Below are 55,170 nucleotides of genomic sequence, written 5' to 3' on the forward strand. Positions count from 1 at the left end.
GTGAACCGCGAAGGCGCCGTCGGTCAGCAGGCTCCGAAACTCGTCGGGCGACCAGGCGCGCGGAACCGTCATCGCAGCCGCATGAATCGCCGCCATGCTGTCAGGCGTCATGGATCCGGGGCGGCGCGTCGCGCGGCGGGGCCGCATCCGCCGGGCGCAGGTAGAGCGGGGCCGGTCGCGGCTGCGGAAGCGCCCGAAGCGCGGCGATCCGGGCGATGGCGCGCACAAGACCGGCGGCATCGAGGGGAGGCACGTCGCCCTCTGAAAGCGCAGGGTCGCCGACCGAACCGGACGACATCGCATAGTGAAGGCCGCGGCCGGCCGGGATGCGGATCTCGTCGGGGTTGTCGGCGGTTGACGCCATCGCGTCGAAGATGGTGACGCCGATGGCCGGAATGCCCAGCCCCAGCGCCAGACCCCGCGCCGCGGCGACCGCAATGCGGATGCCGGTAAAATTGCCGGGGCCGATGCCGACGCCCAGACGTGTCAGGGACGCCCATTCGGCGTTCGCTTCCGCCAACAGCGATTCGACCAGCGGCATCAGGCGTTCGGCCTGACCGCGCGCCATGCTTTCGCTACGTTCCGCGACGATCCGGTCGCCCGACAGCAAAGCGGCCGCGCAATGCGCGGCCGATGTGTCGAAGGCCAGAACGAGAGGATCAGGCCGCGACAGGGCGCACCTCGACCACTTCGGGAATGTAATGCCGCAGCAGATTCTCGATCCCCATCTTCAGCGTCAGCGTGGATGACGGGCACCCGGCGCAGGCCCCCTGCATGTGCAGATAGACGATGCCCCTGTCGAATCCGTGGAACGTGATGTCGCCGCCATCCTGCGCCACGGCGGGCCGTACGCGGGTATCGAGCAGTTCCTTGATCTGCCCGACGATGGCCGCGTCCGGGCCGTCATGGGCGGCATGACCGCCGCTGGCAGCGGCATCGTTCGCCATTGCCGGCTGGCCGGACTGGAAATGTTCCATGACGGCGCCCAGAATGGCCGGTTTCACATGATCCCATTCGACCGCATCGGCCTTCGTCACGGTGACGAAATCGGTCCCGAGAAAGACGCCGGTGACACCCTCGACCGCAAAGATCCGCGACGCGAGGGGCGAAGCGTCTGCGGTGTCGGGATTGGGAAAATCGGCCGTGCCAGCGTCCAGAACGGTCTGCCCCGGCAGAAACTTCAGGGTCGCCGGATTCGGCGTCGATTCGGTCTGAATGAACATGGAACGGCCCTCCTGGCGGCTGAACGTGATATGCGCAGCCCTGCGCCCTCTGTCAAGGATCTGGAACGGTTCTAAACTGGTGGAGCTGTCAGGTGATCTGCTCCAACTGCTCGCGGCTCAACTCGCCCGGAACGATCGTCAGCGGCACCGGCAACCCGCCCGCCCCGCGCGACAATTGGGTGATCAGCGGCCCCGGCCCCCCCTTGTCCGTCCCCGCCCCCAGCACCAGCACGCCGATTTCGGGATCGTCGCGTATCTGACCGATGATCTCGGGCACGGGTTCGCCCTCGCGGATGACCAGCTCCGGATCGACTCCGTGCTTGTCGCGCATCCATTTCGCGAAAACCTCGAAATGGGCGTTGATCCGGTCGCGGGCCTCGCCGCGCATGATCTCGCCGACGCCGATCCAGTGGTTGAACTCGTCCGGTGGAATGACGGACAGCACCGTGACGCCGCCGCCCGTCCTGGCCGCGCGCATCGCCGCGAATCGCATCGCGTTCAGGCATTCGCGGCTGTCGTCGAGGATTACGAGAAACTTGCGCATCTGCCCGCCCTTGTCCGTCTCGCATTGTGGGGATGGGATGCCGGGCGCGCAAGCACCTCAATCGGCTGCGGATGCCGCCCATTCCCAGTAAAGCTGCCGGGCGCGCCGGGTCACGGGATTGCCGTTCGGTCCGGTATCGTAATGCCGGTCCTCGAAGTCCGAAACGGGCGTGACCTTGGCCATGTTTCCGGTCAGGAAAACCTCGTCCGCCTGGCGGAAATCGTCGAAGGTCAGCACCGTCTCGCGCACATCCATCCCGTCGGCCGTCAGGTTGGCGATATGGCGCGCGCGGGTGATACCTGACAGGAACGTGCCGTTCGGCACCGGTGTCAGAACCTCGCCGTCGCGCACCATGAAGACGTTGGCCGTCGCCGTCTCGGCCACGTTTCCCAAGGCGTCGGCCACCAGCGCGTTGTCGAACCCCTTTGCCTGTGCCTCGGCCAGCATGCGGGCGTTGTTGGGATAAAGGCAGCCTGCCTTGGCGTTCACGACCGAGCTTTCGATCACCGGCCGCCGAAACCGCGTCGTCGTCAGGCGGACCGAGGCGTCCTCGGACGGCATGGGGATGGATTCGAGGCAGATGCAGAATCCCGGCTCCGCCGCCGCCGGAACGATGGCACCGGGACCGGATTGGCGCGTCCAGTACATCGGCCTGATATAGACGGCCGCATCTTGGGGATACCGGCGCAGACCTTCCCATACGATCCCGACCATATCCCGCGGGTCGATATGCGGCACCATCATCAGCGCGCGGGCCGAGGCGTTGACGCGGACGCAATGCGCCAGCAGGTCGGGCGCCAGACCGTAGGCATAGCGCGCCCCGTCGAACACCGTTCCGCCCAGCCACGCCCCGTGATCGGCCGCGTTCATCACCGGAACGTCGCCGTCGTGCCAGCGTCCGTCGAACCAGGTGCGAATGTCCGTTCCTGTCGTCATGCCCTTCCCCCCGTCAGCCGCCGACCATGCCCACGATGTCGTAGGTCCGCCGCAGGACGGGCGCAGCGATGGCCCTTGCGCGTTCGGCGCCCCGCGCCAGCAGGCGGTCGATCTCGTCTGCATCCTGCATCAGACGCCGCATCTCGGCGCTGATCGGGGCCAGCCTGTCCACCGCGACATCGGCCAGCAGCGGCTTGAACTGCGCAAATTGCCGGCCCGCGACCTGACCCATCGCATCTTCAAGCGACAGATCCTGCAAGGCGGCGTATATGTTCATCAGGTTCCGGGCTTCGGGCCTGTCCTTCAGACCCTCGACGTTGTCGGGCAGCGGTTCGGGGTCCGTCTTGGCGCGGCGCAGCTTCTTCGCGATGGTGTCCGCGTCGTCGGTCATGTTGATCCTGCTGGCATCGGACGGATCGGATTTCGACATCTTCCTCGTTCCGTCGCGCAGACTCATCACGCGTGTGGCGACGCCCTCGATCACGGGTTCGACCATCGGAAAGAAATCCGTGCCGTAATCGTGGTTGAACTTCGCCGCCACGTCGCGCGTCAGCTCGAGATGCTGCTTTTGATCCTCGCCCACGGGCACGTGCGTCGCATGATAGACAAGGATGTCGGCTGCCATCAGCGCGGGATAGGCGAAAAGGCCCAGCGATGCGTTCTCGGCGTTCTTGCCGGCCTTGTCCTTCCATTGCGTCATCCGGCCCATCCAGCCCATGCGTGCGACGCAGTTGAAGATCCACGCCAGTTGGGCGTGTTCGGCGACCTGCGACTGGTTGAACAGGATCGAGCGTTCGGGATCGAGCCCCGCCGCGATGTAGAACGCCGCCAGTTCGCGGGTGCGCCGGCGCAGATTGTCGGGATCCTGCCAAACGGTGATCGCGTGCATATCGACCACGCAATAGAGCGCCTCCGCCCCCGATTCCTGCGCCGCGACGAACGGCTTCACCGCGCCCAGATAGTTGCCCAGCGTCAGACCGCCGGAAGGCTGAATGCCGGAAAAGACGCGGCGGGGGAAGGTCGTGTCGGCCATTGCGCCGTCCTGCTGGATATGGGGGTCGGTGTGGCTTAGTCCTGCGGTGCGAACCCGTCAAGGAACCCCTCCGATGCGCCATCCGTCCGATGCCAGCCCGTTCAACGCCCTGCCGCCCGTGGTGGTGGGCCTCTGCGCCGTGCTGTTGCTGATCGAGCTTGCGTTCCAGGCCGGCGCGGCGGGCTTCGCGGGCGGCGCCGGGGCGGTGGGATGGCGGATCGAGGCGTTCAACGCCTTCGCCTTTTCGCCGGTGATCTTCGACCGCATGATCGAGACGGGGCAATATCCGCCGCGCGAATTGCTGCGGTTGATCAGCTACAGCTTCGTGCATCTGGGCTTTACCCATCTTCTGTTCGTGCTCGTGTTCCTGCTGGCACTGGGCAAGATGGTGTCCGAAGTGTTTTCGACCGCCGCGGTGCTGACCGTTCTGGCGGTGTCGGCCATTGCCGGCGCGGCGGCCTATGGCCTGCTTCTGGACGATCCGATGGCGCTGGTGGGGGGGTATCCGGCGGTCTATGGCCTGATCGGCGCCTATACGTTCATCCTGTGGGTCGGGTTCGGCGCGGTGGGCGAGAACCGTGCGCGGGCCTTCACGCTGATCGCCTTTTTACTGGGCATCCAGCTTCTGTTCGGGCTGATGTTCGGCGGATCGCCGGAATGGCTGGCGGATCTTGCGGGGTTCGCGACCGGCTTTGCGCTGTCCTTCGTCGTCAGTCCCGGCGGCTGGGGCAGGGTGCGCGCGCGCTTGCGTCAGCGCTGACGGCGCAGGCCCCTTGCGATGTCGCGCAGCGAAAACGCCCCCAGCAGATTGCCGGCCCAGCCATAGCTGAGCACGCCGATGCCGATCAGAAGCGCCAGCGCCGGATAGCGCCAGCCTGCAAGGCCAAGCGCGGGGCCCAGCACCACCTCGGCCAGCCACAGCGCGACGCCCATCAGCAGCGCGGCCAGCACGATCCGCCATATCCGCCGTTTCAGCCGCGCATCGAGGCGCGCCGCCTCGCCCATGCCGCGGGTGAACACGATCAGCAGGATGGCCATTGTCCAGCCGGCCAGCGACGTGCCGATGGCCGCTGCGATGAATCCCAGCGCCGGCGCCAGCCCCACGGCGATGCCCACGTTGACCAGCATCGACACAAGCGCCAGCCAGAACGGTGTCCGCGTATCCTCGCGCGCGAAATAAAGCGGCTGCCATACCTTCTGAAGAACGAAGGCCGGCAGGCCCAGCCCGTAGACGGCCACGGCCAGCGCGGTCGCGGCACTGTCATCCGCCCCGAACGCGCCGCGCTGGAACAGCACCTGCACCAGCGGCAGCGGTATGATCAGGAAGGCGACGGCGCAGGGAACGGACAGGATCAGTGCGAATTCGGCCGCGCGGTTCATCGCGTCGCGCCCGCCTGCCACATCCTGCGCGCCCAGCCGCCGCGACAGATCGGGCAGAAGGACAACGCCGATGGCAATGCCGACGACGCCCAGGGGAAGCTGATAAAGCCGGTCGGCATAGCTGAGCCAGGCGATGGCCCCGTCGAACTGCGATCCGACCTGCCGTCCGACCAGCAGGTTGATCTGCACGACCCCGCCGGCAAGCGCCGCCGGGGCGGCGATGATGGCCAGCTTGCGCAGATCGGGCGTCATGCGGGGCAGGCGCGGCAACAGGCGGAAGCCCGCGCGCGACGCTGCGATCCACACTACGGCCAGCTGCACGATCCCCGCCACCAGCACCGACCACGACAGGGTCAGCCCGGTGGCCCAGCCGAAACGCTGCCCCGCCCAGAGCGCCGCGATCAGGATCACGTTCAGCGCGACAGGGGCCGCGGCGGCGGCCAGAAACCGGCCGGACGCGTTCAGCACCCCCGACAGAAGCGCTGCCAGCGAGATGAGCAGGATATACGGAAAGACGATGCGGCCGAAGACGACGGCCAGATCGAACCGTTCGTCGCCCGCGAACCCCGCCGCCATCGCATAGACCAGGGCGGGCATGAAGACCTGCGCCAGCAGGGTCAGTGCGATCAGCACGGTGGTCAGCCCGGCAAAGGCGTCGCGGGCGAATTCCATCGCGTCCGCCCCGGTTTCCAGCTTGCGCGAGAAAAGCGGCACGAAGGCCATGTTGAACGCGCCTTCGGCGAAGAAGCGGCGGAACATGTTGGGCAGCGCGAACGCCACCAGAAACGCCTGCGCGACCGGGCCGGAACCCAGCGCGGCGGCGATGAAGATCTCGCGCACGAAGCCCAGGATGCGGCTGGCCAGCGTCCATGTGCCGACGGTCAGGAAGCCGCGCATCAGGCGGGGCGCGGGGATGGCAGTTCTGGCTGTGCTCATGGTTCCGCACCGTTTCGCGCGGAGGGAGGGCCCGCCCGCATCCGCGGTCCTCTAGCCGCTTCGGCGGCGCATCGGAAGGGGCGCCGGGCGTGCGGCGTCAGTGATTGCGGGCACGCGCCGCGCCGCTGTCGATCGCCTCGCGCAGCTTGCGTTCCAGCGCGGCCTGCTTGGCGTCGGAATATATCTTCAGCCCGAACATGTCTTTTACATAGAACGTATCGACCACCTGCGCCCCATAGGTGGCGATCACCGCGCTGGAAATCGAGATATGCGCGATGGCCAGCGTCCGGGTCAGATCGTAGAGCAGTCCCGGCCTGTCGCGTGTATCGACCTCGACGATGGTATAGATCTCGGATCCCTCGTTGTCGAAGGCGATGCTGGTCGGCACCCGGAAGTCGCGTTCGCGCTTCTTGATCTTGTCGCGCGTATCCAGCCCCTCGCGGGCGATGACCTCGCCGCGCAGGATCTTGCCGATGGTGCCGCGCAGACGCGGCAGCTTGTGGGGATCGTAGGGATGACCGTCGCCGTCCTGCACCCAGAAGACTGCCGTGGCATAGCCGTCCTTGGACGTGTAGGTGCGCGCATCCACGACATTGGCGCCGACCAGCGCCAGTGCGCCGGCCAGACGGCTGAAAATGCCCGGATGGTCGGACAGCGCGAAACAGATCCGCGTGGCGTCGCGGTCGATATCGGCGGTAACGTCGATCCTGATCTCGTCGTTGCGGATGTCCTTCAGCATCCGTGCGAAGGCCAGGTGGGATTGCAGCCCGAGCCCCTGCCAATAGGGCGGGTAATGGCGCGCGGTCTCGGTCTTCAGGTCCTTCGGATCCCAGTCCGACAGCGCCTCGCGTAGCAGACGCCGCCCTTCGTTTCCCCGCGTCTCGCGGTTGAGCGCCTCGAGGCCGTTTTCCAGCGCGAACGCCGTCTCCTCGTAGAGCGTCTGCAAAAGCTGCGCCTTCCAGTTGTTCCAGGTGCCCGGACCCACGCCGTTGATGTCGCAGACCGTCAGCACGGTCAGCAGGTCCAGCCGCTTGCGCGTGCGCACGGCCTTGGCGAAATCGCGCACGGTGCGCGGATCGCTCAGATCGCGCTTCTGCGCCATGTCTGACATCAGCAGGTGATAGCGCACCAGCCATTCGACGGTCTCGCAATCCGTGCGTCCCAGCCCCAGCCGAGGCGCGACCTTGCGGGCGATGCGCGCGCCCAGGACGGCATGATCCTCGTCCCGGCCCTTGCCGATGTCGTGAAGCAGCAGCGCGACATGCAGAACCCTGCGGTTGGGCCGCTGCGCCATGATTCGGGTGGCGAGGGGCAGGTCGTCCGCCATCTCGCCACGTTCGATCATGGCGAGGTAGTTGAGGCATTGCAGCGTATGCTCGTCCACCGTGTAATGATGATACATGTTGAACTGCATCATCGCGACGATGGGCTCGAACTCGGGCAGGAAGGCGGCAAGCACGCCCAGCTCGTTCATGCGCCGCAGGGCCCTGTCGGGATTGCCGTATTTCAGCAGCAGGTCCATGAAGATGCGGATCGCCTCGGGATCGCGCCGCATGTCGTCGTCCACAAGGCCCAGATTGGCCGCGATGACCCGCATAGCGTCGGGGTGCAGCAGCGTCGCGGTGCGCAGGGCTTCCTCGAATATGCGCAGGATATTCAGCTTGTCCGCCAGGAACGCCTGTTCGTCGGCGATGGCCAGCCGGTTCTGCACGAGGGCGTAACCGGGCCGCGCGCGCTTGCGCCGCGACTTGCCGACAAGGTCGGGCGCGTCCTTCTTGTGGTCGGCCTCCAGCGCGGTCAGCATGATGCGGGTCAGATCTCCCACGCGGGTCGCATGGCGGAAATAGTCCTGCATGAAATGTTCGACCCCGCGCCGCCCCCCTCGGTCGCGATAGCCCATCCGCGCCGCCACCTCGACCTGAAGATCGAAGGTCAGCTGATCCGCCGCGCGTCCAGCCACAAGGTGCAGATGGCAGCGCACCGCCAGCAGGAACGATTCGGCCCGGAGGAAGACGGCGAATTCGTCGGCGGTGAAGGTGCCGCAGGCGACAAGATCGGCCACGTCCTGTACGCCGTTGACGTATTTGGCGATCCAGAACAGCGTCTGAAGATCGCGCAGGCCGCCCTTGCCTTCCTTCACGTTGGGTTCGACGACGTAGCGCTGGTTGCCCTGCCGGGCGTGCCGGCGGGCGCGTTCGGCCAGTTTGGCGGCCACGTATTCGGGGCCGGTCCCCGCGAACAGTTCGGTGCGCAGCCGGGACTGAAGTTCGTCCGCCAATGCGGCATGTCCGGCAAGGAACCGATGCTCCAGCAGGGCGGTGCGGATGGTGAAATCGTCGCGCCCCAGCCGCAGGCAATCGTCCACGGTGCGGCTGGAATGCCCGACCTTCAGATGCAGATCCCAGAAGATGTAGAGCATCGATTCGATCACGCTTTCGGCCCAGGCGGTCAGCTTCCAGGGGCTGAGAAACAGCAGATCGACGTCCGAGAAGGGCGCCATTTCGGCCCGGCCGTATCCGCCGACCGCAATCACGGCTAGATGTTCGGCCTGCGTCGGGTTCGGGCGGGGATGCAGACGCGTGGTTGCGACCTCGAACACGCAGGCGACGATGCAATCGGTCAGATAGGAATAGGCCGAAACCGTCTGCCGTGCGGCCGACGGATCCGCCGCGAAGGCGTCGGCAATGGCGGACCGTCCGGCCGCATGCGCCGGCTTGAGGTGCGAGACGACGATGGCGCGCATGGCCGCCGGATCGTCCGCCGGCGCCAGTTCGGCGGACATGCCGGCCATGACGGCGGGCATGTCGAAGATGTCCGCCTCCGGCCGGATCAGATCCTTGGGGTGACGGTGGCTGTCGTCGGGGGCCGCCGGCTCAGAAACCGGCGGCACCGAAGCGGCGTGGAGCGGGATCAACGATGACGACCTGATTGTTCTGGATCTGCGCGATGGCCAGTGCCCGTTGCGTCGTGCCGTCCGGGCGCAGGCGGAAGACGCCGGACGATCCGGCGAACCCGTCCGGCTGGGTCAGTGCCCGGCCCGTCAGCGCGTCCGACCGTCCGCTGGCGACCAGCGATCCGATGGCCTGGATCGCGTCATAGGCAAGCCCCGCCAGCGGATGCGGCGCGCTGCCATAGGCGGCACGATAGCGCGCCTCGAACTGGTCCAGCACGGATTGGTCGGGCAGGGTGAACAGACCGCCCTGAAGACCCGGCAGCGTCAGCGCCTGCGGCAGGCTGTTCCAGCGCGTCAGTCCCAGCATGCGAACCTGCCCCGGATCGACGCCGTTTTCGGGCAATGTCGTGGCGATCAGGGGCAGGTCGCTGTCGACATTGGCGGTCAGGAAGACCGACGTGGCCCCGGACGACTGCACGGTTTGCGCGATGCGCGGTCCCGCCGCGACAATGCCCTGCTGCGACAGCGGATAGGATTCCACCCCGGCAACGCGGATATTGTTCGCCCTTGCGGCGTTGACGATGGCGTCGCGCCCGACCTGTCCCGCCAGATCGTCGGAATGAACGACGACGACACTGTTGCGCCCCTGCCGCACCGCATAGGCCGACAGCCGCCCCGCAATGTCCGAGAATGTCTGCCCCAGCACGAAGACGTTGCCGCCCGCCAGTGCCGCGTTGTTGGAAAACGACAGCACGTTCACGTTCCGGCCTGCCGTGGCGGATGTCACCGCCGCCGTGGTCTGGCTGTAAAGCGGCCCGACGATGATGCCCGCGCCGTCCGCGATCGCCTGCTGCGCGGCGGCGGCGGCGGTCGCGGGGTTGCCGGCGGTGTCGTAGACGCGCAGGTCGATGCGGACGTTGCGCAGATCATTCACCGCAAGCCGCGCCGCGTTTTCAAGGCTTTGGCCCACAACGCCGCCGCCGCCGCCTTCGCCCTTGGGAACCAGCAGCGCGACCGGCACGGGGGCGGACGGATCGACCGAAGGGCCACCGCGACCGGCGCCGGTCGTCATCGGCTGACACGCCGCCAGCGCCACAAGCGTCGCGGCAAGCGTGGCCAGACGGGCCAACGGGTTGCGAACGGATCGAATCGAGGCAAACATCCCGGCAACTCCCTCTATTCCGGTCGGTCCCGCCGGGGCGTCCTCGCCGGGCCAATGAGAAGGCGACCCTATGCGCAGCACCGGCCCAAGTAAATCGGTCCCGTCCTCATGAGCGTCGGGGCACCGACCGGATCGCTGACGCTGGTGGCGACGCCCATCGGATCGGCGCGCGACATCACTCTGCGCGCGCTCGACATCCTGCGCGATGCGGACGTGCTGGTCGCCGAGGATACCCGCACGCTGCGCAAGCTGATGCAGATCCACGGCATTCCTGTCGGCGGCCGGCCGGTGCTGGCCTATCACGATCACAACGGCGCCGCCATGCGGCCGCGTCTGCTGGACCTGATCCGCGAAGGCAGATCGGTGGCCTATGCGTCCGATGCGGGCACGCCGCTGATCGCGGATCCGGGTTACGCCCTTGCGCGCGAAGCCACCCTGGCGGGGCTGCGGGTGACGACCGCGCCGGGCGCCTCGGCGGTTCTGACGGCGCTGTCGCTTTCGGGGCTGCCGACCGACCGTTTCCTGTTCGCCGGTTTCCTGCCGCCGACCGACGACGCCCGCGCGACCGCGCTTGCCGAACTCGCCTCTGTTCCCGCGACGCTGGTCTTCTACGAAGCGCCAAGCCGTTGCGCGCGGATGCTCGACGGCCTGCTGCGCAGCCTCGGCGACCGGGATGCGGCGCTTTGCCGGGAACTGACCAAAAAGTTCGAGGAGGTGCGCCGCGGCCCCCTGTCGGTGCTGCTTGCGGGATGTCAGGAGAATCCGCCGCGGGGCGAAATCGTGATCGTGGTGGATCGCGACCGCAGCGTCGCGTCTTCCGACGACATCGACGCCGACCTGCGCCACGCGATGCAGACGATGAGCGTCAAGGACGCCGCAACCACCATCGCGGGCGCGCGCAACGTGCCGCGCCGCGAGGTCTATCAGCGCGCCTTGCGTATGCAGGACCGCGAATGAGCGGCGCGCGATCTTATCGGGCGGGCCTTGCCGCCGAGGAACGGGTCGCCGCCGAATACCGGCGCACCGGGCATGTCGCCCTTGAACGCCGATGGCGCGGCGCGGGCGGCGAGATCGACCTGATATTCCACAAGGGTGCCGAGGTGATCTTTGTCGAGGTCAAGCAATCGCGCAGCCACGACCGTGCGGCGGCAAGCCTGTCGCAGCGCCAGATCGCCCGGCTCTATGCCGCCGCGGCCGAGTTTCTGGGAACCCGACCCGAAGGATCGCTGACACCCGCGCGCTTCGATGTCGCGACCGTCGACGGGACGGGGCGCGTGTCAATTCTGGAAAACGCCTTCGCGTGATTGTCAGTCCCGTCGCCAGCGGGCATGTAGGACCGGCCCGAGCGGAGAATGCATGTGAGCCTCAAGATCGCCTTTCAGATGGACCCGCTGGGCGCCGTCAATATCGACGCCGACAGCACCTTTCGCCTTATGGTCGAGGCGCAGGAACGGGGTCATTCGCTGTTCTACTATACCCCCGACAAGCTGTCGTGGCGCGACAACGCGGTCCGCGCCCGCGGCTGGCCCGTCACCGTCCGGCGCGAGCGGGGCAACCATTTCTCGGCCGGGGACGAGACCGAGATCGTGCTGTCCACCTGCGACGTAATCTGGCTGCGCCAGGATCCGCCCTTCGACATGGGCTATATCACCACCACACATCTGCTCGACCTGGTGGGGGGCAGAACGCTGGTGGTCAACGATCCCTTCTGGGTGCGCAACTATCCCGAAAAGCTGCTGGTGCTGAAGTTTCCCGACCTTCATCCGCCGACGGTCGTGGCGCGCGATCTGGGGGCTTTGCAGAAATTCAAGGCGGATCACGGCGACATCATCGTCAAGCCGCTTTACGGCAATGGCGGGGCAGGGGTGTTCCGCCTGCCCGACAGCGACCGCAACCTGGCCTCGCTGCACGAGATGTTCACCGGCATCAACAACGAGCCGTTGATCGCGCAGCAATACCTGCCTGCGGTCAGCGCCGGCGACAAGCGGATCATCCTTGTCGATGGCGAGGCCGTGGGCGCCATCAACCGCATTCCGGCGCAGGGCGAGACGCGGTCGAACATGCATGTGGGCGGGCGCCCCGAACCCGTCGCGCTGACCGCGCGGGACCGCGAGATCTGCGAAGCGATCGGCCCGCTGCTGCGCGAAAAGGGCCAGGTCTTTGTCGGGATTGACGTAATCGGCGACTGGCTGACGGAAATCAACGTCACATCGCCCACCGGCATTCAGGAACTGGAACGGTTCGACGGCGTGAACGTCGCCGCCCTGATCTGGGAGGCGGTGGAGCGGCGGCTGGTCTGACGGCCCTCAGCGCCCCGCCGGCAGGCGGAACGCGACGGCCTCGGCGATATGCGGCAGGCGGACGGTGTCCGACCCGTCGAGATCGGCAATCGTGCGGGCCACGCGCAGGATGCGGTGATAGCCGCGCGCGGTAAGGCCAAAGCGATCCGCCGCACGAGCCAGGAACGCCCGCCCTTCGGGATCGGGGCCGGCAATGTCGTCCAGCAGCGCGCCGCCGGCATCCGCGTTCACGCGCACGCCTTCCACCCCGTCGAACCGCCGCGCCTGCACCTTGCGCGCTTCGGCCACGCGGGCGGCGACGATTGCCGAAGTCTCTCCGGTGGCGGGCGCATCCAGGTCGGCGAACGCCACCGGCGGCACGTCCACGCGCAGATCGAAGCGGTCCAGCAGCGGCCCCGAGATGCGGTTCATGTATTCCTCGCCGCAGACCGGCACGCGGGCGCAGGCGCGCGCGGGATCGGTCATGTATCCGCAGCGGCAGGGATTGGCGGCGGCGATCAGCAGAAACCGGCAGGGATAGCGGACATGCGCATTGGCCCGCGCGATGACGACATCGCCCGTCTCGATGGGCTGGCGCAGCGTTTCCAGCACGGGCCGGGCGAATTCGGGAAACTCGTCCATGAACAGCACGCCGTTATGCGCCAGGCTGATCTGGCCGGGCTTGGCCCCCTTGCCGCCGCCGACGATGGCGGCCATCGACGCGGTGTGATGCGGTTCCTGAAAGGGACGCGCACGGCTGATGCCGCCTTCGTCCAGCAACCCCGCCAGCGAATGGATCATCGACGTTTCCAGCGCCTCGGCGGCGGTCAGGGGCGGCAGGATGCCCGGCAGACGCTGGGCCAGCATGGACTTGCCCGATCCGGGCGTTCCGACCATCAGCAGGTGGTGCCGTCCGGCGGCGGCGATTTCCAGCGCGCGCTTGGCGCGTTCCTGGCCCTTCACCTCGGACAGATCCCGGCCTGCGGGCGGATCCAGCACCTCGCCCGCTTCGGACGGATCCAGCGGGGCCTGCCCGGTGAAGTGCTGGATGGCGGCCGCCAACGAGCGGGGGGCGATCACCGTCGCCGCATCGACCCACGCGGCCTCGGCCCCGCAGGGCTGGGGACAAAGCAGCAGGCGATCTTCCTCGACCGCCGTCATCGCGGCGGGCAGCGCGCCGATAATCGGCATCAAGGTGCCGTCCAGCGCCAGTTCACCCAAGGCCAGCGTCGTCTCGACCGCCTCGCGCGGGACGATGTCCAGTTCGGCCAGCAGCGCCATAGCGATGGGCAGATCGAAATGGCTGCCCTCTTTCGGCAGGTCGGCAGGGGCCAGGTTGACGGTGATACGTTTGGACGGCAGCGCGATGGCCATCGACCCCAGCGCCGCGCGGATCCGGTCACGCGCCTCGGACACGGCCTTGTCGGGCAGGCCGACGATGGAAAACGCGGGCAGACCGGGCGAGACGGCGCATTGCACTTCGACCAGCCGCGCCTCGATCCCCTCGAACGCCACGGTATAGGCGCGTGTGACCACGATGGCCCTTTCTGTTTCCCACCCACCCGGCGGATAGACGCCGCATCTTTAGGAATGGTTAACCACCGGCCAGTTGGCGGGTGGATGATCGCGGCCGTATTGCGGCAGATCCGGCCCTTGTATCAACGCGGCCGCACGCCACGCGTCGAAGGACGGATGCGGCAGATGCACGGCGACATAGGCGGCTGCCTGCGGCGTTACCGGCAGACCGTAGCCTGCGATGCGCGCCGCGACAGGGGCGAAGAACGCATCGGCCACGCAGTAATCGCCGCAGAGCCACGGGCCCTCGGCCCCGCAGGTTTTCCGCGCCTGGGACCAGATCGTGTCGAGGCGACCGAGCTCGCGCAGAACCGCGTCGCTTGGTCCGGTGTCGCGATAGGCTTGCCGCAGGTTCATCGGATAGTCGCCGCGCAGGGCCGCGAAGCCGCTGTGCATCTCGGCCGTCAAGGTCCGGGCGGTGGCGCGGGCGTGCGGACTTGCGGGCCAGTGACCCGCCTCGGGGTGACGGCTCGCCAGTTCCTCGGCGATGGCCAGGCTGTCGTGAACGACGGCGCCTTCCGGGGTGATTCAGGTCGGCACGGTGCGGGCCGGCGCATGATTGGCCAAGGTGCGCGCCATGCTGCCATCGGCAAGCGACACGAAGCGCACGGGCACGTCCAGGCCGAAAGCATGGAACAGCAGCCAGCCGCGCAGCGACCAACTGGAAAAGGCGCGGTCGCCAAGGATGAGCATGTCCGTATTCCTTGTAGTTCAGGGCACCTGGCCCGCTGGCCATGTTACGGGATGTGATTGACAGGTTCGGCGCGGCCGTTCCCGAGATCGACGCGCGTCACCGATAGGTTGTCGATGCGCTGCGCGAAGGCCTGCCGGGTCGTCAGCCCCCCGGCCCGCTGGATCTGCGTCAGGATGGGGCCGAAATGGGCCACGACGACGATTTCCGGTGCCAGTCCCATCAGCCGGTCCGCTGCCGCATCGACCCGCATGCGCAGGTCGTTCCAGCTTTCCCCGCCGGGCGGCCGGACATCGCCGGGACTGTCCCAGAAGGCGCGGATGCCGACCGGATCCTCCTGCGCGATTTCGTCGTGGGACCGAAGCTCCCAGTCGCCAAAGCTCATTTCGCGCAGGTCGGGGTCGGGGGGCAGAAGCGGGCGGTCGCCGCGTATCGCATCCGCGGTGACAATCGCGCGCAGCAGGGTGGAGGATACGACCGGCGCCTTCGCCGGCAGGAATCCCGACAGGCGATCCAGCAGACCCGCATCCGAAAGATCGGCCGGCAGGTCCGACCACCCGACCATCGTCCTGGCATGCGTCGGCGCATGCCTGACCCACCAGAGCGCCGTCATGACGCCCCCTCGGGCAGCGTGCCCTTCAACGCAAGGGGCAGCCCGGCCATCACCCCGACGACCCGATCCGCTTCGGCGGCAAGCGCGCGGTTCAGACGGCCCTGCGCCTCGCGGAACCGCCGCGACAGCGCGTTGTCCGGCACGATGCCCAGCCCGACCTCGTTGCTGACGACGATCAGCGGACAGGGGCGGGCGGCGATGGCCGCCAGCAGGTCGATAATCGCCCCATCCGTGTCCCTGCCTGCCAGCAGGACGTTCGTGAGCCATAATGTCGCACAATCGACCAGCGCCGCCCCCCCCGCAGGCAGCGCCGCGATGCTGCGCCCAAGCTCCAGCGGAACCTCGACCGTCTGCCAGCCATCGGCGGCGCGACCCTTGCGATGCAAGGCGATCTTGGCCGTCATCTCGTCGTCGAAGGGTTGCGCGGTGGCGATGTAGGTCAGCGGCAGGCGGGTCGCGCGGGCGATCCGTTCGGCCATTGCCGACTTGCCCGAGGACGCCCCCCCTAGAACAAATACCAGCGGAGGCAACATCGGCGGGGGAACTTTCCATTGTCGGGCGGCGTCTGCCCTGCGTAGCATCGACCGAGCGGACAGTTAAGCGGGATCGCCGTGACACGGACGCCGCCCGTATCGGAGGAGTTGAGATGGCACTGGATGGATTCTCCGATCAGACGATGTCCCGCAAGGCCATGCAGGCCGAATTGCTGGATGCCGAAACCGAATTGCGCCTTGCCTATGCCTGGCGCGATCAGCGGGACGAGGCGGCGCTGCATCGCCTGATAACCGCCTATATGCGGCTGGCGATCAGCATGGCCGCCAAGTTCCGCCGGTATGGCGCCCCGATGAACGATCTGATCCAGGAGGCCGGGCTGGGTCTGATGAAGGCTGCGGACAAGTTCGACCCCGATCGCGGTGTGCGGTTCTCGACCTATGCCGTGTGGTGGATCAAGGCCAGCATTCAGGACTATGTGATGCGCAACTGGTCCATGGTGCGCACCGGATCGACCAGCAGCCAGAAGTCGCTGTTCTTCAACATGCGCCGGGTGCAGGCCCGCCTTGAACGCGAGGCCGCCGCGCGGGGCGAACGGCTGGACCGTCACCAGATGCGTCAGATGATCTCGACCGAGGTGGGGGTGCCGCTGCACGATGTCGAAATGATGGAAGGGCGGTTGGCCGGGTCGGACTTTTCGCTCAACGCCACCCAATCGACCGAGGATGAGGGCCGTCAGTGGATCGACGCCTTGCAGGACGAAAGCGCGCAGGCGGACGAAACGGTGACGCATGCCAAGGATCTGGCGACGCTTCGGCAATGGCTGGTTTCGGCGATGGGGCAATTGAACGAACGCGAACGGTTCATCGTCCGCGAACGCAAGCTGCGTGATCAGCCCCGCACGCTGGAATCGCTGGGTGTCGAGCTTGGCTTGAGCAAGGAGCGGGTGCGCCAGCTGGAAGCGGCCGCCTTCGGCAAGCTGCGTCGCTCTTTGGAAACGCAATCGGCCGAGGTCCGTCATTTTCTGGCGTAACGCTGCGCTGGTCGCCATCGCTGCGCTGATCTTTGCCCCGGCGACGGCCCGGACCGATGCCATGCCGCTGGACGCCGACGTCGTTCTGATGGGCGAGGTGCACGACAACCCCGTGCATCATGTCAATCAGGCAATCTGGCTGGACCGGATGAAGCCCGCCGCCGTGGTGTTCGAACAGTTGCCGCCCCACTTGGCGCAGGTCGCCGAATCCCTGCGCGGGTCCGCTGCCGACGTTCTTGGCGCGGCGTTGGAATGGGAAGGCCGTGGCTGGCCGGATTTCGAGATGTATCATCCCGTCTTCATCGCGGCGGGCGACGCGGCCATCTTCGGCGCGGAGGTTGCGGGCGCCGAGATCGAAAGCGTCTTCGCTGGCGGCCTCGCCGCATCGCGCGATCTGACGGCGATTTTCGGGCTGGACGCCCCCCTTTCGGCCGAGATTCGCGCGAAACGCCTGGACGAAATCGCTCAAGCGCATTGCAACTTCATGCCCGAGGATTCGCTGGCCGCGATGCTGGACGTGCAGCGCCTGCGCGATGCGGCCCTGGCCGAGGCCGTGATCGCCGCCTGGGAGGAGACGGGCGGCCCCGTCGCGGTCGTCACCGGCAACGGCCATGCCCGTGACGACTGGGGCGTTCCATCGCTTCTGCAAGCCGTGCGGCCCGATCTGTCGGTGATCGCGCTGGGACAGCTTTCGAGCCCGCCGTCATCCGATGTGCCGTTCGACGATTGGGTCGTGGCGCCCTATCTCGATGCCGACACGCGCGGCGATCCGTGCGACGCCCTGCGCTAGGTCTTGTCGGCGCGGCGGCGCCTCACTAGGGTCCGCCGCCAAGGGGTGCCGATGCTGAACCGCCATATCCTGCTGATCGTTTCAGGCGGCATCGCGGCCTACAAGGCGCTGGAACTCGTCCGTCGCCTGCGCGAACGCGGTGCGAGTGTCACGCCGGTGATGACCCGCGCCGCCGCGCAGTTCGTCACGCCCCTGTCGCTGTCGGCGCTGGCCGGGGTCCGCGTCCATACCGACTTGTGGGATCTGACGGCCGAGGCCGAGATGGGGCATATCCAGCTTAGCCGCGTGGCGGATCTGATCGTCGTTGCCCCCGCAACGGCCGACCTGATGGCGCGTGCGGCGCAGGGCCGAGCCGACGATCTGGCATCGACGCTGCTGCTGGCGACCGATACGCCGGTGCTGATGGCACCGGCGATGAATGTGCGCATGTGGACGCATCCGGCGACCACGCGCAATCTGGCGACACTGCGCGCGGACGGCATCCGTTTCGTCGGTCCCGACGAAGGCGACATGGCCTGCGGCGAATACGGGCCGGGGCGCATGGCCGAGGTTCCGGCAATCCTGACGGCAATCGACGCGCAGTTTGCCGCGCCGCGGCTGCGGGGGTTGCACGCACTGGTCACGTCCGGCCCGACGCACGAACCCATCGACCCGGTGCGCTATATCGCCAACCGTTCGTCCGGCGCACAGGGCACCGCCATCGCGGCCGCGCTGCACCGGCTGGGCGCGCGCGTGACCTTCGTGACCGGCCCCGCGACGACGCCGCCGCCGCCCGGACCGGCCGTGATCCGGGTCGAAACGGCGGCCGAGATGCACGCGGCGGTCAAGGCCGCGCTGCCTGCCGACATCGCCGTCTTCGCAGCGGCCGTCGCGGACTGGCGCATCGCCAATGCGGCTAGCTCGAAGATGAAGAAAGGCGCGGGCAGGCCCGAACTGTCGCTGACCCAGAACCCCGACATCCTGGCCGACATCGCCGGGATGACCGAAGGGCGCCCTTCGCTGGTGGTGGGCTTCGCCGCCGAGACGGACGATGTGCTGGCCAACGCACGGGCCAAGCTGGCGCGCAAGGGGTGCGACTGGATCGTGGCCAACGATGTGTCCCCGGCGACGGGCATCATGGGCGGGGCCGAGAATGCCGTCACGCTGGTCACGTCCGACGGGGCCGAGGACTGGCCGCGCGCGTCCAAGGAAGCGGTGGCCGACCGTCTGGCGCATCGGATCGCGGAGGCGCTGGCGAGGGACACGGCGCGGTGAACCGGGTCGAGGTTTCCCTGATGCGTGAGGGTTGGGCCGATCCGACCATCCCGCTGCCCACCTATGCGACCGACGGTGCCGCCGGGGCGGACATCCGCGCGAACTTCGCGGCACCCGACCGGGGCGGCCTGCCGATCGAACCGATGGCGCGCGCCATCGTCCCCACCGGACTGCGCATGGCAATCCCCGAGGGGTTCGAGATGCAGTTGCGCCCCCGGTCGGGGCTGGCCCGCGATCACGGCGTGACGCTGGTGAACGCGCCTGCGACGATCGACGCGGATTACCGGGGCGCTGTCGCGATCCTGCTTATCAATCTCGGGCAGGTGCCGTTCGTCGTGCTGCACGGGATGCGGATCGCCCAAGGGGTGATCGCGCCGGTCGTCCGGGCGGCCTTTGCGGAAACCGACCGTCTGGATGGCACGCCGCGCGGCACGGGCGGCTTCGGTTCGACCGGCACATCCTGATGCTGCTGGCGCTGCTTCTGGCCGCCGCGATCTGGTTCGGCGGCAGGCGGATCGGCTGGCCGGTTCAGGCCCGGCTGACAATGCTGGCGTTGCTTTACGTCGCGATCCTTGCGGTGAACGTGGGACTGCCCCCAGGCAATCCGCTGCGCCAAGCGACGGGCGGGTCTGCGGGCGAATGGCTGGTGCTGGGCGGCGTCGCGGCGCTGGTGCTGCTTTACCGGGCCGGTCTGGGCCGTCTGCGCGGCCATGTGCGCCCCGAAAACCGCAAGCCCGAACTCGCGCCGGGCCAGTTCGCGCCCGGCGAGGTGCAGCGCTACGCACGCCATATCGCCCTGCGCGAAATCGGGGGTCCGGGACAGAAGCGGCTGAAGGCGGCGAAAGTGCTGGTGGTTGGGGCGGGGGGCCTCGGCTCTCCGGCACTGCTATATCTCACGGGGGCGGGCATCGGCACCCTGGGGGTGATCGACGACGACACGGTCGAGCAGACCAACCTTCAGCGGCAGATCATCCATACCGATGCGCGGACGGGCATGCCCAAGGTCTTTTCCGCCGAGCTGGCGATCCGGGCGCTGAACCCCAACGTCGCCGTCAGACCCTATCGCCGCAAACTGACGGCCGACATGGCGACGGCTTTGGTCGAGGATTACGATCTGGTGCTGGACGGGACGGACGACATCGGCACACGGTATGTCGTCAACGCCGCCTGCATCGCCGCGCGGGTGCCGCTGATCTCGGGGGCGCTGTCGCAATGGGAAGGTCAGGTGACGATCTTCGCGCCCTGGGACGGAACGCCCTGCTATCGCTGCATCTTTCCCGACCGTCCCGCGCCGGGGCTGGCGCCGAGCTGCGCCGAAGCGGGGGTGCTGGGGCCGCTTCCCGGCATCGTCGGGACGATCATGGCCGCCGAGGCGATCAAGGAGCTGACTGGCGCTGGCGAAACGCTGCGCGGCCGCATGGCGATCCACGACGCGCTTTGGGGCGAGAACCGGACCATCCTGCTGACGCCCCGCCCCGATTGCCCCGATTGCGGGCACCTTCGGCGCGGGGCAGCGGCCCGTTAGGCCGGACGCAGACCGTCCAGCACGATCCTGTCGCGCGGCAAGGCGGGAAGGGCGGCCATGTTCAGCTCGAAATCCTGCGCGGGCGTGGACCATTCGGCCCGCCGCGTCAGCCAGCGCACCGCTTCTTCCATCACCTCGATCGTCGTCCATTCACCCGGACAGCGATGTCCGTCGGCCAGCCCGCCGCCGCCCTGCGGGATCATCTGGAATGCGCCGATATCGCAATCCTTGAAGCGGTCGGGCCTGAAACTGTCGGGATCGTCCCAGTTGCGCGGATCGCGGTTCACCGAGCGAATTTCCAGAATGACGCGCTGACCTTGCGGGATGGTCACGCCATCCAGCACGGCATCGTGCCGCGCCTTGGCCGCCAGCATCGGAAAGAAGGGATAAAGGCGCCGGACCTCCTGCACGAAACGATGCACCTCGTCGTCATCGTCGGGCCGCGCTTCGGGGTGGTGGACAAGCGCATGGGCGCTAAAGGTGATGAAGGCCGATATGGCGACGACGGGGCGCAGGAAATTGACAAGCTCGACCGCGGCGACATCGACGGGCAAAGGCTTGCCATCGGTATCCGGCCAATGCGCCACCAGATCCAGCACGCTGCCCGGATCGCGCCGGTCGCGGACCTGCCGGACCAGGTTCGCGGCCCAGCGGTCGGCATCGCGTCGGGCCGTCCACGCGGTCAGGTGGCGCGGGTCGTTTGGTCCGGCATGTTCGAACAGGCGCGACAGCATGCGCGTGGTATCGGGCAACGCCGCGTCGGCAACGGCGATGCCGGCCCAATCGCAGACCACGCGGGTCAGCAGCAGCTCCATCTGGTCCTGAAGAACGATCCGGCCGGGCCGCGCGGCCGCCAGCGCATCCATCGCCGTCCCGGCGCGCGCCGCGATATCCTTGGCGCGGTCGGGGCCCAGACGCCGCAGGAACAGCGCCTTGCGTTGACGATGTTCCGCATCGTCCAGACCCTGCACCCCCTCGGGGCCGAACAACGTGCGACGCAGGAAGGTCGGCGCCGCGCCGGTCCGCTGCATCGCATCGGAATAAAAGAAAGGCGCCGCCGTCGATCCGGCCAGAAACGTGGTGGGCTGCAAAAGCAGGCGCGCGTTGAAGGCGGCCCGGTCGCCCGCATGCCGGCCGATCCAGCGATAGGGATCGCGGGCAAGATGAAGGGATGCGTCGAGCATGGCATGTCCAGTGCGTTATTTATCCGTTAATGCCCGAAGCGCGCGAACGATCCATCCGCAGGCTTGCGGCCCGCTGCCGGGCTGCACTAGGGTCCGACCCAAGCCATCCGACATACGGAGTCTGCCGTGAAGTTCCTGCCGACCCTTCTTGCCGCGATCCTGCCCTTCGCTGTCTCGGCGGCCGATCTTCCCGATCTGGACGGCCGCGAGATCGTCGTCGCGGTCGAGAACGCCTATCCGCCGCTGCAATATATCCGCCCTTCGACGGGCGACGCCGTGGGCTGGGAATACGACGCCATGGCCGAGATCGCTGACCGGCTGAACGCGACGGTCAGCTTCGAGAATACCAGTTGGGAGGCGATGATCGCCGCCGTCGCGCAGGGCCAGTACGACATGGGCATGACCGGCATCACCATCCGCCCCGACCGGGCCGAAGTGGTGGATTTCAGCGACCCCTATATGGTGTCCCAAATGCGGATGCTGGTGCGCGCCGACGAAAGCCGCTTTTCCGACGCCGAAGGCTTTGCCGCCGATCCCGACCTGTTGATTGGCGCGCAGCCGGGCACCACGCCCTTCTATGTCGGCATCTACGAGATTCTGGACGGCGACGAATCCAATCCGCGCATGCGCCAGTTCCAGACTTTCGGCGCAGCGGTGCAGGCGCTGCGCACCGGCGATATCGACCTCGCGCTGACCGACAGCACGGCGGCCGAAGGGTATGTCGCCAACAGCGACGGCGCGCTGAAGATCACCGGCGATCCGCTGGGCACCGAGGAGTTCGGGTTCATCTTTCCCAAGGACTCGGATCTCGTCGGGCCTGTCAATGCGGCCGTCGCCTCGATGAAGGCCGACGGGACTCTGGACGCGCTGAACAGCCGCTGGTTCGTGGAAACCGAATTGGGCCGATAGGCGCCGCTTCATGCCCCGCGCCGACACGCGGCACGACCGCGATTTTCCCTATTGGCTGGTCCTGGCCTGTGCACTGGGGTTGTGGTTCCTCTACCGAATCGCGGTCGATGCGCTTTACCTGCAAATCCTTCGGACGTTGCTCAACGGGGCGTGGGTCACGTTCTATGTGACTGTCATCTCGTTCTTCTGCGCCTGCCTTCTGGGGATCGGTCTGGCGCTCATGTCGCGGTCGGGGTCCATCGTCGTGCGGCAGGCGGCGCGCTTCTGGGTCGAGATCGTGCGCGGCATCCCGATCCTCGTGTTGCTTCTTTACGTCGCGTTCGTTCTGGCGCCCGGTCTCGTCTCGCTCTGGAACTGGCTGGCCGGTCCCTTCGGGCTGGAACCGGCGGGCACGCGCGACTTCGCGCTGATCTGGCGCGCGGTCCTTGCGCTGGTCATCGCCTATTCCGCCTTTCTGGCCGAGGTGTTCCGCGCCGGCCTGTCCTCGGTCGATCATGGCCAGATCGAGGCTGCGCAGTCGCTTGGCCTCAAGCCCTGGATGCGGTTCCGCCATATCGTCTGGCCGCAGGCGCTGCGGACCATCCTGCCGCCGCTGGGCAACGATTTCATCGCGATGGTCAAGGACAGCTCGCTCGTCTCGGTGCTGGGGGTGCTGGATATCACGCAGCTCGGCAAGGTGACGGCGGCCGGCAATTTTCGGTATTTCGAAACTTACAACGTGGTCGCATTGCTCTACCTGACGATGACGGTGGGCCTTTCGCTGGCCCTGCGCGGGCTGGAACGCAGGTTGCGGCGGCGCTGACCGATCTGGACAACAAGGAAAAGCCGATGAATCCGCTTTTGCAGGACTGGACCGCGCCCTACGGGATGCCGCCGTTCGACGCGATCACCGACGACGATTTCGCCCCGGCCGTGGACGCGGCGCTGGACGATGCCCGCGCGACCGTCGCTGCGATCGCGGACAATCCCGACGCCCCGACATTCGCCAACACGGTCGAGGCGTTGGAGCGGGCGGACGAAAAGCTGGACCGGGTGCTGTCGGTGTTCTTCACCCTGGCCGGGACGTCGTCCAATCCGAAGCGCGAGGAACTGAGCCGTCGGTTTTCGCCGAAACTATCGGCCTATTCGTCCGAAGTGACGATGAACAGGGCGCTTTTCGCCCGGATTGACGACCTCTGGCAGCGGCGTGATGCGCTTGGCCTCGATACCGAGGGCGCGCGGCTGTTGTTTTTGACCCATCGGTCCTTCGTTCGGCAGGGGGCGCTGCTGGAAGGGGCGGATCGCGAGCGGCTGGCCGAGGTCAAGGCGCGGCTGGCGATGCTGGGTGTGCAATTCACGCAGAACCTGCTGGCCGACGAACGCGACTGGTTCATGGAACTGGCCGAGGGCGATCTGGAGGGGTTGCCGCAATTCGTCGTCGATGCCGCGCGTTCGGCGGGCGAGGAGAAGGGCGTGGCGGGGCCTGTCGTGACGCTGAGCCGGTCGCTGATCGTGCCGTTTCTTCAGTTTTCGCCGCGCCGCGACCTGCGCGAACGGGCCTGGCGGGCCTGGACCGGCCGGGGCGCGAATGGCGGCGAGACGGACAATCGCGCCATCGCGGCCGAGATTTTGCAGCTTCGGGCCGAAAGGGCGCGGCTGCTGGGGCATGACAGTTTCGCCGACTGGAAGCTGGAAACGGAAATGGCCGGGTCGCCCGACCGGGTGCGCGATCTGTTGATGCAAGTGTGGAAGCCGGCCCGCGCGGCGGCCTTGGCCGATGCCGACGTGCTGACCGCGATGATGCGGCAGGACGGTATGAATAGCGTATTAGAACCGTATGACTGGCGCTATTATGCCGAACGCCGCCGCGCCCAAGAACACGACCTTAACGAAGCCGAGCTGAAGCCCTATTTCCAGCTCGACCGGATGATCGAGGCGGCGTTCGCTTGCGCGCACCGGCTGTTCGGTCTGTCCTTCGCGCCGGTCGATGTTCCGCTGCACCACCCCGATGCCCGCGCCTGGGAAGTGACGCGCGACGGGCGGCACATGGCGGTGTTCGTCGGCGACTATTTCGCGCGCGGCGGCAAACGGTCGGGCGCCTGGTGCTCGGCGCTTCGGTCGCAGCGCGCGGGCGTGCGTCCCATCGTGCTGAACGTGTGCAACTTCGCCAAGCCGCCCGCGGGGCGTCCCGCCTTGCTGAGCCATGACGACGCGCGCACGCTGTTTCACGAATTCGGCCATGCGCTGCACCAGATGCTGTCCGATGTGCGCTATGAGGCGATCAGCGGCACCAGCGTCGCGCGCGACTTCGTGGAACTGCCCAGCCAGCTTTATGAACATTGGCTGGACGTGCCGCAGGTGCTGGCCGATCACGCGCTGCATGCCGAGACGGGCCAGCCGATGCCGGACGATCTGCGAAAGCGGCTTCTGGCGGCGGGCACCTACGACATGGGGTTCCAGACCGTCGAATACGTCGCGTCGGCGCTGGTCGATCTGGAGTTTCACAGCGCCGAGCCGCCCGCCGACCCGATGGAACGGCAGGCGGAGATCCTCGACGCCATCGGGATGCCCCACGCCATGGGAATGCGCCATGCGACGCCGCATTTCGCGCATGTCTTCGCGGGTGACGGATATTCGGCGGGCTACTACAGCTACATGTGGTCCGAGGTGATGGATGCCGATGCCTTCGCCGCGTTCGAGGAAGCGGGCGGCCCGTTCGATCCCGAGATCGCCGCGCGGCTGGAGCGTTACATCCTGTCGGCCGGCGGGCGGCAGGAAGCCGAGGACGCCTATCGCGCATTCCGCGGCAGGCTGCCGGGGGTCGAGGCGCTGTTGAAGGGCCGCGGCCTGCTGGCCGACGCGGCACCGCCGGGGGGTCCAAGTTGACGCTAGGGCACGTAATGGTGACAAGAGTTCATCCCGCTTCGCGACGTCTATCCCTACTCTGACTGGACCGGCCCAGAGACTGGCCGCATTTTCAGGGGAGGATAGATGATGAAGACTTCGATATACGGGGCGCTGGCGGGAATGATTTTCATGGGCGTGCCCGCTGTTGCCCAAGAAACCGCACCTTTCGGCACAGACGAGGATGCCGATTATGCCGCGCAGCTTTGGGAAGTGATGACAGGCCTGGGGCTGGTTGGCGAGGGCGCTATGCAGGCCGCGCCCTATCCCGGCACCGATCCGCATGGAATGATGCTGCAGACCTTCTATACCGACGCAGAGGTCGCCGGGCATCGTGGCGCGCTGGTGGTCAAGCGCAATTATGGCCCCGAGGGCGTGACGGTTGACGAGGTTCTTGCCGACCCGGCCGCGCATCTGGGCGCGGTGACGATCATGTTCCGCCGTGCGCAAGACTACGATCCCGAAACGGGAAACTGGTTTTACGCCAAATACCTGCCCGACGGCACGCTGGACCGGAACCCGGCCGACATGGCCCTTGCCGGGCTGGTCGGCAAGGGTGCAGATGCCGGATGTATCGCTTGCCATCAGGCCGCGGGGGGTGACGATTACCTGTTCACCACCGACGCCGATCTGACCGTCGCCGTCGAGTGACTGCGGCGCGGGGGCGTACGCGCCCCCGCGTCGACGGTCAGGCAATGATCAGGCGGCGATCAGGCCCATGGATTCGAGCTTCAACAGCACCTGGTGGGCGCAGTTGTCCACATCGTTTCCTTCGGTTTCCAGCCGCAGTTCGGGATTTTGCGGCACGTCGTAGGGATCGGAAATGCCGGTGAATTCCTTGATCTTGCCTTCGCGCGCCAGCTTGTAGAGCCCCTTGCGGTCGCGGCGTTCGCATTCCTCGATCGAGGTGGCGACATGCACTTCCAGAAACGCGCCGAAAGCCTCGATCTCCTCGCGGACGGCGCGGCGGGTGGTGGCATAGGGCGCGATGGGCGCGCAGATGGCGATGCCGCCGTTCTTGGTAATCTCGGAGGCGACATAGCCGATACGGCGGATGTTCAGGTCGCGGTGTTCCTTGCTGAAGCCCAGTTCCGAGCTGAGGTTCTTGCGCACGATATCGCCGTCCAGAAGCGTCACGGGGCGGCCGCCGAGTTCCATCAGCTTGACCATCAGGGCGTTGGCGATGGTCGATTTGCCGCTGCCCGAGAAGCCAGTGAAGAACACGGTGAATCCCTGCCGCGACCGGGGCGGACGGGTGCGGCGCAGTTCGGACACGACCTGCGGAAAGCTGAACCAGTCGGGAATTTCCAGCCCCTCGGCCAGACGGCGACGCAGTTCGGTGCCCGAAATGTCGAGGACGGTGGCGCCCTCGGGCACCTCGTCGGCGGGGAAATACTGGGCCTTCTCCTGCACATAGACCATGTGTTTGAAGTCCACCATCTCGATCCCCATTTCCTCCTGATGCTGGCGGAAAAGGGTCTGCGCGTCGTAGGGACCGTAAAAATCCTTGCCTTCGCTGTTCTTGCCCGGCCCCGCATGATCGCGGCCGACGATGAAATGCGTCACGCCGTGGTTCTTGCGGATCAGGCCGTGCCAGATCGCCTCGCGCGGGCCGGCCATGCGCATGGCGAGGTTTAGCAGCGACATCGTGGTGGTGGCAGCCGGATACTGGTCCAGCACCGCTTCGTAGCAGCGCACGCGCGTGAAGTGATCGACATCGCCCGGCTTGGTCATGCCGACGACGGGATGGATCAGCAGGTTGGCCTGCGCCTCGCGCGCGGCGCGGAAGGTCAGTTCCTGATGCGCGCGGTGCAGAGGATTGCGGGTCTGGAAGGCGACGATCTTGCGCCAGCCCAGCTTGCGGAATTGGGCGCGCAGTTCATTGGGAGTGTCGCGGCGACCGCGGAAATCGTAGTGCACCGGCTGCTGGATGCCCGTGACCGGCCCGCCCAGATAGACCTTGCCCGCTTGGTTGTGCAGGTAGTTCACGGCCGGATGCGCGCTGTCGTCGGCGCCGAAGACGTGCCGGGCCTCGCGCGGCTTGTCGGGCACCCACTTGTCGGTGACGGTCATCGTGGCGAGGATCACGCCCTCCTGATCGCGCAGGGCGATGTCCTGGCCGGGTTCGACCTTGTCGGCGAACGCCTCGGACACATCGAGGGTGATCGGCATCGGCCAGAGCCGCCCGTCGGCAAGACGCATGGTCTCGACGACGCTGTCGTAATCCTGCTGGCCCAGAAAGCCCTTGAGCGGGTGAAAGCCGCCGTTCATCAGCAGTTCCAGATCGCAGATCTGGCGCGGGGTCAGGTCGTGGGACAGCAGGCTGCCCGCTTCGGCCTTGAGCTTCTGCGCGCTGTCGTACGAGACGTAGAGTTCGGGAACAGGGGCGAGGTCGGGGTTCTGCATGACGAAGACGCGCTTTCGGTTGACCGGGATTTGCCCCGGCCCCTAGCGCAGCGGCCCCGCCGCTTCAAGGCGGGGCGATGGGCCCCGGCCTATTCCGCCGGGACTTCGGCGCCCCATCCCAGCGGGTTCGACATGACCTTGCCCGTTGTTTCGCCCTGTTCGGCCAGAAATTTCTCGGCCTCGAGCGCGGCCATGCAGCCCATTCCGGCGCTGGTGACGGCCTGACGATAGATGTGGTCGGTCAGATCGCCCGCGGCGAAGACGCCGGGAACGGATGTCGCCGTGCTGCCGGGTTTCGTCGCGACGTAACCGCCGTGATGCAGTTCGAGCTGGCCCTTCACCAGATCGGAGGCAGGGGCGTGGCCGATGGCGACGAAGACGCCCTTGACGGGCAGGGTCCGTTCGGCGCCCGTCCCGGTGTCACGCAGGCGAACCTCCTCGACGCCCCTGGGGTCGGTGTCGCCCGTCACCTCGACCAGTTCGTGATTCCAGAGGATCTCGATCTTGGGGTGGTTCATCAGGCGATGCTGGAGGATCTTTTCCGCGCGCAGGGTGTCGCGGCGGTGGACCAGTGTGACCTTGCGCGCGAAATTGGTAAGAAACAGCGCCTCTTCGACGGCGGTGTTGCCGCCGCCGATGACCGCCACGTCCTGCCCGCGATAGAAGAACCCGTCGCATGTGGCGCAGGCGCTGACGCCGAAACCCTGGAACGCCTCTTCGCTGGGCAGGCCCAGCCATCTGGCCTGCGCGCCCGTCGCCAGGATCAGAGCGTCGGCGGCATAGACGGTGCCGCTGTCGGCGGTGGCGATGAAGGGGCGGCTGGACAGATCGACCGACCGGATCATGTCGGTCACGATCTCGGCGCCGACTTCGCGGGCATGCGCCTCCATCCGCGCCATCAGGTCGGGGCCCATCACGGTGGCGTCGCCCGGCCAGTTCTCGACCTCGGTGGTGATGGTCAACTGGCCGCCCGGCTGGATGCCCTGCACGAGGACGGGTTCCAGCATGGCGCGCGCGGCATAGATGGCGGCGGTATAGCCCGCGGGACCGGAGCCGACGATCAGAACCTTGACGGGGCGGGGAGAGTGCATGAATCCATCCTTTCCGGGTTGGCGCCGATATAGGGCCTGGCGGGGCCGACCGGAACCCCGGACCGGCGACTTCGCCGGCGCGAAACAATCTTGCGGGGATCCGGCAATCTGCATAGGTAACGCGCAAGGCAGGAGGGTCGGATGTCGGGGCACAGACTGGACGCGATCGACCGCAAGATCCTTGCGGAATTGCAGGCGGACGGGCGCATGACGAACGTGGAGCTGGCGCGCCGCGTCGGCATTTCCGCGCCGCCCTGCCTGCGGCGGGTGCGCACGCTCGAGGAAGGCGGCTATATCCGGGGCTATCACGCCGAGGTGGATGCCAAGGCGCTGGGCTTCGACGTGCAGGTCTTCGCCATGGTCGGGCTGGAGCGGCAGGCCGAGCAGGATCTGGCCGCGTTCGAGGCGCGTTGCCGCGACTGGCCGCTGGTCCGCGAATGCCACATGCTGAACGGCGAGGTGGATTTCATCCTCAAATGCGTGGCCCCCGATCTGGGGGCTTTCCAGCGCTTTCTGACCGAGGAACTGCTGACCAGCCCCAATGTCGGAAGCGTCAAGACGTCGCTGGTCATCCGGGGGGCAAAGCGCGAACCGGGGGTGCCGTTCGACGTGCTGGAAAGGCGCGTTTCGGGTCGGGACTGACGGCGTCGGCCAGCAGCGCCGGCGCGCGGGCAGTGGCCAGATGCGGAAACATCGACAGAAACAGCGCCTGGCCGTCCTGTCCGGGCAAAGCCGCCGGGTCGGGCCAGAAGCTTTCCACGTCCAGACCGTTGACGGGCAGGCGATGCGGCCCGTCGAAGCCGAGGTGAAACACCTCGACCGCCGAGGCGGGCGCGATCCTGACGATGTTCATGCCATCGGCCAGATCCGCCACCGGAACGGATGCGTCCCCCATGACGATCCGCGCGGCGGGGCCAAGCACGAGGTCCATCGACGGACGCCCGGCGCCCAGCGCATCGGCGGCCAGCCGGAAAAGCGGCACGGCCCGACGGCCCGGATGCAAGATGCAGCCGCCCTTCCACAAAAGCCGCCGACCGTCCCCGTCCGTGCCGATCGTGTCGCCGGGGCGCGCATCCTCGACCGCGACGGGACCGTCGGGCATCGGCAGCAGCGTGCCCCGCGCGAAGGCGGCAAAGCCAAGGGTGAAGGCCGGCGTCGAGGGGCCGAGCCGGATCGCGTCGCGCGCGGTGCCGTCCGGGCCGAGCCAGGCGATGTCATAGCGTGTGTCGAGCGGCGACGCGATGGCCGGGGCCGCGGGCGCCTGCCGCACCGTCCAGGGCGTCGCGCCACGGGGGGCTGGGCCGTGGCGGCCATGTCGGTCGAGATGCATGCGGCGATCCTTCCTGCGGCAGATCGGGGTCGTCGCAGGGAAGATCGCCGCCGATTGCGTCGCCGGTCGGGCAGCGCGGTGGCCTGTTTCAGGCGCGGATCGCGGACAGCAGGCGGCCGTAATCGGCCTGTTTGTCATGGACGCTGCGGCGATACGAAAAGAACCGAGCCGGATCGCGATAGGTGCAATGCCGCGTCCATTCCGCCCCGCCGATACCCGCCGCGCGCAGGCGGTGCAGGCCATAGGCGGGCAGGTCGAATTGCAGCCGGTCGCCCTTGCCCTGCGCGAAAAAGCGCGCGTTATCGCCGTCTTCGGCGGTGAAGGCATCGAACAGTTCCGGCCCGACCTCGTAGGCGGCCTGGCTGATGGCGGGGCCGATCACGGCCAGCGTCCGTTCGCGCCGCGCGCCCAGCCGTTCCATCGCGGCCAGCGCCGCATCCGTCACGCCGGCCAAGGCCCCCCTCCAGCCGGCATGGACGGCGGCCACGACGCGGGCCTGCGGATCGCCCATCAGGATCGGCAGGCAATCGGCGGTCAGCACCGCCACGGCGATGGCGGGATCGGATGTGACCACGGCATCGGCGGACATCGTTTCGGCGGTGAAGCGGTCCACGACGACGGCGTCGGCTGAATGCACCTGCGTCACGCCCATCAGCGCGTCCTTGTCGATCCCCAGGGCGGCGGCGGCGCGGCTGCGGTTGATGGCCACCACATCGGCCTGATCGGTCGATCCGCGACCGCAATTCAGCCCGGTGAACACCCCCGACGAAGCGCCGCCCTTGCGGGTGAAGAAGCCGTGCCTGAATGGCGACAGCGTGTCGGCGGTGAGGATTTCCAGCGTCATCCTGCGACCCCTTCAGGCCAGTCCGGGCGGCGGCCCCGCGCCGTCATGCAGGGCCAGCACGCGGAAAAGGTCGCCCATTTCGCAGGGGTGGGTCAACCGGCGATGCGCGGCGACATGCGTTTCCAGCGCCGCGCCGGACAGACCGCGGGCCAGCGCCCGTGCGCGGGCGGCGATTCCCAGACGTTCCAGCCACACGCCCTGCGGCACCGGCCCGGCGACTGTGCAGGGGGCGGCGTCGGCGATGGCGCGGAAATCGACATGCGCGGTCAGATCGGCCGCCCCCGGACGATCGAGCGGGCTTTCCTTGCGATGTCCGCGCACGGCCTGAAGCGTATCGCCCGGACCGTCGCCGCCATAGTCGATCAGCAGTGCGGCGCCGCCCTGGCGAGTAAGGTGCGCGCCCAGTTCCTCGGCGAAGGCGGTGGCGGGCGCACCGATCTCGACCAGGTCGCCGTCGCGGGTTTCCGCGAACCGGGCGGGAAGCGACCCGAGCGGCGCGCGGTCCGACAAGGCGAAGGTCAGCGCGTCGTCGCGCACGGCGACCAGACGTTCGCGCCAGCCCGCGCCGTCGCGCAGGAATTGCCGGATCGGCAGCGCGTCCAGAAATTCGTTGGCGATGGCGAGGGTCGGCAGCGGCGGCAGGTCCGTCACACCGGCCAGCCAGACCGGATCGTGCGCCCGAAGCGCCTCGGCCTGCACCCGGCGCAGGGGGCCGGGAACCTCGACCAGATGCAGGCGCAGCGCGGCGTGAAAGCCGGGCACGGCGCGGGTGGCGCGCAGGGCGTCGGCCATCAGCGTGCCGCGCCCCGGCCCGAATTCTACCAGCGCGACGGGGTCGGGACGGCCGCGGTCCAGCCAGGCCTGCGCCAGCGCCAGCCCGACCAGTTCGCCGAACATCTGGCTGATCTCGGGCGCGGTGACGAAATCGCCCGCGCCGCCCAGTGGCTGGCGGGTGGTGTAATAGCCGTGGCGCGGATGCAGCAGGCAGGCGGTCATGTATTCCGCGACGTTGATCGGCCCCGTCGCGCGGATCTGGCGCACCAGCGTCGCGGCGAGCGGGGTCATGCGCGCCGCCGGGCCAGCAGAACGAAGGCGATGCCGATGGCGATCATAGGCAGCGACAGAAGCTGCCCCATGCTCAGCCCCCAGTCGCCGAATTGCACGACATGGCCCAGCGGATTATCGGGGGCGATGAATTGCGGGTCGGCCTGGCGCACGAATTCGACTGCGAAACGCGACAGGCCATAGCCGATGAGGAAGATGCCGGTCAGTTGCCCCGGAACCTTCAGCCAGCCGCGCCAGAAGGCCAGCACGATGAGCAGCCCGCCGAGGACGAGGCCCTCGAGCCCCGCTTCGTAGAGCTGCGACGGGTGGCGCGCGCAAAGCCCTTCGGCGATGCCGGGGCAGTCCTGCGCGCGGATGCCCGGAAAGACGACGCCCCAGGGCAGGTCGGTGGGCCTTCCCCAAAGCTCGGCGTTGATGAAATTGGCGATCCGTCCCAGCAGCAGACCGGGCGGGGTCGCCAGCGCCATGATGTCCAGCACCGACCAGACGGGCAGGCCCCGCGACAGGCAGAACCACAGCCCGCCGATGGTGACGCCCAGCATGCCGCCGTGAAACGACATGCCGCCCTGCCAGATATAGAGGATCTCGAGCGGATGGGTCAGGTAATAGCCGGGCTGGTAGAACAGCACGAAGCCCAGCCGCCCGCCGAGAATGATCCCGAGGATCACCGCGGTCATCAGATCCTCGACATCCTTGGGACGCAGCGGGGACATGTCGCCGCGCCACAGGGCCGGACGCCGGACGGCGGCGACGGCCAGCCGCCAGCCCAGAAGGATGCCGACGATATAGGCCAGCGCATACCAGCGCAGCGCCAGCGTGAAGCCGCCGATCTCGACCGAGAAGATCTCGGGCGCGATGTCGGGAAAGGGGATCGCCAGCAGCATGGCGCGGACAAAGCGGCTGCCGGGCGGGGAAGTCAACCTTGAGAATGACGCGCGCCGGGGCCATATCGCTGCGATACCAGCCCGGAGGAAAGCATGCAGACCCGCAACAAGATGTTCGACGACCTGTCGCAACTGATGACCAACGCGATGGGCGTGGCCCAGGGCGCCCGAGACGAGGCGCAGAACGCGATGAAGGGCATGATGGATCGCTGGCTTGCCGACCGCGATTTCGTCACCCGCGAGGAATTCGACGCCGTGCGCGCCATGGCGCAGAAGGCCCGCGAGGAGAACGAGACGCTGCGCGCCAGGCTGGATGCGCTGGACGCGGCGAAGTCCGGGAATTGATCGGGCGTCAGCCGGGCGGCGCGACCAGCGCGCCGCGATGGCCGACGACATGGCCCGACAGGGCGATCGCATGGGCGGCGCAGTCGCGCGGCGCAACCCCCATCAGCCAGTGCGACACGAAGGCGGCGGCAAAGCTGTCGCCGGCAGCGGTTGTGTCGACCAGCGGCACCGGACGCGGCGTCAGCGTCTCGATGGCGCCGCCCGACCACAGATGCACCGGCCGCCCGCCATCCTTGACGCAGACGCAGCGGGCGCCGGCGCTGCGATAGCGGGCGACGGTCGCCGCCGGGTCGGCATCGCCGAAAAGCGGGCCGTCATCGTCGAAGCCGGGCAGCACGATGTCGGCGACCGAAGCGCCGTCCATCAGTCCCTGCCGCATCGCATCGGCGTCTTCCCACAAGCGCGGGCGCAGGTTGGTGTCGAACGCCGTCACGGCGCCCCGGCCGCGCGCGCGGGCCACCGCCCGGCACAGCCGCGCGCGGCCCTCGGGCGGCAGGATGGCCAGCGTGATGCCCGAGAAATAGACGGCATCCGCCGCCGCCGCGACGCTGTCCAGCCAGTCGCCATCGTCGGCCAGACAGCGTGCGGCGGATCTGTCGCGCCAGTAGACGAAGCTGCGTTCGCCCCGGTCGAGCGAGATCATGTAAAGCCCCACCGTCCTGTCCGGCAGGCGGCGCACGTCGCCTGTCCCGATGCCGTCGGCGGCCATCGTGGCCAGCATCTCGTCCGACAGAGGATCGGTGCCGACGGCGGTTCCGTAAGAGACGGTCCAGGCGTCGGGCAACAGGCGACGGGCATACCAGGCGGTGTTGAACGTGTCGCCCGCAAAGCCGCGCCGGTAGAGCCCGCCTTCCATTTGCGCCAGTTCCACCATGCATTCGCCGAGACACAGAAGGGTGGGCATAGGCGGTACCTGTCTTGCGGATCGCGTTCAGGGATACGCGCTTTGCGGCGGCGGGCAAGGCCCCGCTTCTTGCGCCGGGCGGGCGGGCGGCCTAACTCGCCCCCATGAACGATCCCCGGCCCGCCTTGTCCGCCTGCACGATCTGCAAGGACCGCTTTGCCGCGACGGCGACGCGGCACCGACCGAACCCGGTGGTCTGGTTCGATCCGGGCGCGCGTCTGCTGATCGCAAGCCAGGCCCCCGGATTGCGCGTGCACGAGGCGAATACCCCTTTCTGGGACAGGTCCGGCAAGCGGCTGCGCGACTGGCTGGGGCTGGACGAGGCGGCGTTCTATGACCGGTCGCGCGTGGCGATCGTGCCGATGGCGTTCTGTTTTCCCGGCTATGACGCGAAGGGTTCCGACCTGCCGCCGCCGCCCGTCTGCGCGGCGACCTGGCGCGCGCCGGTCCTGCGGTTTCTGGGGTCGGCGCGGCTGACGGTGCTGATCGGCGCCTATGCGCAGCGCTGGCATCTGAAGACGCGCGCGTCGCTGACGCAAACGGTGGCCGCTTGGCGCGACCACGCGCCATCGGTCTTTCCGCTGCCGCATCCGAGCTGGCGCAACACTGCCTGGCTGAAGCGCAACCCCTGGTTCGAGACCGAGCTTGTGCCGGCCCTGCGCGCCCGCGTGGCCGAGGTGATGACATGACGCCGCTGGATCTGGCCCATGCCGCGATGGCCGCGGCCCCCGACGACGACGCGGCGCGGCTGGCCTTCTACGAACGGGTCGCGGACAGCGAGCTTTACCTGCTGCTGACGCGCGAGCCCGAGGGCGAGACGCTGGATCCGCGCATCTTCGAGACGGGGGACGGGCGGTTCGTGGTGGTCTGCGACCGGGCCGAGCGGCTGGAGGCCTTCGCCAGCGGCGGCGCGCCCTATGCCGCGCTTTCTGGGCGCGTTCTGGCCGCGATGCTGGCGGGACAGGGGGTCGGGCTGGCCGTGAACCCCGATGTCGCGCCGTCCTCGTCGCTGATCGGGCCGGATGCGGTGGGCTGGCTGGCCGAAACGCTGGCCGGTCAGCCCGCGCAGGCCGAAGCGCGACCGCGCGATCTGGGGGCGCCCGGCGATCTGCCCGAACGGCTGCTGAAGGCGCTTGATGCCAAGCTGGCCACGGCGCGGGGGCTGGCCCGGATGGCGTATCTGGCGGCCGTGACCTATGACGGCGGGGGGCGGTCGCATCTGCTGGCTTTCATCGACGCGGCCCCCGGTGCCGAGGGCGCGCTGGCGCGGGCCGTGCGCGAGGCGCTAGTCTTTTCGGGGCTGGAGGCCGGAGAGATCGACGTGGCGTTCTTCGCGGCATCGGATCCGATGGCGGCGCGGCTGGCGCGGGTCGGTCTGCGCTTCGATCTGCCGCGCTTCGAGGCGCGGATCGCAGTGCCGCCGGGAAGCGGTCCCGACAGCCCGCCGAAACTGCGCTGAGGGCGGCGGCGGAGCGAGGGGCCGGCCCCTCGCGCTCCCCGAGGTATTTGGGGAAAGATGAAGGGGATCAGTAGCCCGCCTTGCGGTCCACGAGGTGCAGAAGCGGCTCGCCCGCCTCGCCGCGGCGGATGTTCTCGGCGACGGTGCGGGCGGCGGTGACGGGCCGGGTGGCCGAGGCGATATGCGGCGTGACGGTGACGCCGGGATGCGCCCAGAAAGGGTGATCGGGCGGCAGCGGTTCGGTCGTGAAGGTATCGAGCGTGGCATGCCCGACCTGCCCCGTATCCAGCGCCGCCAGCAGCGCCGCATCGTCGATCAGCCCCCCGCGACCGGGGTTCAGAACGACCGCGCCCATCGGCAGTTGCGCGAGGGTCGTGGCGTTCAGCACATGGCGCGTGGCATCCGTCAGCGGCAGCAGAAGCACCAGAATGTCCGATCGGCGCAGCAGCGTCGCAAGGCCGTCCTGCCCGGCGAAGGCGGGAAACGGCAGGCCGTCATGCAGGCGGCGCGACCAGCCCGCCACGTCGAAGCCGAGGTGGCGCAGCATGTCGGCGCAGGCCAGCCCCAGTGCGCCCAGCCCCAGAATGCCGACGCGACGGTCGGCGGCCAGCGGCGGCGGATCGGGGCGCCACTGGCCGTCCTGTCCGTGCAGATGGGCGTCCAGGCCAAGGTGATGGCGCAGCACATGGCCGGTCACATATTCCACCATGCCCTGCGTCAGACCGGGATCGACCATCCGGGCAAGGGGCTGGGTCAGGGTCGGGTTGTGCACCACATCCTCGACCCCCGCCCAGAGGTTCAGAACCGCCTTGCATGCGGTGAAGGGCGCAAAGTCCCCCACGGGGCCGTTGGGGGCGAGGACGATGTAATCGACCTTGTCCGCCGGATGATCGCGGGCCAGATCGACGTCGAGGCCAGCGTCCGCGAAGGCGTCGCGCAAAGGGGTTTCCCATTCGGGCCAGGCGGCGTCGCGCGCGGCGAACAGGACGCGGATCATCTTAGCGGCCCCTGGGGCGGTGGACATGCGCGGACTGGACGAGGCCGAACGCCACCATCAGCACCAGCATCGCCGAGCCGCCATAGCTGACCAGCGGCAGCGGAACGCCGACGACCGGGGCAAGCCCCATGACCATCGCCATGTTGACGGCGAAGAACAGAAAGAATGTCGCGCCGACGCCCAATGTCACCAGCGAGCCGAACCTGTCGCGGTTCTGAAGCGCCGAGGCGATGCAGAAGAAGACGATCAACGCATAAAGCGCCAGAAGGGACGCGGCGCCGAGAAAGCCGAATTCTTCAGCCAGCGTCGTGAAGATGAAGTCGGTGTGTTTCTCGGGCAGGAAGTTCAGGCGGCTTTGCGTGCCCTGCATGAAGCCGCGTCCGTTCCAGCCGCCCGATCCCAGCGCGATCTTGGCCTGCGTGATGTGATAGCCCGCGCCCAGCGGATCGCTGGACGGGTCGAGGAACGTGTCGATCCGGCGGAACTGATAATCCTTCAGCAATTGCCAAGGCGTGCCGCGCGAGGCGAAGACCGCCGAGACCAGCCCGACGCCGCCCGCGATCACCACGCCGAAATACCACCAGCTGACGCCCGCCAGGAACATCACGATGCCACCCCCCGTGACCAGCAGGATCGCGGTGCCGAGGTCGGGTTGCGTCAGGGTCAGCCATGTGGGCAGGCCGATCAGCAGCAGCGGTATGAGGACCCAGAGCGGACGGGACACCTTGCCGATATCCAGCCAGTCGTAATAGGCGGCCAGCATCATCACCAGTGTGACCTTCATCAGCTCGCTGGGTTGAAGGCGCATGAAGCCCAGGTCGATCCAGCGTTGCGCGCCCATTCCGGTGGCGCCGAAAAGCTCGACCAGGACGAGCAGCAGCACCGATACCAGATAGGCGACGCCGGCCATGTTGCGCCAGAACCAGATCGGCACCATCGCGACCGACAGCATCAGCACCAGCCCGACCGCGAACCGCTTCATCTGCGGATCGGCCCAGGGTTCCAGCGATCCGCCCGCCACCGAATAGAGCATCAGAAAGCCGATACAGGCCACCGACGACAGCAGCAGCACCAGCGCCCAGTTCAGATAGAGGATCTTGGACACCCCGGAAGGCACGGTCTTTACGTTGTATTCCAGAAAGCTCATGCGCGGGACCGGACCTCGCCGGGGCGGAAATCGTCGCGCAGGCGCAGATTGCTCAGCATGTCGCGGATGGCGCCCTGCTGGCCGCCCGGATAGGCGTCGAGCGGGGGCACTTCGCCGTATAGCGCGAACAGCAGCAGGTCGCGGGCGATGGGGGCGGAAACGGACGATCCGCCGCCGCCGTGTTCGACCACCACCGACACCGCGTATCGCGGCGCGTCGAACGGGGCGAAGGCGACGAACAGCGCGTGATCGCGCCGTTCCCAGGGCAGATCGGCATTGCTGGTGACGCCGCGCGCGCGTTCGGCCACGGTGATGTTGCGCACCTGCGACGTGCCCGATTTGCCCGCCATGCGGACGCCCTCGGCGACGATGCGGCTGCCGAATCCGGTGCCGCGATTGGTGTTGCAGACGGAATACATCCCCTTGCGCACCAGCCGCAGATGATTCTCGTTCAGACCCAGCGGTTCGGTCCCCTGGGCGTCCTGTTCGACGCCGCCGACGGATTTGACGAGGCGCGGCACGATGCGCGTGCCGCTGGCCAGCCGCGCGGTCATCACCGCCAGTTGCAGCGGCGATGCCAGCACGTATCCCTGCCCGATCGAGGCGTTCAGGCTGTCGCCCACGCGCCATTCCTGATCGTAGCGTTCGCGCTTCCATGCCTTGTCGGGCATGATGCCGGGGGTGATGGCGGACATCGGCAGGTCGAACTTTTCGCCTATCCCGAAGCGACGGGCCATTTCGGCGATCTTGTCCACACCGACCCGCATCGCCATCTCGTAATAATAGACATCGCAGGATTGTTGCAGGCTTTCGTCCAGATCGACCCAGCCGTGACCGCCGCGCTTCCAGCAATGGAACCTGCGGTCGCCAAGCTTGTAATGGCCGGGGCAATAGACGGTGTCGTTCGGCCCGATCAGCCCGGCATCGAGCGCCGCCATCGTCACCATCATCTTGAACGTCGAGCCGGGCGGATAGGCGCCCTGCACGGCCTTGTTGGCGAGGGGGCGATAGGGATTGGCGGTCAGGTCGGTGTAATCGGCGGACGAAATGCCGCGCACGAACTTGTTGGGATCGAAGGTCGGCGCGTTGCCGACGGCCAGCAGATCGCCGTTGCGCACGTCCATCACCACGGCGGATGCGCTCTGTTCCAGCGAAAGCCGCGCCTCGGCAAAATTCTGAAGCCGCGATTCGACGGTCAGCTGGATGTCCGCGCCCGGCACGCCGTCGTCGCGGCCCAGCTCGCGCATGACGCGGCCGGCGGCATTCACCTCGATCCGGCGGGCGCCGGCCTTGCCGCGCAGGGCGCGGTCATGCTTCTGTTCCACGCCGGTCTTGCCGATCTGGAACTTGGGGATCTGCAACAGCGGATCGTCGTCGTCGAGCTTGCCGAGGTCGTAATCGCTGACCGGGCCGACATAACCGACGATATGGGCGTGATCCTCGGCCAGCGGATAATTGCGGGTCAGGCCGACATCGGGGGAGATGCCGGGCAGGGCCGGAGCGTTGACCGACACGGCGGCCACGTCCTCCCAACTGCGCTGGTCGGTCAGGGTGACGGGCACGAAAGGCGAGCGGCGCTCGATCTCGCGGCGGGCGCGGTCGAGTTCGTCATCGTCGAGATAGATCAATTGGCGCAGCCTTTCGATGGCCGCGTCCACGTCGCCGGCTTCCTCCTTGACGATGACGATGCGGTAATTCTGCGCGTTCTCGGCCAGCGGGATGCCGTTGCGGTCGAAGATCAGGCCGCGCGGGGGCGCGACGAGCCGCATGTTGATGCGGTTTTCCTCGGCCAGCAGGCGGAATTCGTCGGCCTGGTCCACCTGCATCTGCCGCATCCGCCAACCCAGCGTGCCGCACAGGCCCAGTTGCAGCGCCCCCAGAACCGCGCTGCGGCGGGTGATCAGGCCCATCGAGCGGGCGGTATCGCCGGGCGAACGTTTCATGGGCGCTGCCCCCCCGCATCGGCGGCACCGGGCACGGGCGGCCGCACACCCAGCAGCCAGGCCGACCCGGCCACCAGCACCGGATAGGCCAGGACCGAGGCGACGACCTGCAATGCCAGTTGCCCGAAGCCCGGAAGCGGCACCATCGCCAGCGCCAGAACGACGCCGTTGGCCGCCCCCATCGCCACCAGCATCCCCGAAACGAGCAGCCATTCGACCGGAAACGGCAGCTCGGCCGACAGATGGCCGCGGCTGCGCAGAAACTCGGATGCCAAAACCGTCAGCGCCGCCCAAAGGCCGGGGGGCCGCACCAGCAGCAGGTCGGCCGCCAGCATCACCGGCGCGATCAGCCAGACAGGGACGTATTCGGGCCGCCGCAGAACCCACGCGAAGGTCAGCAGCACCAGCACATCGGGGCCGGGCAGGCCCGACGCGCCCAGCCGGAAGGGCAGCACGTGAACGAAGACGATCAGGCCCGACAGGGCGACAAAGCCCGTCCGGTAGCCCCAGCGGCGGATGGTGAGCGGATCAATCATCGGCGGCGTCCTTTGCTGTGACGACCGTATCGGCGGGACGCACCGGCGTCACCAGCGCGCCTGCATCGGCGATCGGCGCGCCCGGATGGGACCGCAGGACGCGCAGGAATTCCAGCCGCTCGTAATCGGCGGCCAGCCGCACGCGCAACTGGCGGTTCGGGCCCATCACGATCTGACCGACCAGAAGGCCCGCCGGCAGGACGCCGCCATCGCCGGAGCTGACGACCCGGTCGCCGGGGCGCACGGCATCGGCGGTTTCCAGGAAATCCAGCGGCGGGACGGCGCTGTTGTCGCCCGCAAGGATCGCCTTCTGCCCCGAAGGCTGCACCATCACGGGAACGCGGCTGTTGGTATCGGTCAGCAGGATCACCCGCGAGGACGCCTTGCCGACACCCGAAATCCGGCCGACCAGGCCCAGGCCGTCCGTCGTGGCCCAGCCGTCGCGGATGCCGTCGCGCGCCCCGATATTCAGCAAAACCGACTGGCGGAAGGGGGATCCGCTGTCGGCCAGCACGACGCCGGTGATGAAGGTCAGCGCCGGATCCAGCCTGACGCGGTTGAGGTCGAGCAGCTTGGCGTTTTCCTGTTCGAGCTGAAGCGCCGCTTCCTTCCACGCCTTCATCTGCTGCAATTCGCGGCGCAGTTCGCGGTTCTGTTCGTAGATGCGGGTATAGCTTTGGAAGTTCTCGATCATGCCTGCGGCCTTGGTGACGGGAACCAGCGCCCAGTCGAATGACGGGATGACGGCATCCGTGATCTCGGCGCGCATGCGTTCGGCGCGGGGGCTGTCGATCCGCCAGAAAAGGAATACCGCCAGCAGGAACAGCACCAGGCCGCCGATCAGGATGCGCCTGACCGGACGGACATAATCTTCGCTTCGGGGTCGGGTCTGGGCCATGCGCTGTCCCGGCGATTGGCGGCGTCAGCTTTCGTAATCTATCACATGCCGCAGCAGTTTTTCGTATTCCAGCGCCTTGCCGGTCCCGAGCGCCACGCAATTGAGCGCCTCGTCCGCGACGCTGACCGCCAGCCCGGTCTGTTCGCGCAGCGCCAGATCCAGATCGCCCAGAAGCGCGCCGCCCCCGGTCAGCATCACGCCCCGGTCCACGATGTCGGCGGCAAGGTCGGGCGGCGTCGCTTCGAGCGCGGTCATCACCGCCTCGCAGATGACCTGCACGGGTTCGGCCAGCGCCTCGGCCACCTGGGCCTGGTTGATCTCGATTTCCTTTGGCACGCCGTTCAGCAGGTCGCGGCCGCGGATCATCATCGACGCGCCGCGCCCGTCATCGGGCATGCGGCTGGTGCCGATGGTGGTCTTGATACGCTCGGCGGTGCTGTCGCCGACCAGAAGGTTCTGCTGACGCCGCAGATAGGCGATGATCGCCTCGTCCATGCGGTCGCCGCCGACGCGCACGGATCGGGCATAGACGATGTCGCCCAGCGAAAGGACGGCGACCTCGGTGGTGCCGCCGCCGATATCGACGACCATGTTTCCGGTCGGGTCGGTGATCGGCATGCCGGCGCCGATGGCCGCCGCGATGGGTTCGGCAATCAGGCCCGCGCGGCGGGCACCCGCGCTGAGCACGGACTGGCGGATGGCGCGCTTTTCAACGGGGGTGGCGCCGTGGGGGACGCAGACGATGATCTTCGGCTTCGAGAAGGTGGTGCGCTTGTGGACCTTGCGGATGAAGTGCTTGATCATCGCCTCGGCCACGTCGAAATCGGCGATCACGCCTTCGCGCATCGGGCGGATCGCCTCGATGCTGCCGGGGGTCCGGCCCAGCATCAGCTTGGCATCCTCGCCCACCGCGAGAACCTGCTTGCGCCCGTCCTTGACGTGGAAGGCGACGACGGACGGTTCGTTCAGCACGATGCCGCGGGACTTGACGTAAACCAGCGTGTTCGCCGTTCCGAGGTCGATGGCCATGTCCGAGGAAAAGATCCCCGCGAAACTACTCATGTCAGGCAAATCCTTCGGAAATGGCGGCAGATCACCGCGATTCCCCCGAGCCGCGGTCGGGCGCTTATAGCGATGGGCGCCCGGCGGGAAAAGGCCCCCCGCCGCCCGGCATGAGCGGAGGGGCGCCGCCGCCGCCGGACGGCCCGCATCGGCGGGTATCAGCCGGCGTCGCGGTAACTGACGGATTTGCGGTCGCTGCCCGGCGCGGTCCTGGACCGCTTGACCAGCAGGCGGTTCAGCGCGGCGATATAGGCCCGCACGCTGGCGACCACCGTGTCGGTATCGGCGGACTGGCCGGTGACGATGCGCCCGTCTTCCTCCATCCGCACGGTGACGGTGGCTTGCGCGTCGGTGCCTTCGGTGACGGCGTGCACCTGATAAAGCTGCAACCGGGCGCGATGCGGGACCAGCGCCTTGACCGCGTTGAAGGCCGCATCGACGGGACCGTCGCCCGTCGCCTCGACCTGCGACTGATCGCCGTCGATCGACAGCGTCAGGTCCGCGTTTTGCGGACCGTCGGTGCCGCAGACGACGCGTAGGCGGACAAGCTGGATCGCCTCGTCATCCGCGCCCTGATCGCGCATCAGGGCGTCGAGGTCCTCGTCGAAAACCTCTTTCTTGCGGTCGGCCAAGGACTTGAAGCGGACGAAGACGTCGGCAAGCTGGTTCTCACCCAGATCGTATCCAAGTTCGTTCAGCTTGGACCGCAGGGCGGCGCGGCCCGAATGCTTGCCCATGACGATGCTGGTTTCCTTCAGTCCCACATCGGCGGGGCGCATGATTTCAAAGGTTTCGGCGTTCTTTAGCATGCCGTCCTGATGGATTCCCGATTCGTGGGCAAAGGCGTTCTTGCCGACGATGGCCTTGTTGAACTGCACCGGAAAGCCGCTGACGGCGGCGACGCGGCGGCTGACGGCCATGATGCGGGTGGTGTCGATGCCGGTGCGCCACGGCATGATGTCGGACCGCACCTTCAACGCCATCACCACTTCTTCAAGGGCGGTATTGCCCGCGCGTTCGCCCAAGCCGTTGATCGTGCACTCGATTTGCCGCGCGCCGCCCGCGACGGCGGCCAGGCTGTTGGCGGTCGCCATGCCCAGATCGTTGTGGCAATGGGTGGCGAACACCACTTCGTCGGCGCCGGGCACCTCGGCGATGAGGCGGCGGATGAGGTCGGCGCTTTCCTGCGGCGCGGTATAGCCTACGGTATCGGGGATGTTGATGGTGGTGGCGCCGGCCTTGATGGCGATTTCGACCACGCGGCAGAGGTAATCCCATTCGGTACGGGTCGCATCCATCGGGGACCATTGGACATTTTCGCAAAGGTTGCGAGCGTGGGTCACGGTGTCGTGGATGCGGTCGGCCATCTGGTCGCGGTCCAGATTGGGGATCGCGCGGTGCAGGGGCGAGGTGCCGATGAAGGTGTGGATGCGGGGGCTGCGGGCATGGCGGATCGCCTCCCAGCAGCGGTCGATATCCTTGAAATTCGCCCGCGCCAACCCGCAAATCGTAGCGTTTTCAGCGGCTTCCGCGATGGCCTTGACGGCGGCGAAGTCGCCGTCGCTGGCGATGGGGAAGCCCGCCTCGATGATGTCGACGCCCATGTCGTCGAGCATCGCGGCGATTTCCAGCTTTTCCGAATGCGACATGGTCGCGCCGGGGGATTGTTCGCCGTCCCGAAGCGTCGTGTCGAAGATGAGAACCCTGTCGGAATTGTGTGAGAGTTTCATGAGAGGATCTTTCTGCCTTTGGTGTCCGTTCTGTCCGGCGCTGTCCCACCCGAGCGGTCGCGCCGGAATGGCACGCTCAGGGCAGCGTAAGAAGCAGCGTTCCGCGAAGGGATGGCAGGATCGGGGTCATGGCGAAACTATAGCCCCGCTCTTTCGGATGTGAACCGGAAAAATGCACGGGGCGCGGAACAGCGGCGGGGGGGTGCCCCGTTGACGGTTGCAAGCCCGCGACGAGGAGTGTCGCGGGCACCGAACCGACAGAGGGAGACAGACGATGACGTTTCGAAATCTGATGGCCACGACCTCCGCCGTTGTTCTTCTGGCCGCCGCCCCGGCGATGGCGCAGATGTATGAAGGGTACGATTCCACCCTGGGCTATGACGGGTTCCATACTGGGTTTACCGATAGCGGATACTACGATGCCTGGGACAGCGACGATTCGATGTCGCTGACGGAAAACGAATTCGCCACCGGCGTCTATTCCGACTGGGACAGGGATAATGACGGTCTGATCAGCGAGGAAGAATACGGGCTTGGTGCGAACCGCTGGTATGGTGACGACTACGATACCGCGTTCACCGACTATGACGCCGATGCCTCGGGCTTTATCGACCAGAGCGAATTCGGTTCCAACTGGGACAACGAATACTATACCGGTTGGGACAGCGACGGCGACAGCGAGTTGTCGGATACCGAGTATTCGCGGGGTGTTTACGGTCTGGCGGACCGCGATCAGGATACCGTGATCTCGATCGAGGAAGAAGGCTGGTTCGAGGGCTGGTTCGACGGCGACGACGTCGAGGCGGAGATCGAACAGGTCGGCGACGTCCTGTAAGCGACCGACCTTCATTGCGACACGGATGCGCCGGTTCCGAAAGGGGCCGGCGTTTTTCTTGCCCGCGATCCCCGCCGACATAGATGGCCGGCGATGAAGCGGGCATTGGTCATCGGCGCGACGGGCGGGATCGGCGGGGCCGTGGCGCGGGAACTGGACGCGCAGGGGGCCGAGGTGACGGGACGGTCGCGGGCGGACGGGCTGGACGTGACCGACGAGGAGAGCGTCGCGCGCAACCTGGGCGATTTGGACGGGCCGTTCGACCTGATCTTCGTGGCGACCGGGGCGCTGACCAACACGCGCGGCGCGCCCGAGAAGTCGCTGAGGGATCTGGGTGCGGAGGAGGTTCTGGCACAGATGGCGCTGAACGCGGTCGGCCCGGCGCTGGTGCTGAAGCATGCGCTGCGATTGCTGCCGCGCGACCGGCGGTCGGTCTTCGCGGCGCTGTCGGCGCGGGTGGGCAGCATCGGCGACAACCGGCTGGGCGGGTGGTATTCCTATCGCGCGTCCAAGGCGGCATTGAACGCGCTGATTCACGGCGCGTCGATCGAGGTGGCGCGCAGCCATCGCCACGCAGTCTTGGCCTGCCTGCATCCCGGCACGGTTTCGACTGCGTTCACTGGCGGCTTTCCCGATCACGACAAGGTGTCGCCCGAAATAGCGGCGCGCAACCTGCTGGATGTCTGCGCAGGGCTGACGCCCGCGCAGTCGGGCGGGTTCTTCGATTATGCCGGAAGGGAAGTTGTCTGGTGACGCGGCTGGTGCTGGTGCTGGGCGATCAGTTGACGCATGGCGCGGGCGCGCTGGCGCGGTTGCGGCCCGGCGACGTGGTGGTGATGGCCGAGGCGATGAGCGAGGCGTCCTATGTGCCGCACCATCCCAAGAAGATCGCGTTCCTGTTCTCGGCCATGCGCCATTTCGCGGACGAGCTGCGCGAGCGCGGCGCGACGGTGACCTATGCGACGCTGGACGATCCCGACAACACCCAGTCGATCCCCGGCGAGCTGATCCGCCGGGCGGCAGAACACGGCGCGGACGAGGTGCTGGTCACACGGCCCGGCGAATGGCGGCTGATCGAGGCGCTGGAGGATTGTCCGGTGCCGGTGCGTCAGGTGCCCGACGACCGCTTTCTATGCGGCCAGCCCGATTTCGAGGCATGGGCGAAGGGCCGGCGCGAATTGCGGATGGAATGGTTCTATCGTGATATGCGGCGGCGCACCGGGCTGCTGATGGAGGGCGACGAGCCTGCCGGCGGGCGCTGGAACTTCGATACCGAGAACCGCAAGCCGCCGCCCAAGGAAGTTGCGTGGCCCGGCCCGTTGCGGGTGGCGCCCGACGCCATCACGCGGGACGTGCTGGCGCTGGTGCGCGAGCGATTTCCGTCGAATTACTACAGCCACGACGATTTCTGGTTCGCCGTCACGCGCGCGGACGCTTTGCGCGCGCTGCATCATTTCATCGACGAGGGGCTGGCGCGGTTCGGCGATTTTCAGGACGCGATGCTGACCGACGAGGCGTTCCTTTATCACGCGCTGATCTCGCCCTATCTGAATGCCGGGCTGCTGACGCCGATGGAGGTGTGCCGCGCGGCCGAGGATGCCTGGCGCGCCGGGCGCGTGGCGATCAACGCGGCGGAAGGATTCATCCGGCAGATCCTGGGCTGGCGGGAATTCATCCGCGGCGTCTATTTCATGGAAGGACCGGAATATGTCGCGCGCAACCGGCTGGGGCACGACCGCGATCTGCCGGAATTCTACTGGACCGGCGATACCGACATGCATTGCGTCAGCCAGTGCGTCGGCCAGACGATGCGCGAAGCCTATGCGCATCACATCCAGCGGTTGATGGTGACGGGCAATTTCGCGCTGCTGGCGGGGATCGACCCGCATCAGGTGCACGAATGGTATCTGGCCGTCTATGCCGATGCCTATGAATGGGTCGAGGCGCCCAACGTCATCGGGATGAGCCAGTTCGCGGATGGCGGCGTGGTGGCGTCCAAGCCCTATGTCAGCAGCGGCAACTATATCGCGAAGATGTCGGATTACTGCCGCCACTGCGCCTATGACGTGAAGACGAAGACCGGGCAGGGGGCGTGTCCGTTCAACCTGCTTTACTGGGCGTTTCTGGACCGCCACCGCGAGCGGTTCGAGGGCAATCCCCGGATGCGCAACATCTATCGCAACTGGGACCGGATGGATGCGGACAAGCGCGCGACGGTGCTGGCCGAGGTGGGCGCGTGGCTGGCGCGGATGGAGGGCGGCGGGCGGGTGTGACCCGCCCCCGTCAGGCCGCGTCGCGCCGGTCCAGCCCGCGCAGCACCTGCGCCGCGATGTCGAACGAATGCAGCCGCGCGGCGGGATCGTGGATCTGGCCCGTAAGGATCACCTCGTCCGGCGCGTGACGTTCGATCAGCGCGGCCATCTGTGCCGCGACCGTTTCGGGCGCCCCCACGGCCGATATCCGCAGCGCGTGGTTGACGGCGCGCAGGGTGTCCTGACCGATCTCGGCCGCGATGCCGTCCACCGGGGCGGGCAGCTTGCCGGGCCGGCCGCTGCGCAGGCGGGCGAAGGCAAGCTGCTGGCTGGTGCGGAGGCGGGCGGCCTGGGCATCGGTGTCGGCGGCGAAGACATTGACGGCCAGCATGAAATAGGGTGCGTCAAGATGGCGCGAGGGCCGGAAGCGGGCGCGGTAGATCGCCGCTGCGTCGTTCAGCGCGTCGGGGGCGAAATGCGACGCGAAGGCGTAGGGCAAGCCCAGATGCGCGGCAAGCTGCGCGCCGTAGAGCGACGAGCCGAGGATCCAGACCGGCACGTCGGTGCCCTGGCCCGGATGGGCGGCGACGGGGGCGTCGGGGTCGGCGGGGCCGAGATAGGACAGCAGTTCGACCACGTCGTGCGGGAAGCTGTCGCCGTCCAGTCCGCGGCGCAGCGCGCGGGCGACGGCCAGATCGCCGCCCGGCGCGCGTCCGAGCCCGAGGTCGATGCGGCCGGGATGGATGGTGGCCAGCGTGCCGAATTGTTCGGCGACGGCCAGCGGCGCATGGTTGGGCAGCATGATGCCGCCCGCGCCCACGCGGATGGTGCGGGTGGCGTCGGCGACATGGCCGATCAGCACGGCGGTCGCGGCGCTGGCGATGCCGGGCATGTCGTGATGTTCGGCCAGCCAGAAGCGGGTATAACCCCAGCCTTCGGCGGCGCGGGCGAGTTCCACGCTGGCGGCGATGGCGGCGGCGGCGTCCGATCCTTCGGGGACGGGTGCGAGATCGAGGATGGAATGGCGCATGGCGGTCTCCTTCGGGGCCGATATGGGGGCGCGAGCGGCGTCTTTGAAGCGGGCGGGCGTTGACAGGGGCGGGGGTGCGTGGCTTGCTTTCCCCGCAAGCCTTGGGGAGGACAGCGCCATGACCGACGAGATCGCACCGAACGCCGCGCAGGACGGTGCCGCCGCATCGCCGGGACGCCGGGCGTTCCTGAAGACCACCGGCCTGAGCGCCGTGGGCGCGATGGTGGGGATGCATATTCCGTTCGAGGCGAGGATGCCCGCGGGCCTGATCCCGGTCGCCCATGCGCAGGTCATGGACACCGACCTGATGCAGGACAAGGAAGGGCTGGTCATCCTGAACGACCGGCCGATCAACGCCGAGACGCCCGCCTGGCTGCTGGATGCGGACGTGACGCCCTATGAGCATTTCTTCGTGCGCAACAACGGGCTGGTGCCCGACAGCGCGCTGGACATGAACGCCGAAGGCTGGACGCTGACCATCGACGGCGAGGTCGAGACGCCGCTGGAACTGGCGCTGGACGACCTGAAGGAGCGGTTCGAGGTCGTCACCCGGCGGCTGGTGATCGAATGCGGTGGCAACGGGCGGGCGTTCTTCAATCCCGGCGCGTCGGGCAACCAGTGGACGACGGGCGCCGTGGGCTGCGCCGACTGGACGGGCGTGCGGCTGGCCGACGTGCTGAACGCGGCGGGGGTGAAGGACAGCGCCGTCTATACGGGGCATTACGGCAACGACCCGCATCTGTCCGGCGATCCCGACAAGGACGCCATTTCGCGCGGCGTGCCGATCGAGAAGGCGCTGGCCGAGGGCGGTCTGATCGCCTGGGAAATGAACGGCCAGCCGATCCCGGCGCTGCACGGCTTCCCCTTGCGGCTGATCAATCCGGGCTATCCGGGATCGACGTCGCAGAAATACCTGACGCGGATCTGGGTGCGCGACCAGGTGCATGACGGGGCCAAGATGGAGGGGTATTCGTATCGCCTGCCGGCCTATCCGGTCGCCCCCGGCACCGAGGTGCCCGAGGAGGACATGGTCATCCTCGAGGTGATGCCGGTGAAATCGCTGATCACCCATCCAAAAACCGGCAGCGAGGTCGCGGCGGGCCAGCCGACCGAGGTACGCGGTCATGCCTGGTGGGGCGGCGGCGATGTCGCGTCGGTCGAACTGTCCACCGATTTCGGCCAGACCTGGACGGAAGCGACGCTGGAGCCGCCGGTGAACAAATACGCCTGGCAGCGGTTCCGCGCCGACCTGACGCTGCCCGAAGCGGGATATTACGAGGTCTGGGCGCGGGCCACCGACATGGACGGCGTGACCCAGCCCCCTGTCACGCCCGGCTGGAACCCGCGCGGATACGCCAACAACATGCAGCACCGCATCGCGCTGATCGCAACCTGACGCGTGTGCCGGGGCCGATGGACGGTCCCGGCCCCCAACCCAGTCGAGAGGACAACCGATGACGCAAATCCGCGCCGCCGCGCTGGCCGCGCCCGTGCTGCTGTCGCTAACCGCGATGCAGGGTGCCGCCCAGCAGGGCTATGACCCGATGCGCCCGACGGCCAACCCGCTGATGCCCGGCGCGCTGGCGGGCGAGCCGTCCGAAGCCGCAGCGCCCAACCCCGATTTCGGGAACCTGCCCGACGGGCCGGGGGTGGAGGAGACGTATTATCAATGCGTCGCGTGCCATTCGACGGCCATCATCCGCCAGCAGCACCTGACGGACGAACGCTGGGACTATCTGTGGACCTGGATGGTCGAGAAACAGGGCATGTACGAGCCCGACGACGAAACGCGGGATATCGTCCTGAGCTATCTCAAGACGCATTTCTCGGCCGAGCGGTAGGGCCGGGCCGGACCGCGCGGCGCGGCCGTTCGCATCCGATGCCGTCCTAGGGACCGGGAGCGCGTCCCTATGGGTCTAGCGGTCGGCGGGCTGGCCGGTCTCGGCGGTTTCGGTCCCCGATCCGGTTCTGGCAGCGTCGTCCGCCGCAGGATTGGCAAGGTCGCCCTGCCGCCATTCGCCGCTGACGGTTTCGCCGGTGGCGTAGCGGATGGTGCCCTGGCCCTGCCGCTGGCCTTGCGCGAAGGCGCCTTCGTACACGTCGCCGTTGGCATAGGTGGCGATGCCTTCGCCGTCCATCTCGCCCCCGGACCACGACCCGGTATAGGTGAAGCCGTCGGGCAGCGTGATCGTGCCCTGGCCCTGCCGCAGCCCGTCCGCGAAATCGCCGTCATAGACGGTGCCGTCGGGATAGGTGGCGATGCCCTTGCCGTGGCGTTTGCCGTCCTTCCAGCCGCCGGTATAGGTGTAACCGTCGGCATGGGTCATCGTGCCCTGGCCGTGGTTGCGGGCGTTGCGGAAACCGCCTTCGTAGGTCGATCCGTTGGCATAGGTCGCGCGGCCCTCGCCCTCGATCACGCCGTTGGACCAGCCGCCTTCATAGGTGTTGCCGTCCGCATAGGTGATGCGCCCGGTGCCGTCGGCCACGTCGTCCCTGAACTGGCCTTCGTAGACCGATCCGTCGGGATAGCTGGCGCGGCCCTGGCCGGCGATCCGGCCCGCCGCCCATTCGCCGGTATAGGCATAGCCGTCGGCACCCGTGAACGTGCCGGTGCCTTCGCGCCGGTCGGCGACGAAGCCGCCTTCGTAGGTGTCGCCGTTGGCGTAATCGACGCGGCCCTGGCCCTGCCGCTTGCCGCCCGACAGCGCGCCGGTATAGACGTCGCCGCCGGGCTGGGTCAGCGTGCCCTGGCCGGTGATCTCGCCCGCCTGCCAGTCGCCTTCGTAGACCAGACCGTCGGTCATGGTCAGCGTGCCCCGCCCTTCGCGCGCCCCGCGCACGAGCTGGCCTTCATAGACCGCGCCGTCGGGATAGGTGATGGTGCCGGCGCCGTCCTTGACCCCATCGACCCAGTCGCCGTCATAGACGTAGCCGCCGGGGCCTTCCATCCGGCCCTTGCCGTGATGGCGGGCATTGCGGAACCCGCCTTCGTAGCGGGTGCCGTCGGCATAGACGGCGACCCCGGTGCCGTCGATGGTGCCGTCCTTCCAGTCGCCTTCGTAGGTGCCGCCATCGGCGAAGGTGATCGTGCCGCGTCCTTCCGGCTTGCCGTCGGCGAAGCTGCCCCGGTAGACCGATCCGTCGGGAAAGCGCGCGGTGCCCTGGCCCGCGATCCGGCCGTCCCGCCATTCGCCGGTATATTCATAGCCGTTGGGCATGCGGTAGGTGCCGGTGCCCGACTGGCGGCCGTTCTGGAACGTGCCTTCGTAGACGCCGCCATCCTCGTACTGCTTGGTGACGATCCGGTCGTCGGTCTGCGCGGATGCGGCGCCCGACAGGCCGAGTGCGGCGATCAGGCCGAGGCCGGCGATGCCCGAATGGATGCTCTGCACGATGTGCCCCCGTTGCGGGCGCGAGGACCGGCGCCCGGCAATGTCGTGAATGAGCGGCATTTCTAACGGGCGCCCCGCGGTGTCGCAACGCCTTTCGGGATGGCGGGGGCTGGGACGCTTTCCAACCGGCAAGGTTCTGCTATCACGCGGCCAAGGAGAGTGCCCATGACCGACCGTTTCCGCCTGACGCTGGGCCAGCAGAACCCGACCGTGGGCGATCTGGACGGCAACGCCGACAAGGCGCTGGCCGTCTGGCGCGAGGGGCGCGCGGCCGGGGCCGACATGGTGGCCCTGCCCGAGATGTTCCTGTCGGGCTATCAGGTGCAGGATCTGGTGCTCAAGCCCGCCTTCACCGCCCATTGCCGCGCCGTGCTGGAGCGGCTGGCGCGGGATGCGGCGGACGGCCCCGCCCTGGGGATCGGCGCCCCCTGGGTCGAGGCGGGGGTGATCTTCAACGCCTATCACGTTCTGAAGGACGGCGAGGTCGCGGCGCGGGTCTTCAAGCATCACCGGCCCAACTACAACGTCTTCGACGAGGTGCGCACGTTCGCCGAAGGGCCCGTCGCGGGGCCTTACCGGATCGGGGACATGCGCATCGGCACGCCCATCTGCGAGGATGCGTGGTATCCCGACGTGACCGAGACGCTGGCCGAGACGGGGGCCGAGCTGCTGCTGGTGCCCAACGGATCGCCCTATCGGCGCGGCAAGTTCGACGTGCGGATGTCCTTGATGGTGGCGCGCACGGTCGAGACGGGGCTGCCGCTGGTCTATCTGAACATGACGGGCGGGCAGGACGACCAGATCTTCGACGGCGGATCGTTTGTGCTGAACCCGCATGGCGACCTGGCGGTGCAGTTGCCCTTGTTCGACGATGCGGTGGCGCATGTCGATTTCGAGCGGACGGATGGCGGCTGGCGCGCGGCGGCCGGGGCAAGGGCGGTGCATCCGGGCGATCTGGAGCAGGATTATCGCGCGATGGTGACGGGTCTGCGCGACTATTGCGCCAAGACCGGGTTCGCGTCGGTCCTGCTGGGGCTGTCGGGCGGGGTGGACAGCGCGCTGGTCGCGGCCATCGCGGCGGACGCGCTGGGGCCGGACGCGCTGCGCTGCGTGATGCTGCCGTCTGAATACACGTCCGACGCGTCGCTGCACGATGCGGCGCTTTGCGCCCGCGCGCTGGGCTGCCGCCTGGACGAGGTGTCGATCGAGGGGCCGCGCAAGGCCGTGGGCGACGCGCTGGCCGATCTGTTCGCCGGGACCGAGCCGGGGCTGACCGAGGAGAACATCCAGTCGCGGCTGCGCGGCCTGACGCTGATGGCGATTTCCAACAAGACCGGCGCGATGCTGCTGACGACCGGCAACAAGTCCGAGGCGGCGGTGGGATACGCCACGATCTATGGCGACATGGCTGGCGGCTATAACCCGGTCAAGGATCTGTGGAAAACCCGGCTGTTCGATGTCTGCCGCTGGCGCAACGCGCATCATCGCGGCTGGATGAAGGGACCGGCGGGCGAGGTCGTCCCGCAGCGGATCATCGACAAGCCGCCCTCGGCCGAGCTGCGGCCCGACCAGCGCGACGACGACAGCCTGCCGCCCTACGACGTGCTGGACGCGATCCTGCACCAGCTTGTCGATCTGGACGCGTCGGTCGCGGATGTCGTGGCGCTGGGCTTCGACCGCGATCTGGTCGAGCGGGTCGAGCATCTGGTCTATACCAGCGAATACAAGCGGTTCCAGTCTGCCCCCGGCGCGCGGCTGACGCAGCGGGCGTTCTGGCTGGATCGCCGTTATCCCATCGCGAACCGCTGGCGCGATCCGTCCTGACGGCGCGAGGTCATTCCCACCAGCGGTCGATGCGGGCGATGTCGGCATCGGACCAGCCGAAGTGATGGGCCAGTTCGTGCACGGTGACATGCGCGACCAGATCGGCCAGCCCGACATCGCCCCGGCTGGCCCATTCGTCCAGGATTGGGCGGCGGAACAGCCAGATTGTATCGGGGCCGTGGGGCTGGTCCAGCACGGATTTCTCGGTCAGCGGGATACCGTCGTAAAGGCCGGTCAGGTCGAAGGGATCGGCGATCACCATCTCGGCCAGCAGGGCGTCGTCGGCGAAATCGGCGACCCGCAGGGCCACGGCGCGGGCGGGGCCGGCGAAGGGGGGCGGCAATCCGTCGATACAGGCGCGGGCCATCGCGGCGATCGATTCGGCATCGGGGGGCAGGGGGTTGTCCATGCCGCCGATATGGACACATGCCGCGCCCTGTGAAAGAGGACGCAGCCCAAGGAGAGCGCCCATGACCGTCACCCGTTTCGCCCCGTCGCCCACGGGATACCTGCATATCGGCAACCTGCGCAGCGCACTGTTCAACTGGCTGATCGCGCGCAAGGCGGGCGGCACGTTCATCCTGCGGCTGGACGATACCGACCCCGAACGCAGCAAGCCCGAATATGCCGATGCCATCCAGCGGGATCTGGAATGGCTGGGCCTGACCTGGGACCGGATGGAGCGGCAGTCGGACCGGCTGGACCGCTATCGCGCGGCCGCCGACGATTTGCGCGCCAAGGGCCGCTTCTACGAGGCGTTCGAGACGCCGACCGAACTGGATCTGAAACGCAAGAAGCAGCTCAACATGGGGCGGCCGCCGGTCTATGACCGCGCGGCGCTGGATCTGGACGAGGCCGCGAAGGACCGTCTGCGCGCTGAACGCGGAGGCCACTGGCGGTTCCTGCTGGAACGCGAGCGGATCGAATGGGACGACGGCATCCTCGGCCCGGTCAGCATCGACGCGGGCAGCGTCAGCGATCCGGTGCTGATCCGGGGCGACGGTCAGGTGCTTTATACGCTGGCATCGGTGGTGGACGATACCGAGATGGGCGTGACCCATGTGGTGCGCGGATCGGATCACGTGACCAACACCGCCACGCAGATCCAGATCATCGAGGCGCTGGGCGGCACGCCGCCGGCCTTCGCGCATCATTCGCTGCTGACGGGACCGCAGGGCGAAGGACTGTCGAAGCGGCTGGGATCGCTGAGCCTGCGGGATTTCCGCGAAGCGGGGATCGAGCCCATGGCGATCCTGTCGCTGATGGCGCGGCTGGGGTCGAGCGACCCGGTCGAATTGCGCACCACGCTGGACGAACTGGTGGCGGGGTTCGACATTTCGCGGTTCGGCGCGGCGCCGACCAAGTTCGACGCGGACGACCTGAAGCCGCTGAGCGCGCGCGTCATTGCCGCCGAGCCGTTCGAGGCCGTCGCGCCGCAGATCGCGACCATCGGCGTGCCCGACGCCATCGCGCCGCAATTCTGGGAGGCGGTGCGCGAGAACATCGCCACGCGCGACGCGATGGCCGATTGGTGGGCGCTGTTCCGCGACGGCGCGCAGCCGGTCGTGGCCGATGAGGACCGCGCCTTCATCGAGCAGGCGCGCGGCCTGCTGCCGCCGCATCCCTACGGTCCCGACGCCTGGGCCGAATGGAGCGGCGCGGTCAAGGATGCGACCGGGCGCAAGGGCCGCGCGCTGTTCCGGCCGCTGCGCCTTTACGCGACGGGGGCCGAGACGGGGCCGGACATGAGCCTGGTCATGCCGCTGCTGCAAAAGCCGCTTTAGGGGGCGGGGCGGCGCAGGCCGTCCGCAAGGCCCGCATCCTCTGGCGCGACGCACGGCACGCCGAGGGCGGCGAGGTG

The 55,170-nt window shown here is 67.8% G+C and carries 56 protein-coding genes (1 of these 56 only partly in view); 24 read left to right on the top strand and 32 right to left on the bottom strand.

Annotated elements, in window-relative coordinates; genetic code table 11:
• Positions 1-100: 100 nt before the first annotated feature.
• From tsaB to trpS, 5 genes are all read right to left on the bottom strand, one after another.
• Positions 101-610: a tRNA (adenosine(37)-N6)-threonylcarbamoyltransferase complex dimerization subunit type 1 TsaB gene (tsaB, locus tag OCGS_RS09315; protein WP_007426986.1), complete on the bottom strand. Its 510-nt coding sequence runs from the start codon at positions 608-610 to the stop codon at positions 101-103.
• Between the two features lie 49 nt (positions 611-659).
• The gene (locus OCGS_RS09320) at positions 660-1,223 is read right to left on the bottom strand and encodes a NifU family protein (RefSeq protein ID WP_007426987.1); all 564 of its coding nucleotides are present in this window, start codon (positions 1,221-1,223) and stop codon (positions 660-662) included.
• Positions 1,224-1,311: 88 nt separating this feature from the next.
• Positions 1,312-1,767, bottom strand: a complete 456-nt coding sequence (locus OCGS_RS09325) for a universal stress protein (RefSeq protein WP_007426988.1) — start codon at positions 1,765-1,767, stop codon at positions 1,312-1,314.
• Between the two features lie 57 nt (positions 1,768-1,824).
• A complete protein-coding gene (locus tag OCGS_RS09330; protein WP_007426989.1) occupies positions 1,825-2,703 on the bottom strand; it encodes a branched-chain amino acid aminotransferase in 879 nt (292 codons plus the stop codon).
• A 13-nt stretch (positions 2,704-2,716) separates the two neighbouring features.
• A complete protein-coding gene (gene trpS, locus OCGS_RS09335; protein ID WP_007426990.1) occupies positions 2,717-3,736 on the bottom strand; it encodes a tryptophan--tRNA ligase in 1,020 nt (339 codons plus the stop codon).
• Positions 3,737-3,809: 73 nt separating this feature from the next.
• On the opposite strand from trpS, the gene OCGS_RS09340 reads away from it, so the two are divergent.
• Positions 3,810-4,496, top strand: coding sequence for a rhomboid family intramembrane serine protease (locus tag OCGS_RS09340; RefSeq protein WP_007426991.1), 687 nt, complete (start codon positions 3,810-3,812; stop codon positions 4,494-4,496).
• Here the strand turns inward: OCGS_RS09340 and murJ are convergent.
• The 3 genes from murJ to OCGS_RS09355 all read right to left on the bottom strand — a co-directional run bounded on the left by murJ (position 4,487) and on the right by OCGS_RS09355 (position 10,107).
• Entirely contained in the window at positions 4,487-6,052 is a 1,566-nt protein-coding gene (gene murJ / locus OCGS_RS09345; RefSeq protein WP_007426992.1) for a murein biosynthesis integral membrane protein MurJ, read from the bottom strand. The genes OCGS_RS09340 and murJ overlap by 10 nt on opposite strands.
• Before the next feature lie 97 nt (positions 6,053-6,149).
• On the bottom strand, positions 6,150-8,942 hold the full coding sequence (locus OCGS_RS09350; protein WP_007426993.1) for a [protein-PII] uridylyltransferase: 2,793 nt from the start codon (positions 8,940-8,942) through the stop codon (positions 6,150-6,152).
• The gene (locus OCGS_RS09355; RefSeq protein ID WP_007426994.1) at positions 8,926-10,107 is read right to left on the bottom strand and encodes a penicillin-binding protein activator; all 1,182 of its coding nucleotides are present in this window, start codon (positions 10,105-10,107) and stop codon (positions 8,926-8,928) included. The genes OCGS_RS09350 and OCGS_RS09355 overlap by 17 nt, the downstream gene beginning before the upstream one ends.
• Positions 10,108-10,215: 108 nt before the next feature.
• Between OCGS_RS09355 and rsmI the strand changes: the two genes are divergently transcribed.
• From rsmI to gshB, 3 genes are read left to right on the top strand one after another with little or no spacing between them, the layout of a single operon-like run.
• Positions 10,216-11,064, top strand: coding sequence for a 16S rRNA (cytidine(1402)-2'-O)-methyltransferase (rsmI, locus tag OCGS_RS09360; protein ID WP_007426995.1), 849 nt, complete (start codon positions 10,216-10,218; stop codon positions 11,062-11,064).
• Positions 11,061-11,411, top strand: a complete 351-nt coding sequence (locus OCGS_RS09365) for a YraN family protein (RefSeq protein WP_007426996.1) — start codon at positions 11,061-11,063, stop codon at positions 11,409-11,411. Before rsmI ends, OCGS_RS09365 begins: the two co-directional genes overlap by 4 nt.
• A 54-nt stretch (positions 11,412-11,465) precedes the next feature.
• Positions 11,466-12,407, top strand: a complete 942-nt coding sequence (gene gshB / locus OCGS_RS09370; protein ID WP_007426997.1) for a glutathione synthase — start codon at positions 11,466-11,468, stop codon at positions 12,405-12,407.
• A gap of 6 nt (positions 12,408-12,413) precedes the next feature.
• Here gshB and OCGS_RS09375 read toward each other — a convergent pair whose 3' ends face one another.
• The 5 genes from OCGS_RS09375 to cobU form a co-directional block, all read right to left on the bottom strand.
• Positions 12,414-13,922 carry a YifB family Mg chelatase-like AAA ATPase gene (locus OCGS_RS09375; RefSeq protein WP_007426998.1) on the bottom strand — a complete coding sequence of 503 codons (1,509 nt, stop codon included), beginning with the start codon at positions 13,920-13,922 and terminating at the stop codon, positions 12,414-12,416.
• 48 nt (positions 13,923-13,970) lie between these two features.
• A complete protein-coding gene (locus tag OCGS_RS15470) occupies positions 13,971-14,357 on the bottom strand; it encodes a glutathione S-transferase family protein (RefSeq protein WP_007426999.1) in 387 nt (128 codons plus the stop codon).
• Positions 14,358-14,489: 132 nt separating this feature from the next.
• Positions 14,490-14,654, bottom strand: coding sequence for a thioredoxin domain-containing protein (locus tag OCGS_RS15475; RefSeq protein ID WP_007427000.1), 165 nt, complete (start codon positions 14,652-14,654; stop codon positions 14,490-14,492).
• 44 nt (positions 14,655-14,698) lie between these two features.
• Positions 14,699-15,265 carry a histidine phosphatase family protein gene (locus OCGS_RS09385; RefSeq protein WP_040610873.1) on the bottom strand — a complete coding sequence of 189 codons (567 nt, stop codon included), beginning with the start codon at positions 15,263-15,265 and terminating at the stop codon, positions 14,699-14,701.
• Entirely contained in the window at positions 15,262-15,798 is a 537-nt protein-coding gene (gene cobU, locus OCGS_RS09390) for a bifunctional adenosylcobinamide kinase/adenosylcobinamide-phosphate guanylyltransferase (RefSeq protein WP_040610874.1), read from the bottom strand. Before cobU ends, OCGS_RS09385 begins: the two co-directional genes overlap by 4 nt.
• A gap of 113 nt (positions 15,799-15,911) precedes the next feature.
• Between cobU and OCGS_RS09395 the strand changes: the two genes are divergently transcribed.
• The 5 genes from OCGS_RS09395 to OCGS_RS09415 all read left to right on the top strand — a co-directional run bounded on the left by OCGS_RS09395 (position 15,912) and on the right by OCGS_RS09415 (position 20,359).
• Positions 15,912-16,790: an RNA polymerase factor sigma-32 gene (locus OCGS_RS09395; RefSeq protein WP_007427003.1), complete on the top strand. Its 879-nt coding sequence runs from the start codon at positions 15,912-15,914 to the stop codon at positions 16,788-16,790.
• A gap of 61 nt (positions 16,791-16,851) precedes the next feature.
• Complete coding sequence (locus tag OCGS_RS09400) at positions 16,852-17,580, top strand: ChaN family lipoprotein (protein WP_007427004.1); 729 nt, start codon at positions 16,852-16,854, stop codon at positions 17,578-17,580.
• Between the two features lie 51 nt (positions 17,581-17,631).
• On the top strand, positions 17,632-18,834 hold the full coding sequence (gene coaBC / locus OCGS_RS09405; RefSeq protein ID WP_007427005.1) for a bifunctional phosphopantothenoylcysteine decarboxylase/phosphopantothenate--cysteine ligase CoaBC: 1,203 nt from the start codon (positions 17,632-17,634) through the stop codon (positions 18,832-18,834).
• 20 nt (positions 18,835-18,854) lie between these two features.
• On the top strand, positions 18,855-19,298 hold the full coding sequence (gene dut, locus OCGS_RS09410) for a dUTP diphosphatase (protein WP_040610885.1): 444 nt from the start codon (positions 18,855-18,857) through the stop codon (positions 19,296-19,298).
• A complete protein-coding gene (locus OCGS_RS09415) occupies positions 19,298-20,359 on the top strand; it encodes a HesA/MoeB/ThiF family protein (RefSeq protein ID WP_007427007.1) in 1,062 nt (353 codons plus the stop codon). Before dut ends, OCGS_RS09415 begins: the two co-directional genes overlap by 1 nt.
• Here OCGS_RS09415 and OCGS_RS09420 read toward each other — a convergent pair.
• Complete coding sequence (locus OCGS_RS09420) at positions 20,356-21,543, bottom strand: cytochrome P450 (RefSeq protein ID WP_007427008.1); 1,188 nt, start codon at positions 21,541-21,543, stop codon at positions 20,356-20,358. The two genes, OCGS_RS09415 and OCGS_RS09420, sit on opposite strands and share 4 nt — an antisense overlap.
• Positions 21,544-21,669: 126 nt before the next feature.
• Here OCGS_RS09420 and OCGS_RS09425 point away from each other — a divergent pair, with 126 nt between their 5' ends.
• From OCGS_RS09425 to OCGS_RS09440, 4 genes are all read left to right on the top strand, one after another.
• A complete protein-coding gene (locus tag OCGS_RS09425) occupies positions 21,670-22,452 on the top strand; it encodes a transporter substrate-binding domain-containing protein (protein ID WP_007427009.1) in 783 nt (260 codons plus the stop codon).
• A gap of 10 nt (positions 22,453-22,462) precedes the next feature.
• The gene (locus OCGS_RS09430) at positions 22,463-23,254 is read left to right on the top strand and encodes an amino acid ABC transporter permease (protein ID WP_007427010.1); all 792 of its coding nucleotides are present in this window, start codon (positions 22,463-22,465) and stop codon (positions 23,252-23,254) included.
• Between the two features lie 26 nt (positions 23,255-23,280).
• Positions 23,281-25,317 carry a M3 family metallopeptidase gene (locus tag OCGS_RS09435; protein WP_007427011.1) on the top strand — a complete coding sequence of 679 codons (2,037 nt, stop codon included), beginning with the start codon at positions 23,281-23,283 and terminating at the stop codon, positions 25,315-25,317.
• Positions 25,318-25,425: 108 nt separating this feature from the next.
• Positions 25,426-25,986, top strand: a complete 561-nt coding sequence (locus OCGS_RS09440; RefSeq protein ID WP_238538243.1) for a cytochrome P460 family protein — start codon at positions 25,426-25,428, stop codon at positions 25,984-25,986.
• 48 nt (positions 25,987-26,034) lie between these two features.
• Here the strand turns inward: OCGS_RS09440 and OCGS_RS09445 are convergent, their stop codons facing one another.
• Together OCGS_RS09445 and trxB are read right to left on the bottom strand one after the other, a co-directional pair.
• Positions 26,035-27,741, bottom strand: a complete 1,707-nt coding sequence (locus OCGS_RS09445; RefSeq protein ID WP_007427013.1) for a bifunctional sulfate adenylyltransferase/adenylylsulfate kinase — start codon at positions 27,739-27,741, stop codon at positions 26,035-26,037.
• A gap of 89 nt (positions 27,742-27,830) precedes the next feature.
• Complete coding sequence (gene trxB, locus OCGS_RS09450; protein WP_007427014.1) at positions 27,831-28,832, bottom strand: thioredoxin-disulfide reductase; 1,002 nt, start codon at positions 28,830-28,832, stop codon at positions 27,831-27,833.
• Positions 28,833-28,973: 141 nt separating this feature from the next.
• On the opposite strand from trxB, the gene OCGS_RS09455 reads away from it, so the two are divergent.
• Positions 28,974-29,474 (top strand): Lrp/AsnC family transcriptional regulator, encoded by a 501-nt coding sequence (locus OCGS_RS09455; protein ID WP_007427015.1) that lies wholly within the window; start codon positions 28,974-28,976, stop codon positions 29,472-29,474.
• Here OCGS_RS09455 and OCGS_RS09460 read toward each other — a convergent pair.
• The 4 genes from OCGS_RS09460 to lgt form a co-directional block, all read right to left on the bottom strand.
• A complete protein-coding gene (locus OCGS_RS09460) occupies positions 29,401-30,162 on the bottom strand; it encodes a Hint domain-containing protein (protein ID WP_052026166.1) in 762 nt (253 codons plus the stop codon). The two genes, OCGS_RS09455 and OCGS_RS09460, sit on opposite strands and share 74 nt — an antisense overlap.
• 88 nt (positions 30,163-30,250) lie before the next feature.
• Positions 30,251-31,006, bottom strand: coding sequence for a peptidoglycan editing factor PgeF (gene pgeF / locus OCGS_RS09465; RefSeq protein WP_007427016.1), 756 nt, complete (start codon positions 31,004-31,006; stop codon positions 30,251-30,253).
• Positions 31,007-31,018: 12 nt separating this feature from the next.
• Positions 31,019-32,071 (bottom strand): class I SAM-dependent methyltransferase, encoded by a 1,053-nt coding sequence (locus OCGS_RS09470; RefSeq protein ID WP_007427017.1) that lies wholly within the window; start codon positions 32,069-32,071, stop codon positions 31,019-31,021.
• Positions 32,068-32,955, bottom strand: coding sequence for a prolipoprotein diacylglyceryl transferase (lgt, locus tag OCGS_RS09475; RefSeq protein ID WP_007427018.1), 888 nt, complete (start codon positions 32,953-32,955; stop codon positions 32,068-32,070). Before lgt ends, OCGS_RS09470 begins: the two co-directional genes overlap by 4 nt.
• A gap of 93 nt (positions 32,956-33,048) precedes the next feature.
• On the opposite strand from lgt, the gene OCGS_RS09480 reads away from it, so the two are divergent.
• Positions 33,049-33,300, top strand: a complete 252-nt coding sequence (locus tag OCGS_RS09480; RefSeq protein WP_007427019.1) for an accessory factor UbiK family protein — start codon at positions 33,049-33,051, stop codon at positions 33,298-33,300.
• 7 nt (positions 33,301-33,307) lie between these two features.
• Here OCGS_RS09480 and OCGS_RS09485 read toward each other — a convergent pair whose 3' ends face one another.
• A complete protein-coding gene (locus OCGS_RS09485; protein ID WP_007427020.1) occupies positions 33,308-34,204 on the bottom strand; it encodes a sugar kinase in 897 nt (298 codons plus the stop codon).
• Between the two features lie 104 nt (positions 34,205-34,308).
• Here OCGS_RS09485 and OCGS_RS09490 point away from each other — a divergent pair, with 104 nt between their 5' ends.
• A complete protein-coding gene (locus OCGS_RS09490) occupies positions 34,309-34,893 on the top strand; it encodes a uracil-DNA glycosylase family protein (protein ID WP_007427021.1) in 585 nt (194 codons plus the stop codon).
• Entirely contained in the window at positions 34,890-35,663 is a 774-nt protein-coding gene (locus tag OCGS_RS09495; protein WP_007427022.1) for an SseB family protein, read from the top strand. Before OCGS_RS09490 ends, OCGS_RS09495 begins: the two co-directional genes overlap by 4 nt.
• Before the next feature lie 67 nt (positions 35,664-35,730).
• On the opposite strand, the gene OCGS_RS09500 is transcribed toward OCGS_RS09495, so the two are convergent.
• From OCGS_RS09500 to OCGS_RS09530, 7 genes are all read right to left on the bottom strand, one after another.
• The gene (locus OCGS_RS09500) at positions 35,731-36,660 is read right to left on the bottom strand and encodes a 2-hydroxyacid dehydrogenase (protein WP_007427023.1); all 930 of its coding nucleotides are present in this window, start codon (positions 36,658-36,660) and stop codon (positions 35,731-35,733) included.
• A 1-nt stretch (position 36,661) separates the two neighbouring features.
• On the bottom strand, positions 36,662-37,807 hold the full coding sequence (gene rodA / locus OCGS_RS09505) for a rod shape-determining protein RodA (protein WP_007427024.1): 1,146 nt from the start codon (positions 37,805-37,807) through the stop codon (positions 36,662-36,664).
• Entirely contained in the window at positions 37,804-39,750 is a 1,947-nt protein-coding gene (gene mrdA, locus OCGS_RS09510; protein ID WP_007427025.1) for a penicillin-binding protein 2, read from the bottom strand. Before mrdA ends, rodA begins: the two co-directional genes overlap by 4 nt.
• On the bottom strand, positions 39,747-40,286 hold the full coding sequence (locus OCGS_RS09515) for a hypothetical protein (protein ID WP_007427026.1): 540 nt from the start codon (positions 40,284-40,286) through the stop codon (positions 39,747-39,749). Before OCGS_RS09515 ends, mrdA begins: the two co-directional genes overlap by 4 nt.
• Positions 40,279-41,184 carry a rod shape-determining protein MreC gene (mreC, locus tag OCGS_RS09520; protein ID WP_007427027.1) on the bottom strand — a complete coding sequence of 302 codons (906 nt, stop codon included), beginning with the start codon at positions 41,182-41,184 and terminating at the stop codon, positions 40,279-40,281. Before mreC ends, OCGS_RS09515 begins: the two co-directional genes overlap by 8 nt.
• Positions 41,185-41,208: 24 nt before the next feature.
• Complete coding sequence (locus OCGS_RS09525) at positions 41,209-42,246, bottom strand: rod shape-determining protein (protein ID WP_007427028.1); 1,038 nt, start codon at positions 42,244-42,246, stop codon at positions 41,209-41,211.
• Positions 42,247-42,404: 158 nt separating this feature from the next.
• Positions 42,405-43,976, bottom strand: a complete 1,572-nt coding sequence (locus OCGS_RS09530) for a 2-isopropylmalate synthase (protein WP_007427029.1) — start codon at positions 43,974-43,976, stop codon at positions 42,405-42,407.
• A gap of 274 nt (positions 43,977-44,250) precedes the next feature.
• Here OCGS_RS09530 and OCGS_RS09535 point away from each other — a divergent pair, with 274 nt between their 5' ends.
• From OCGS_RS09535 to OCGS_RS09545, 3 genes are all read left to right on the top strand, one after another.
• Positions 44,251-44,811, top strand: coding sequence for an EF-hand domain-containing protein (locus OCGS_RS09535; protein ID WP_007427031.1), 561 nt, complete (start codon positions 44,251-44,253; stop codon positions 44,809-44,811).
• A gap of 93 nt (positions 44,812-44,904) precedes the next feature.
• Positions 44,905-45,564: an SDR family NAD(P)-dependent oxidoreductase gene (locus OCGS_RS09540; RefSeq protein WP_007427032.1), complete on the top strand. Its 660-nt coding sequence runs from the start codon at positions 44,905-44,907 to the stop codon at positions 45,562-45,564.
• On the top strand, positions 45,561-47,084 hold the full coding sequence (locus tag OCGS_RS09545) for a cryptochrome/photolyase family protein (protein WP_007427033.1): 1,524 nt from the start codon (positions 45,561-45,563) through the stop codon (positions 47,082-47,084). The genes OCGS_RS09540 and OCGS_RS09545 overlap by 4 nt, the downstream gene beginning before the upstream one ends.
• A 10-nt stretch (positions 47,085-47,094) precedes the next feature.
• Here the strand turns inward: OCGS_RS09545 and OCGS_RS09550 are convergent, their stop codons facing one another.
• Complete coding sequence (locus OCGS_RS09550) at positions 47,095-48,093, bottom strand: LLM class flavin-dependent oxidoreductase (RefSeq protein ID WP_007427034.1); 999 nt, start codon at positions 48,091-48,093, stop codon at positions 47,095-47,097.
• Between the two features lie 118 nt (positions 48,094-48,211).
• Here OCGS_RS09550 and OCGS_RS09555 point away from each other — a divergent pair, with 118 nt between their 5' ends.
• Complete coding sequence (locus OCGS_RS09555; protein ID WP_007427035.1) at positions 48,212-49,489, top strand: sulfite oxidase; 1,278 nt, start codon at positions 48,212-48,214, stop codon at positions 49,487-49,489.
• Positions 49,490-49,547: 58 nt separating this feature from the next.
• Positions 49,548-49,934 (top strand): hypothetical protein, encoded by a 387-nt coding sequence (locus tag OCGS_RS09560; RefSeq protein WP_007427036.1) that lies wholly within the window; start codon positions 49,548-49,550, stop codon positions 49,932-49,934.
• 75 nt (positions 49,935-50,009) lie between these two features.
• Here OCGS_RS09560 and OCGS_RS09565 read toward each other — a convergent pair whose 3' ends face one another.
• Positions 50,010-51,545 (bottom strand): MORN repeat-containing protein, encoded by a 1,536-nt coding sequence (locus OCGS_RS09565; RefSeq protein WP_007427037.1) that lies wholly within the window; start codon positions 51,543-51,545, stop codon positions 50,010-50,012.
• Between the two features lie 105 nt (positions 51,546-51,650).
• Here OCGS_RS09565 and OCGS_RS09570 point away from each other — a divergent pair, with 105 nt between their 5' ends.
• The gene (locus tag OCGS_RS09570) at positions 51,651-53,309 is read left to right on the top strand and encodes an NAD+ synthase (protein WP_007427038.1); all 1,659 of its coding nucleotides are present in this window, start codon (positions 51,651-51,653) and stop codon (positions 53,307-53,309) included.
• 10 nt (positions 53,310-53,319) lie between these two features.
• Here OCGS_RS09570 and OCGS_RS09575 read toward each other — a convergent pair whose 3' ends face one another.
• Positions 53,320-53,718 carry a metallopeptidase family protein gene (locus OCGS_RS09575; RefSeq protein ID WP_007427039.1) on the bottom strand — a complete coding sequence of 133 codons (399 nt, stop codon included), beginning with the start codon at positions 53,716-53,718 and terminating at the stop codon, positions 53,320-53,322.
• Between the two features lie 61 nt (positions 53,719-53,779).
• On the opposite strand from OCGS_RS09575, the gene gltX reads away from it, so the two are divergent.
• Positions 53,780-55,093 (top strand): glutamate--tRNA ligase, encoded by a 1,314-nt coding sequence (gltX, locus tag OCGS_RS09580; RefSeq protein WP_007427040.1) that lies wholly within the window; start codon positions 53,780-53,782, stop codon positions 55,091-55,093.
• Here gltX and OCGS_RS09585 read toward each other — a convergent pair.
• A protein-coding gene (locus OCGS_RS09585; RefSeq protein WP_007427041.1) for a gamma-glutamylcyclotransferase family protein crosses the window boundary here: on the bottom strand, positions 55,090-55,170 show its final stretch. It continues 519 nt past the right edge of the window; the window shows 81 of its 600 coding nt (coding positions 520-600); its start codon lies beyond the right edge, outside the window; the stop codon is at positions 55,090-55,092. The two genes, gltX and OCGS_RS09585, sit on opposite strands and share 4 nt — an antisense overlap.

This window comes from Oceaniovalibus guishaninsula JLT2003 (assembly GCF_000299575.1).
GTDB classification, from domain to species: Bacteria; Pseudomonadota; Alphaproteobacteria; order Rhodobacterales; family Rhodobacteraceae; genus Palleronia; species Palleronia guishaninsula.

Bases quoted from the DNA above. Each gene is read 5' to 3' on its own strand.
- pgeF (WP_007427016.1), bottom strand. From the start codon at position 31,006: ATGACGCTGGAAATCCTCACCGCCGACACGCTGTCGCCATTCAGGCAC.
- rodA (WP_007427024.1), bottom strand. From the start codon at position 37,807: ATGAGCTTTCTGGAATACAACGTAAAGACCGTGCCTTCCGGGGTGTCC.
- OCGS_RS09490 (WP_007427021.1), top strand. From the start codon at position 34,309: ATGAACGATCCCCGGCCCGCCTTGTCCGCCTGCACGATCTGCAAGGAC.
- OCGS_RS09355 (WP_007426994.1), bottom strand. From the start codon at position 10,107: ATGTTTGCCTCGATTCGATCCGTTCGCAACCCGTTGGCCCGTCTGGCC.
- OCGS_RS09420 (WP_007427008.1), bottom strand. From the start codon at position 21,543: ATGCTCGACGCATCCCTTCATCTTGCCCGCGATCCCTATCGCTGGATC.
- OCGS_RS09515 (WP_007427026.1), bottom strand. From the start codon at position 40,286: ATGATTGATCCGCTCACCATCCGCCGCTGGGGCTACCGGACGGGCTTT.
- OCGS_RS09365 (WP_007426996.1), top strand. From the start codon at position 11,061: ATGAGCGGCGCGCGATCTTATCGGGCGGGCCTTGCCGCCGAGGAACGG.
- cobU (WP_040610874.1), bottom strand. From the start codon at position 15,798: ATGTTGCCTCCGCTGGTATTTGTTCTAGGGGGGGCGTCCTCGGGCAAG.
- OCGS_RS09455 (WP_007427015.1), top strand. From the start codon at position 28,974: ATGTCGGGGCACAGACTGGACGCGATCGACCGCAAGATCCTTGCGGAA.
- OCGS_RS09530 (WP_007427029.1), bottom strand. From the start codon at position 43,976: ATGAAACTCTCACACAATTCCGACAGGGTTCTCATCTTCGACACGACG.
- OCGS_RS15470 (WP_007426999.1), bottom strand. From the start codon at position 14,357: ATGCACAGCGGCTTCGCGGCCCTGCGCGGCGACTATCCGATGAACCTG.
- mrdA (WP_007427025.1), bottom strand. From the start codon at position 39,750: ATGAAACGTTCGCCCGGCGATACCGCCCGCTCGATGGGCCTGATCACC.
- gltX (WP_007427040.1), top strand. From the start codon at position 53,780: ATGACCGTCACCCGTTTCGCCCCGTCGCCCACGGGATACCTGCATATC.
- OCGS_RS09445 (WP_007427013.1), bottom strand. From the start codon at position 27,741: ATGCAGAACCCCGACCTCGCCCCTGTTCCCGAACTCTACGTCTCGTAC.
- OCGS_RS09500 (WP_007427023.1), bottom strand. From the start codon at position 36,660: ATGATCCGCGTCCTGTTCGCCGCGCGCGACGCCGCCTGGCCCGAATGG.
- OCGS_RS09435 (WP_007427011.1), top strand. From the start codon at position 23,281: ATGAATCCGCTTTTGCAGGACTGGACCGCGCCCTACGGGATGCCGCCG.
- OCGS_RS09440 (WP_238538243.1), top strand. From the start codon at position 25,426: ATGAAGACTTCGATATACGGGGCGCTGGCGGGAATGATTTTCATGGGC.
- trpS (WP_007426990.1), bottom strand. From the start codon at position 3,736: ATGGCCGACACGACCTTCCCCCGCCGCGTCTTTTCCGGCATTCAGCCT.
- OCGS_RS09430 (WP_007427010.1), top strand. From the start codon at position 22,463: ATGCCCCGCGCCGACACGCGGCACGACCGCGATTTTCCCTATTGGCTG.
- OCGS_RS09565 (WP_007427037.1), bottom strand. From the start codon at position 51,545: ATGCCGCTCATTCACGACATTGCCGGGCGCCGGTCCTCGCGCCCGCAA.
- OCGS_RS09480 (WP_007427019.1), top strand. From the start codon at position 33,049: ATGCAGACCCGCAACAAGATGTTCGACGACCTGTCGCAACTGATGACC.
- OCGS_RS09495 (WP_007427022.1), top strand. From the start codon at position 34,890: ATGACGCCGCTGGATCTGGCCCATGCCGCGATGGCCGCGGCCCCCGAC.
- OCGS_RS15475 (WP_007427000.1), bottom strand. From the start codon at position 14,654: ATGCTCATCCTTGGCGACCGCGCCTTTTCCAGTTGGTCGCTGCGCGGC.
- OCGS_RS09325 (WP_007426988.1), bottom strand. From the start codon at position 1,767: ATGCGCAAGTTTCTCGTAATCCTCGACGACAGCCGCGAATGCCTGAAC.
- OCGS_RS09330 (WP_007426989.1), bottom strand. From the start codon at position 2,703: ATGACGACAGGAACGGACATTCGCACCTGGTTCGACGGACGCTGGCAC.
- rsmI (WP_007426995.1), top strand. From the start codon at position 10,216: ATGAGCGTCGGGGCACCGACCGGATCGCTGACGCTGGTGGCGACGCCC.
- OCGS_RS09525 (WP_007427028.1), bottom strand. From the start codon at position 42,246: ATGAGTAGTTTCGCGGGGATCTTTTCCTCGGACATGGCCATCGACCTC.
- OCGS_RS09485 (WP_007427020.1), bottom strand. From the start codon at position 34,204: ATGCCCACCCTTCTGTGTCTCGGCGAATGCATGGTGGAACTGGCGCAA.
- OCGS_RS09535 (WP_007427031.1), top strand. From the start codon at position 44,251: ATGACGTTTCGAAATCTGATGGCCACGACCTCCGCCGTTGTTCTTCTG.
- OCGS_RS09470 (WP_007427017.1), bottom strand. From the start codon at position 32,071: ATGACCCCGCTCGCCGCGACGCTGGTGCGCCAGATCCGCGCGACGGGG.
- OCGS_RS09395 (WP_007427003.1), top strand. From the start codon at position 15,912: ATGGCACTGGATGGATTCTCCGATCAGACGATGTCCCGCAAGGCCATG.
- trxB (WP_007427014.1), bottom strand. From the start codon at position 28,832: ATGCACTCTCCCCGCCCCGTCAAGGTTCTGATCGTCGGCTCCGGTCCC.
- OCGS_RS09415 (WP_007427007.1), top strand. From the start codon at position 19,298: ATGCTGCTGGCGCTGCTTCTGGCCGCCGCGATCTGGTTCGGCGGCAGG.
- OCGS_RS09575 (WP_007427039.1), bottom strand. From the start codon at position 53,718: ATGGACAACCCCCTGCCCCCCGATGCCGAATCGATCGCCGCGATGGCC.
- OCGS_RS09340 (WP_007426991.1), top strand. From the start codon at position 3,810: ATGCGCCATCCGTCCGATGCCAGCCCGTTCAACGCCCTGCCGCCCGTG.
- coaBC (WP_007427005.1), top strand. From the start codon at position 17,632: ATGCTGAACCGCCATATCCTGCTGATCGTTTCAGGCGGCATCGCGGCC.
- OCGS_RS09540 (WP_007427032.1), top strand. From the start codon at position 44,905: ATGAAGCGGGCATTGGTCATCGGCGCGACGGGCGGGATCGGCGGGGCC.
- mreC (WP_007427027.1), bottom strand. From the start codon at position 41,184: ATGGCCCAGACCCGACCCCGAAGCGAAGATTATGTCCGTCCGGTCAGG.
- lgt (WP_007427018.1), bottom strand. From the start codon at position 32,955: ATGCTGCTGGCGATCCCCTTTCCCGACATCGCGCCCGAGATCTTCTCG.
- murJ (WP_007426992.1), bottom strand. From the start codon at position 6,052: ATGAGCACAGCCAGAACTGCCATCCCCGCGCCCCGCCTGATGCGCGGC.
- dut (WP_040610885.1), top strand. From the start codon at position 18,855: ATGCGTGAGGGTTGGGCCGATCCGACCATCCCGCTGCCCACCTATGCG.
- OCGS_RS09320 (WP_007426987.1), bottom strand. From the start codon at position 1,223: ATGTTCATTCAGACCGAATCGACGCCGAATCCGGCGACCCTGAAGTTT.
- OCGS_RS09550 (WP_007427034.1), bottom strand. From the start codon at position 48,093: ATGCGCCATTCCATCCTCGATCTCGCACCCGTCCCCGAAGGATCGGAC.
- OCGS_RS09460 (WP_052026166.1), bottom strand. From the start codon at position 30,162: ATGCATCTCGACCGACATGGCCGCCACGGCCCAGCCCCCCGTGGCGCG.
- OCGS_RS09555 (WP_007427035.1), top strand. From the start codon at position 48,212: ATGACCGACGAGATCGCACCGAACGCCGCGCAGGACGGTGCCGCCGCA.
- OCGS_RS09570 (WP_007427038.1), top strand. From the start codon at position 51,651: ATGACCGACCGTTTCCGCCTGACGCTGGGCCAGCAGAACCCGACCGTG.
- OCGS_RS09400 (WP_007427004.1), top strand. From the start codon at position 16,852: ATGCCGCTGGACGCCGACGTCGTTCTGATGGGCGAGGTGCACGACAAC.
- OCGS_RS09385 (WP_040610873.1), bottom strand. From the start codon at position 15,265: ATGACGGCGCTCTGGTGGGTCAGGCATGCGCCGACGCATGCCAGGACG.
- OCGS_RS09560 (WP_007427036.1), top strand. From the start codon at position 49,548: ATGACGCAAATCCGCGCCGCCGCGCTGGCCGCGCCCGTGCTGCTGTCG.